Source organism: Acrocarpospora pleiomorpha (assembly GCF_009687885.1).
Taxonomy (GTDB): domain Bacteria; phylum Actinomycetota; class Actinomycetes; order Streptosporangiales; family Streptosporangiaceae; genus Acrocarpospora; species Acrocarpospora pleiomorpha.
In genome coordinates this window covers 1-56,563 of record NZ_BLAF01000006.1, presented here as the reverse complement: position 1 = coordinate 56,563, position 56,563 = coordinate 1, and the positions used below count along the sequence as shown (strand labels likewise).

The 56,563-nt window shown below is 67.8% G+C and carries 53 protein-coding genes and 2 pseudogenes; 29 read left to right on the top strand and 26 right to left on the bottom strand.

What is annotated here, in order from left to right:
• Positions 1-27 precede the first annotated feature (27 nt).
• The 6 genes from Aple_RS04490 to Aple_RS04465 all read right to left on the bottom strand — a co-directional run bounded on the left by Aple_RS04490 (position 28) and on the right by Aple_RS04465 (position 3,974).
• Positions 28-384 carry a helix-turn-helix domain-containing protein gene (locus tag Aple_RS04490; protein ID WP_246264138.1) on the bottom strand — a complete coding sequence of 119 codons (357 nt, stop codon included), beginning with the start codon at positions 382-384 and terminating at the stop codon, positions 28-30.
• A gap of 163 nt (positions 385-547) precedes the next feature.
• Entirely contained in the window at positions 548-751 is a 204-nt protein-coding gene (locus tag Aple_RS54240; RefSeq protein WP_246264136.1) for a hypothetical protein, read from the bottom strand.
• A gap of 885 nt (positions 752-1,636) precedes the next feature.
• The gene (locus Aple_RS04480; protein ID WP_246264134.1) at positions 1,637-1,960 is read right to left on the bottom strand and encodes a type II toxin-antitoxin system PemK/MazF family toxin; all 324 of its coding nucleotides are present in this window, start codon (positions 1,958-1,960) and stop codon (positions 1,637-1,639) included.
• Entirely contained in the window at positions 1,957-2,265 is a 309-nt protein-coding gene (locus Aple_RS04475; RefSeq protein WP_155343178.1) for a molecular chaperone GrpE, read from the bottom strand. Before Aple_RS04475 ends, Aple_RS04480 begins: the two co-directional genes overlap by 4 nt.
• Positions 2,266-2,961: 696 nt before the next feature.
• Positions 2,962-3,513 (bottom strand): PIN domain-containing protein, encoded by a 552-nt coding sequence (locus Aple_RS04470; RefSeq protein WP_155343177.1) that lies wholly within the window; start codon positions 3,511-3,513, stop codon positions 2,962-2,964.
• 2 nt (positions 3,514-3,515) lie between these two features.
• Positions 3,516-3,974: an excisionase family DNA-binding protein gene (locus tag Aple_RS04465; protein ID WP_155343176.1), complete on the bottom strand. Its 459-nt coding sequence runs from the start codon at positions 3,972-3,974 to the stop codon at positions 3,516-3,518.
• Between the two features lie 55 nt (positions 3,975-4,029).
• Here Aple_RS04465 and Aple_RS04460 point away from each other — a divergent pair, with 55 nt between their 5' ends.
• From Aple_RS04460 to Aple_RS04435, 6 genes are all read left to right on the top strand, one after another.
• On the top strand, positions 4,030-4,467 hold the full coding sequence (locus tag Aple_RS04460) for a hypothetical protein (RefSeq protein ID WP_155343175.1): 438 nt from the start codon (positions 4,030-4,032) through the stop codon (positions 4,465-4,467).
• 246 nt (positions 4,468-4,713) lie between these two features.
• A complete protein-coding gene (locus Aple_RS04455; protein ID WP_155343174.1) occupies positions 4,714-5,085 on the top strand; it encodes a DUF6247 family protein in 372 nt (123 codons plus the stop codon).
• Between the two features lie 713 nt (positions 5,086-5,798).
• Positions 5,799-7,526 carry an ATP-binding protein gene (locus Aple_RS04450; protein ID WP_155343173.1) on the top strand — a complete coding sequence of 576 codons (1,728 nt, stop codon included), beginning with the start codon at positions 5,799-5,801 and terminating at the stop codon, positions 7,524-7,526.
• 1,149 nt (positions 7,527-8,675) lie between these two features.
• Positions 8,676-9,863: a PLL family lectin gene (locus tag Aple_RS04445; RefSeq protein WP_170321280.1), complete on the top strand. Its 1,188-nt coding sequence runs from the start codon at positions 8,676-8,678 to the stop codon at positions 9,861-9,863.
• 137 nt (positions 9,864-10,000) lie between these two features.
• On the top strand, positions 10,001-10,192 hold the full coding sequence (locus Aple_RS04440; RefSeq protein WP_155343171.1) for an integrase core domain-containing protein: 192 nt from the start codon (positions 10,001-10,003) through the stop codon (positions 10,190-10,192).
• Between the two features lie 189 nt (positions 10,193-10,381).
• Complete coding sequence (locus Aple_RS04435) at positions 10,382-10,711, top strand: hypothetical protein (RefSeq protein WP_155343170.1); 330 nt, start codon at positions 10,382-10,384, stop codon at positions 10,709-10,711.
• A gap of 482 nt (positions 10,712-11,193) precedes the next feature.
• Here the strand turns inward: Aple_RS04435 and Aple_RS04430 are convergent, their stop codons facing one another.
• Entirely contained in the window at positions 11,194-11,502 is a 309-nt protein-coding gene (locus tag Aple_RS04430; protein WP_174889791.1) for a hypothetical protein, read from the bottom strand.
• Entirely contained in the window at positions 11,502-11,837 is a 336-nt protein-coding gene (locus Aple_RS04425; protein ID WP_246264132.1) for an AbrB/MazE/SpoVT family DNA-binding domain-containing protein, read from the bottom strand. Before Aple_RS04425 ends, Aple_RS04430 begins: the two co-directional genes overlap by 1 nt.
• A 575-nt stretch (positions 11,838-12,412) precedes the next feature.
• Between Aple_RS04425 and Aple_RS04420 the strand changes: the two genes are divergently transcribed.
• Both Aple_RS04420 and Aple_RS04415 read left to right on the top strand, forming a co-directional pair.
• On the top strand, positions 12,413-12,904 hold the full coding sequence (locus Aple_RS04420) for a DUF2975 domain-containing protein (protein WP_155343169.1): 492 nt from the start codon (positions 12,413-12,415) through the stop codon (positions 12,902-12,904).
• Positions 12,904-13,125 (top strand): helix-turn-helix domain-containing protein, encoded by a 222-nt coding sequence (locus tag Aple_RS04415; RefSeq protein ID WP_155343168.1) that lies wholly within the window; start codon positions 12,904-12,906, stop codon positions 13,123-13,125. The genes Aple_RS04420 and Aple_RS04415 overlap by 1 nt, the downstream gene beginning before the upstream one ends.
• A 498-nt stretch (positions 13,126-13,623) precedes the next feature.
• Here Aple_RS04415 and Aple_RS04410 read toward each other — a convergent pair whose 3' ends face one another.
• The 3 genes and pseudogenes from Aple_RS04410 to Aple_RS54230 all read right to left on the bottom strand — a co-directional run.
• Positions 13,624-18,687 (bottom strand): PxKF domain-containing protein, encoded by a 5,064-nt coding sequence (locus tag Aple_RS04410; RefSeq protein ID WP_155343167.1) that lies wholly within the window; start codon positions 18,685-18,687, stop codon positions 13,624-13,626.
• Positions 18,688-18,800: 113 nt separating this feature from the next.
• Positions 18,801-19,346 (bottom strand): MSCRAMM family protein, encoded by a 546-nt coding sequence (locus Aple_RS54235; protein WP_281361527.1) that lies wholly within the window; start codon positions 19,344-19,346, stop codon positions 18,801-18,803.
• Positions 19,347-19,625: 279 nt separating this feature from the next.
• A pseudogene (locus tag Aple_RS54230) lies at positions 19,626-21,047 on the bottom strand (MFS transporter); the annotation flags it as partial.
• A gap of 492 nt (positions 21,048-21,539) precedes the next feature.
• On the opposite strand from Aple_RS54230, the gene Aple_RS04400 reads away from it, so the two are divergent.
• Together Aple_RS04400 and Aple_RS04395 are read left to right on the top strand one after the other, a co-directional pair.
• Entirely contained in the window at positions 21,540-22,097 is a 558-nt protein-coding gene (locus Aple_RS04400) for a TetR/AcrR family transcriptional regulator (protein ID WP_155343165.1), read from the top strand.
• A 15-nt stretch (positions 22,098-22,112) separates the two neighbouring features.
• Positions 22,113-22,772: a hypothetical protein gene (locus Aple_RS04395; RefSeq protein WP_155343164.1), complete on the top strand. Its 660-nt coding sequence runs from the start codon at positions 22,113-22,115 to the stop codon at positions 22,770-22,772.
• A gap of 233 nt (positions 22,773-23,005) precedes the next feature.
• Here Aple_RS04395 and Aple_RS04390 read toward each other — a convergent pair whose 3' ends face one another.
• From Aple_RS04390 to Aple_RS04380, 3 genes are all read right to left on the bottom strand, one after another.
• Complete coding sequence (locus tag Aple_RS04390) at positions 23,006-25,657, bottom strand: glycoside hydrolase family 3 protein (protein WP_155343163.1); 2,652 nt, start codon at positions 25,655-25,657, stop codon at positions 23,006-23,008.
• 227 nt (positions 25,658-25,884) lie between these two features.
• A complete protein-coding gene (locus tag Aple_RS55445; RefSeq protein ID WP_281361524.1) occupies positions 25,885-26,016 on the bottom strand; it encodes a hypothetical protein in 132 nt (43 codons plus the stop codon).
• A gap of 47 nt (positions 26,017-26,063) precedes the next feature.
• Positions 26,064-26,426 (bottom strand): hypothetical protein, encoded by a 363-nt coding sequence (locus tag Aple_RS04380; protein ID WP_155343161.1) that lies wholly within the window; start codon positions 26,424-26,426, stop codon positions 26,064-26,066.
• Positions 26,427-26,443: 17 nt separating this feature from the next.
• On the opposite strand from Aple_RS04380, the gene Aple_RS04375 reads away from it, so the two are divergent.
• Complete coding sequence (locus Aple_RS04375; protein WP_155343160.1) at positions 26,444-27,016, top strand: PadR family transcriptional regulator; 573 nt, start codon at positions 26,444-26,446, stop codon at positions 27,014-27,016.
• A gap of 75 nt (positions 27,017-27,091) precedes the next feature.
• On the top strand, positions 27,092-27,403 hold the full coding sequence (locus tag Aple_RS04370) for a hypothetical protein (protein WP_155343159.1): 312 nt from the start codon (positions 27,092-27,094) through the stop codon (positions 27,401-27,403).
• Between the two features lie 122 nt (positions 27,404-27,525).
• Here Aple_RS04370 and Aple_RS04365 read toward each other — a convergent pair whose 3' ends face one another.
• The 5 genes from Aple_RS04365 to Aple_RS04345 all read right to left on the bottom strand — a co-directional run bounded on the left by Aple_RS04365 (position 27,526) and on the right by Aple_RS04345 (position 32,111).
• Complete coding sequence (locus tag Aple_RS04365) at positions 27,526-28,998, bottom strand: AAA family ATPase (RefSeq protein WP_246264131.1); 1,473 nt, start codon at positions 28,996-28,998, stop codon at positions 27,526-27,528.
• 491 nt (positions 28,999-29,489) lie between these two features.
• Positions 29,490-29,903, bottom strand: coding sequence for a type II toxin-antitoxin system VapC family toxin (locus Aple_RS04360; protein ID WP_155343158.1), 414 nt, complete (start codon positions 29,901-29,903; stop codon positions 29,490-29,492).
• Positions 29,900-30,163 (bottom strand): CopG family transcriptional regulator, encoded by a 264-nt coding sequence (locus tag Aple_RS04355; RefSeq protein WP_155343157.1) that lies wholly within the window; start codon positions 30,161-30,163, stop codon positions 29,900-29,902. Before Aple_RS04355 ends, Aple_RS04360 begins: the two co-directional genes overlap by 4 nt.
• A 222-nt stretch (positions 30,164-30,385) precedes the next feature.
• Positions 30,386-31,036, bottom strand: coding sequence for a class I SAM-dependent methyltransferase (locus Aple_RS04350; protein ID WP_155343156.1), 651 nt, complete (start codon positions 31,034-31,036; stop codon positions 30,386-30,388).
• Between the two features lie 325 nt (positions 31,037-31,361).
• Positions 31,362-32,111, bottom strand: coding sequence for a GbsR/MarR family transcriptional regulator (locus Aple_RS04345; protein ID WP_155343155.1), 750 nt, complete (start codon positions 32,109-32,111; stop codon positions 31,362-31,364).
• 229 nt (positions 32,112-32,340) lie between these two features.
• On the opposite strand from Aple_RS04345, the gene Aple_RS04340 reads away from it, so the two are divergent.
• The 4 genes from Aple_RS04340 to Aple_RS04325 all read left to right on the top strand — a co-directional run bounded on the left by Aple_RS04340 (position 32,341) and on the right by Aple_RS04325 (position 38,034).
• The gene (locus Aple_RS04340) at positions 32,341-33,009 is read left to right on the top strand and encodes a DUF4097 family beta strand repeat-containing protein (RefSeq protein ID WP_155343426.1); all 669 of its coding nucleotides are present in this window, start codon (positions 32,341-32,343) and stop codon (positions 33,007-33,009) included.
• 11 nt (positions 33,010-33,020) lie between these two features.
• Positions 33,021-33,962 (top strand): ATP-binding cassette domain-containing protein, encoded by a 942-nt coding sequence (locus Aple_RS04335; protein WP_155343154.1) that lies wholly within the window; start codon positions 33,021-33,023, stop codon positions 33,960-33,962.
• On the top strand, positions 33,959-34,735 hold the full coding sequence (locus Aple_RS04330) for an ABC transporter permease (RefSeq protein ID WP_155343153.1): 777 nt from the start codon (positions 33,959-33,961) through the stop codon (positions 34,733-34,735). Before Aple_RS04335 ends, Aple_RS04330 begins: the two co-directional genes overlap by 4 nt.
• 197 nt (positions 34,736-34,932) lie before the next feature.
• The gene (locus Aple_RS04325; RefSeq protein WP_155343152.1) at positions 34,933-38,034 is read left to right on the top strand and encodes an ATP-binding protein; all 3,102 of its coding nucleotides are present in this window, start codon (positions 34,933-34,935) and stop codon (positions 38,032-38,034) included.
• A gap of 6 nt (positions 38,035-38,040) precedes the next feature.
• On the opposite strand, the gene Aple_RS04320 is transcribed toward Aple_RS04325, so the two are convergent.
• Both Aple_RS04320 and Aple_RS04315 read right to left on the bottom strand, forming a co-directional pair.
• A complete protein-coding gene (locus tag Aple_RS04320) occupies positions 38,041-38,889 on the bottom strand; it encodes an ABC transporter permease (RefSeq protein ID WP_155343151.1) in 849 nt (282 codons plus the stop codon).
• Positions 38,886-39,854, bottom strand: coding sequence for an ATP-binding cassette domain-containing protein (locus tag Aple_RS04315; RefSeq protein WP_155343150.1), 969 nt, complete (start codon positions 39,852-39,854; stop codon positions 38,886-38,888). The genes Aple_RS04320 and Aple_RS04315 overlap by 4 nt, the downstream gene beginning before the upstream one ends.
• Before the next feature lie 206 nt (positions 39,855-40,060).
• Here Aple_RS04315 and Aple_RS04310 point away from each other — a divergent pair, with 206 nt between their 5' ends.
• Genes Aple_RS04310 through Aple_RS04300 form a run of 3 tightly spaced genes read left to right on the top strand, consistent with a single transcriptional unit; the run spans position 40,061 to position 43,112 of the window.
• Positions 40,061-41,128 (top strand): tartrate dehydrogenase, encoded by a 1,068-nt coding sequence (locus Aple_RS04310; RefSeq protein WP_155343149.1) that lies wholly within the window; start codon positions 40,061-40,063, stop codon positions 41,126-41,128.
• Positions 41,125-42,021, top strand: a complete 897-nt coding sequence (locus tag Aple_RS04305) for an alpha/beta fold hydrolase (RefSeq protein ID WP_155343148.1) — start codon at positions 41,125-41,127, stop codon at positions 42,019-42,021. The genes Aple_RS04310 and Aple_RS04305 overlap by 4 nt, the downstream gene beginning before the upstream one ends.
• Positions 42,018-43,112, top strand: a complete 1,095-nt coding sequence (locus Aple_RS04300) for a M20/M25/M40 family metallo-hydrolase (protein ID WP_155343147.1) — start codon at positions 42,018-42,020, stop codon at positions 43,110-43,112. The genes Aple_RS04305 and Aple_RS04300 overlap by 4 nt, the downstream gene beginning before the upstream one ends.
• Here the strand turns inward: Aple_RS04300 and Aple_RS04295 are convergent.
• Positions 43,084-43,836, bottom strand: a complete 753-nt coding sequence (locus Aple_RS04295; RefSeq protein ID WP_155343146.1) for a TetR/AcrR family transcriptional regulator — start codon at positions 43,834-43,836, stop codon at positions 43,084-43,086. The genes Aple_RS04300 and Aple_RS04295 overlap by 29 nt on opposite strands.
• Before the next feature lie 176 nt (positions 43,837-44,012).
• On the opposite strand from Aple_RS04295, the gene Aple_RS04290 reads away from it, so the two are divergent.
• The 8 genes from Aple_RS04290 (at position 44,013) to Aple_RS04255 (ending at position 52,783) form a co-directional block, all read left to right on the top strand.
• Positions 44,013-45,716, top strand: coding sequence for a peptide ABC transporter substrate-binding protein (locus Aple_RS04290; protein ID WP_155343145.1), 1,704 nt, complete (start codon positions 44,013-44,015; stop codon positions 45,714-45,716).
• Between the two features lie 28 nt (positions 45,717-45,744).
• Positions 45,745-46,713 carry an ABC transporter permease gene (locus Aple_RS04285; RefSeq protein ID WP_155343144.1) on the top strand — a complete coding sequence of 323 codons (969 nt, stop codon included), beginning with the start codon at positions 45,745-45,747 and terminating at the stop codon, positions 46,711-46,713.
• Positions 46,710-47,588, top strand: a complete 879-nt coding sequence (locus tag Aple_RS04280; protein WP_155343143.1) for an ABC transporter permease — start codon at positions 46,710-46,712, stop codon at positions 47,586-47,588. Before Aple_RS04285 ends, Aple_RS04280 begins: the two co-directional genes overlap by 4 nt.
• Positions 47,585-48,571 (top strand): ABC transporter ATP-binding protein, encoded by a 987-nt coding sequence (locus Aple_RS52745; RefSeq protein WP_155343142.1) that lies wholly within the window; start codon positions 47,585-47,587, stop codon positions 48,569-48,571. The genes Aple_RS04280 and Aple_RS52745 overlap by 4 nt, the downstream gene beginning before the upstream one ends.
• Complete coding sequence (locus Aple_RS52740; RefSeq protein WP_246264129.1) at positions 48,568-49,542, top strand: ABC transporter ATP-binding protein; 975 nt, start codon at positions 48,568-48,570, stop codon at positions 49,540-49,542. Before Aple_RS52745 ends, Aple_RS52740 begins: the two co-directional genes overlap by 4 nt.
• Before the next feature lie 14 nt (positions 49,543-49,556).
• Positions 49,557-51,449 carry an alpha/beta hydrolase family protein gene (locus tag Aple_RS04265; protein ID WP_155343140.1) on the top strand — a complete coding sequence of 631 codons (1,893 nt, stop codon included), beginning with the start codon at positions 49,557-49,559 and terminating at the stop codon, positions 51,447-51,449.
• 42 nt (positions 51,450-51,491) lie between these two features.
• Positions 51,492-52,211 carry a hypothetical protein gene (locus tag Aple_RS04260; RefSeq protein WP_155343139.1) on the top strand — a complete coding sequence of 240 codons (720 nt, stop codon included), beginning with the start codon at positions 51,492-51,494 and terminating at the stop codon, positions 52,209-52,211.
• A gap of 128 nt (positions 52,212-52,339) precedes the next feature.
• Positions 52,340-52,783 carry a VOC family protein gene (locus Aple_RS04255; RefSeq protein ID WP_155343138.1) on the top strand — a complete coding sequence of 148 codons (444 nt, stop codon included), beginning with the start codon at positions 52,340-52,342 and terminating at the stop codon, positions 52,781-52,783.
• Here Aple_RS04255 and Aple_RS04250 read toward each other — a convergent pair.
• The 3 genes from Aple_RS04250 to Aple_RS04245 all read right to left on the bottom strand — a co-directional run bounded on the left by Aple_RS04250 (position 52,765) and on the right by Aple_RS04245 (position 53,909).
• Positions 52,765-53,034, bottom strand: coding sequence for a dihydrofolate reductase family protein (locus Aple_RS04250; RefSeq protein ID WP_218038109.1), 270 nt, complete (start codon positions 53,032-53,034; stop codon positions 52,765-52,767). The two genes, Aple_RS04255 and Aple_RS04250, sit on opposite strands and share 19 nt — an antisense overlap.
• A gap of 231 nt (positions 53,035-53,265) precedes the next feature.
• Positions 53,266-53,574 carry a hypothetical protein gene (locus tag Aple_RS53105; protein WP_174889791.1) on the bottom strand — a complete coding sequence of 103 codons (309 nt, stop codon included), beginning with the start codon at positions 53,572-53,574 and terminating at the stop codon, positions 53,266-53,268.
• Positions 53,574-53,909 (bottom strand): AbrB/MazE/SpoVT family DNA-binding domain-containing protein, encoded by a 336-nt coding sequence (locus Aple_RS04245; protein WP_155343137.1) that lies wholly within the window; start codon positions 53,907-53,909, stop codon positions 53,574-53,576. Before Aple_RS04245 ends, Aple_RS53105 begins: the two co-directional genes overlap by 1 nt.
• Before the next feature lie 362 nt (positions 53,910-54,271).
• Here Aple_RS04245 and Aple_RS56705 point away from each other — a divergent pair.
• A pseudogene (locus Aple_RS56705) lies at positions 54,272-54,388 on the top strand (DUF6225 family protein); the annotation flags it as partial.
• Positions 54,385-54,645 (top strand): hypothetical protein, encoded by a 261-nt coding sequence (locus Aple_RS04240; protein ID WP_155343136.1) that lies wholly within the window; start codon positions 54,385-54,387, stop codon positions 54,643-54,645. The pseudogene Aple_RS56705 and the gene Aple_RS04240, both read left to right, overlap by 4 nt.
• A 370-nt stretch (positions 54,646-55,015) precedes the next feature.
• On the opposite strand, the gene Aple_RS04235 is transcribed toward Aple_RS04240, so the two are convergent.
• A complete protein-coding gene (locus Aple_RS04235; RefSeq protein ID WP_155343135.1) occupies positions 55,016-56,434 on the bottom strand; it encodes an IS1380 family transposase in 1,419 nt (472 codons plus the stop codon).
• Between the last annotated feature and the right edge of the window lie 129 nt (positions 56,435-56,563).

The following is a 56,563-nucleotide window of genomic DNA, read 5'->3' as shown; positions in this document are numbered from 1 at the left end:
CCGAGTCTCGAAGCGGCTGCCTTCAAGCTATGCGTTCGCGAGCTGTCGGTGATGCACCGTTAGAGGCTCGATTTCAGTGGTGTCATCGTCGACAACGAGTTCGACGCGGAACCGAACCCCCATAGCTGCACCGAGGCGCACAAGCGTGGCTATGTCTGGTATGCCGCCCCCGCCCTCGATGCGGGATAGAGCAGGTTGAGACATCCCGGCGCGCTCCGCTACGACCTTCTGAGACAAGCCTCGGCGCCTACGGATCTCACGCAACTGATCGCCGAGCTCCAGGTCACGGCCCGCCTGCTCGTATTCAGGGTGAGGCTGCGCATCCGCTTCCATCTGGCGCAGACGCTTCGCCTTGTAGGCTTCCCAACGGCTGTGACCCATCATGCGCTCCTCTCGAACACGTGCGTGATGGTGAGGTCGTGCTCTGCCTCGCATCGCTTCTTAGCAGCGATCGCTCGGTTGATGTCGGCGGCCTGCGTCCCATCCTGTGTCTTGCGGAAGACCGTAAGGACCACGATCACTTTGTTGGATGGCTTCAGAAGGTCAATCACCAGGTCGTGCGGTCGAGAGCAACGCGCAGCTCGTGTACACCTTCGGCATCCTTCAGCTTCTTCACGCGATCTCCATCGGGGATGCCGCCAGTGACGAGGTAGTCGTCTACGTTCCGCATGACCCGCTGGTAGAGCGGAAAGGAGAGCCCGTCCAGCCAAGACTCCACCTCCGGCTCTAGATCGATCTCCCACTGAGACATACCCTCAATGATATATACACTCAATGGTAACTCGTGGCGGGATGAACTCCAAGCCTGACCCCGCGTTCGCGCCTCGCTCCTGGTCGCTGTCCTAGATCAGCAACTGAACCGCTCCGGGTCTGACGCCCGACGGGGATTCGTAGCCGATCTCGACGATGTCTTCATAGCCATCGAGGTCAGCACCCGGATCCCGATCGGCGACAGCCACCGTGAACTCCACCGTCCCCCACTGAAGGCCCACAATCAGGAGAGCACTGCCTGTCTCCCCACAGGACGGCTCGGCACCTCGTCAAACCCGCCCATGCGACACCCCCTCGTCCACGAGATAGGCCTGGTGGTAGTCCGCCTCCACATCCATCCGCTTGACGTGCACAACAGGAGCCTCAGCAGAGGCAGCGCTACCGGCTGCGGCCAAGCGATGGACGACGAGCGAGTTCCCGTGCCAGATGCGTGCCAGAACAGACGGGGAACCGCGGTCACTCGCGGAGACGTACGGCCAGCCGACCCGCCCTGACCTGCACCCCTGTTTTCCCAGCTCAGGACAGCAAGGCCAGTAGGTGATTCCCAAGCTGACAGCGCGGGTTCGATTCCCGTCACCCGCTCTCATGCTGAAAGGCCCAGGTCCGGGACATGATCCCGAACATGGGTCCTGGTCGCTCTCGGCTCAGAACGCCACATGAGGTTGGCGTCAGAGTGCCACCCTCATCATCCTCCTGGAGGAGCGCGTTCAGCCCATCCGCATCACCAAGTTCCGGGGCGAGATGCCTAGGTCGGCGACAAGGGTGATACCCGTGTGTGCAGGTCATGGAGTGCAGGTAAGGACGCTGAGCAGCCTCATCTGCGTGATTCCCTGGGAGGAGCCGGGCTGGCTCTTGATGAACGAGGTTACAGTGCCAAGGCGCGCTGTAGCGCCCGGCCGACGTCCACCATTGTGGGCATCGAGAGCGCCCCTAGATCGGCGACTATCTGGTCTCGGTACAGAGGGCCGAGGTCGTCGCAGTTGACGTAGCCGGTGAGAGGGTCACCAGCGCGCAGGGCGGCCCAGGATGGCAGATCGCGGCGAGTGGTGGTGATCCGCGCGACCAGACAATCATCGATGGCGTTGTTGCGGGCATTGTTGGAGACCACGAGCCATGGCTTGGGCCCGAAACCGAGATCAGCTCGATAGACCCGGCCGCGGACGGGGATGATGTTTGGGGCAGCGTTCACGCTCGCTTTCCACCATCCATCACGTTGCCGCGGTCCCAGCCACGGCGGGCGGTGCGGTAATCGCGATCCTCGTCGTCCATCTCGGCCGCCCACGCCGCATACCCGGTGGTTGCCACCTGCTGAGTGACGGCATCCCGTCCTGCACGGACCAACGCGGCGAGGATCTCTGCGTCTGAGGCGTCGGCGTCCAGCTCCTGACCGATGAGCTGCGCCAGGGCCTGGCGCTCGGGGCTGACGGGAGCGTGCATGCGCTCGAGGGTGGTGACATCCTCAGGTCCCATCGGGACACTCTTGCGAACACTCATGCAGCCAAGTTTACAGCAATAGATGCAACGAAGGATGCTGCAAACAATGCTGCATCACTACAGGAGCGTCGAAACGCCCTCGCCGAAGGCATTCCACATCCGCCACCTGCTGCGCTTGCACGAGAGGCCAGGTTAGCGAGGTGATGGCGGGCCGTGCCCGCCATCAGGCCGGGGGTTGATCGTCGTACCCGCTACGGGCACAGATCCAGTCAACCTCGTCCCGGCTGCCGGTCGTGACGCGCACCTCGTGCCGAATCTTGGATGCCCTCAGTCAGGGCAATCGATCGCGTGCCAGATCCGTGCCAGAACAGGCGGGGGAACCAAGATCATTCACGGGGACGTACGGGCAGTCGACCCGCCCTGGCCTGCACCCCTGTCTTCCCAGCTCAGGACCCCCAGATCAGTAGATGATTCCCAAGCTGACAGCGCGGGTTCGATTCCCGTCACCCGCTCCACTTACGAAGGCCCAGGTCATCCGATGGATTCGGATTTGTTGATTTCGTCGGGCCGGCTACGGGCTATCAGTCCACAAAGCCATGCTCCACGCAGACCATTGTCGTGCCGAGGACGGGCCGAAACGCCTCAGGGCCTGAAGCCTCGGAACCGTCGGTGACGTTCGGCGGAATTGGGGCTCCGCGCGGCGACGGACGGAGTCCCGAAGGAAAATGGCTGCAGCATCTGGGACTGCCGCCTCGCTTAGCTGCGCAGGGCCGCAACCGCTTCTACGAGCCCGGCACGCTCCAAGGCGTCGAGCACGTCATAGACGGTCTGTGGCGGGCGAGTACGCGAGTCCGCGATCTGCTGCACGCAAGCCCAAACCACACGGTCATCGATGCCGATCTGATCAAGCACGAAGTCGTCCGGGCTTTTGGCTTCTACGCCCCATGTGGCCAGCGTTTCGGCTGGGAAATCCCGCAGGTTCGACGTCACGATCACCTGCGCATTCGCCTTTATGGCCGCGGCCAGCACATGCCTGTCATCAGAGTCCGGCAGTTTGAGACCCTCAATGATCGGCTCGTACCCTTCGACAATGCAGTCGGGGACGGCGTCGATCACCAGCTCGCGCAGCCGCTCCAGCTTGACGGGAGCGAGGTCTGGCAGGTTTGCAGCGAGGTTCCGCTGCACCTCATCCAGAATCGCGTGCGTCCACTTGGCCTGGACCAAGCCCGATTGCGCCAGCCGGATCAACAGATCCCTTTGCGTGTTGCCGTACAGGGCGTTGGCATCGTAGATCACGACAAAAGGCATGACTACAGTCCCAACTCCTGGCCCAGTTCGCTCAGCTCCTCGGCTGCCGCTCTACGTTTGACCGAGTCTTGGCGCTTGTACTCCATAAGGTCGTCATGCCTGATTCGCCGATGTCTGCCGACCAACCGGTACCGGATGGCGCCCGCCTCCAATAGGCCGATGAGATACGGGCGCGAGACATTTAGCATGTCCGATGCCTGCTGCGTCGTCAGCTCCGCGTGCGACGGCATCACCTGCACGCCTCGCCCCTCAGCGACTTGAGCAAGGATGTAGGCCAGCATCGACACAGCTTCACGCGGCAGGACCAAGGCGTCGTCACCGCCCAGTTCCGCCGCAACCTCGATGCTCTGCTCCTCTGGATGCCGCATCAGATAGTCCTTGATGCGGCGTAGCGCCCGCTCTGATTGCTTCTGGTCAAGGCTGCCCGGTTTGATCGAGCTTGCCAGCTGCGTTCCTGCCATGTGTCTATCCTTCCCTGGTGTAGGCGCATTATCCGCAGCAAACGAAATAAACGCAATGACTGCACTGTCGATCTTGACTTGCCCGCATGGCATCGAGGGCTGCCTGACGGCCTCGCGGCATGTCGACGGCGCTGCCGAGCGCTTGACCGGGGACGCCGAAGCGAGAGGCCAACACATGATCGCCGTGCAACTGGCCGCCACCGACAAGATCGGTTATCGGAGGCAGCGCCACCGGCTGCCGCCAAGCGATGGACGACGAGCGAGTTTCCCCGTGCCAGAACAGGCGGAACCGCAGTCACTCACGGGAACTCACGGTCACTCGACCCACCCTGACCTGCACCCCTGTTTTCCCAGCTCAGGGCAGCAAGGTCAACAGATGATTCCCAAGCTGACAGCGCGGGTTCGATTCCCGTCACCCGCTCTCATTGCTAAGGCCCAGGTCACCGATGGTTTCGAGACCCGGGCCTTGATCTTTTTGTGGAGCGTTTTCTAGCGTCGTGCCAGAACGGTTGATCTTGGCCTAGTCGGCTGGAGCCATCGCGCCCGCCTGACCGTCGTCAGTCGCCATCACTCTTGGGCTTCAGGCCCGCTACCTGAGGTCGTCATTCCGGTCAGGAGGCGTCCGGGGATGCGTAGCCGCACTTCACGCTATTGAGAGCGGGCAAGCCGCTACGCTCGAAGGCGTACGCACGCGTCCAGTTGATCAGCGGCTAGGGCGCTTTCAGCAGGAGGTGGCGACATGACAGCTGAGCCGTACGAGCCGATCATAGCGCGGACTCCTGATCAGGTCGTCGAGTCGCTGAACGGTGATCGGAGTCCTCGTAACATCCGTGCGTGCTTGCCTCCTGCCGACCGCGGCGACTTCGATAAGGACTACCAGCAGGCCATGGCCAAGGCCACCGAGGAGCTGAACCTCTCACCTGTAAATGATCTGCTCGCTCACTGGTGGCATATGGCCCGGATGAAGGCAACGGGCGAATACGAAGAGGTTCTGGAGCATGCCACTCGAGTGCAAGAGCAGATCGAGAGCGGAGAGTATGTCCCAGGGCGGCCGCTACGTGAGGCCTTGGCCGAGCGGGCTGCTGAGCTCGGCGTGAAGCTGGACCTATAGATGTATACGGTCGGCAAGAGCAAGCAGGTAGACGAGCAGATCGCGGCCCTACCGGCCGAAGCACTCGTACCATTCCACGAGGCGACCGTATTTCTGTAGGTCGCCCCTTGGAACGGCAACCCATTCATGAGGGAACGACCTGACGCCCCAATGAGGACTCATACCTTCGGCGAAGGCGGAGCGGGGATGATCACGTACCTGATTGTCGAGTACCGACGGTTGGTAGAGATCATCCAAGTAGTCTGGCACGGCTGACCGATCAGGGCTCAGAGCCAACGAGGGACACCCTCTCTGCCCACACAAGCCGAACCCGAGCCATCCCCGCCAAAACTTGAAGGGGACGACGAGCGAGTTCCCGTGCCAGATGCGTGCCAGAACAGGCGGGGAACCGCAGTCACTCACGGGAACTCACAGTCACTCGACCCACCCTGACCTGCACCCCTGTTTTCCCAGCTCAGGGCAGCAAGGTCAGCAGGTGATTCCCAAGCTGACAGCGCGGGTTCGATTCCCGTCACCCGCTCCACTTAGGGAAGCCCAGGTCATCCGGTGATTCGGAGCCTGGGCTCTGATCTTTTCACACTTGTTCGAACTCCACGCCAACGCAAGCGGGCGACTATCCGCGCGCCAGGTGGCCTGGATTCCTTGAAGCTGCCCGCTCACCCGACCACATCAACTAGCATGCTAACTAACATGCTTCGCGGAGGGGTGACGAGGTGCTCGACGCGGAACTCGCCGAGATCATTGCCAACCTGCGCGACATCGGAGCGGACATCGCCGATGTCGAGGTGAAGAAAGCACATGGCGGGCTACCGAAGTCGCTACGCGAGACCCTCTCGGCCTTCGCCAACACCCAGGGAGGAGTGATCATCCTTGGGCTGGACGAAGCTCAGACCTTCACCGCGACCGGGTTGACTGATCCGGCACGGCTGGCCGCCAATCTCGGCGCAATGTGTGCCGAGGACATGGAGCCTTCGCTCCGACCTCTCATCAAGATCCACAACTTCGAGGGGGTCCATATTCTGGTCGCGGAGGTCCCTGAACTCGATCCCGCCCAGAAACCCTGCTACGCCCGCGGGGCTGGAATCACCAAGGGCAGCCATATCAGAATCAGTGATGGCGATCGTCGGCTGTCCGCCTACGAGGTCCAAGTCATGCTGTCATCCCGGGGACAACCCCGCGACGACGAACAGGCCGTCCACGGCATCGGCCTGGACCAACTCGATCCCGCCAGCGTCGCCGCGTTGATCGCCCGACTAAGGATCAGCCGTCCCCACGCGTTCAAGGACCTGGACTCGCAATCGGTACTTCGCCGCGCCAGAGTACTGGTGCCCGATGATGACGGCGAAGACGTCGTCTCGCTGGCCGGCCTGCTGGCCCTCGGCAATTATCCGCAGGAGCACTTCCCCCAACTAATGGTCACCTTCGTCCATTACCCCACCGACAGCGGCCCCAGCCCCAGCGAGCGGTTCCTGGACAACGTGACGTTGGAAGGCCCGATCCCGGTCATGGTCCGCGACACCCTCGCGGCCATCCGCAGGAACATGTCCCGCCGGGCGATCATCTCCGGAGCAGGCCGCCAGGATGTCTGGGAGTACCCCGAGACCGCCCTGCGGGAAGCGGTAGTCAACGCCCTGGTCCACCGAGATCTGTCCAGCGCTGCCCAGGGCACCCAGGTCCAGATCGAGATGTATCCCGGCCGGTTGCTCATCCGCAACCCCGGCGGTCTATTCGGTCCCGTCACCATCGACAGCCTCGGCCAAGAAGGCATCTCCTCCGCTCGCAACGCCACCCTCATCAAACTCCTGGAAGACGTTCCTCTTCCCGGCGATACCCGAACCGTCTGCGAGAATCGCGGCTCTGGCATCCGCGCCATGCTGAACGCACTGCTCACCGCCGGAATGAGCCCGCCTCAATTCGACGACAAGATCTCATCTTTTACGGTCGGCTTCCCCAACCACACCCTCCTGAGCGAGGAAACCATCACCTGGATCCACAGCCTGGGCGAGAAAGGACTGACCGACAGCCAATGCGTCGCCCTCGCTCTGCTGCGCGAGGAAGGAATCCTCGACAACCGCGTCTACCGCAACACGACCGGCGTCGACTCACGCATTGCGACCAGCGAACTCCAAGACCTAGTCGCCCGCGAACTCATCACGCAAACTGGGACGCGCCGCTGGGCCAGGTATCAGCTCCCTGAGCGCCCTTCGACGGCTGCAGTCGAATCCTCCCGCGCTGATCGTAGACCCGGACTGCTGGCTGCCCTCGGCAACCAGACTCTGTCTCGGGCCGAGTTGGTTGCCCGAACTGGTCTGGGCGATCAGACCGTACGGCGATGGCTGAAGATCATGCGGGACGAAGGCACCGTCGAGATCGTCGGCAGCAGTCCGAAAAGTGTCCACGTGCGCTACCGCCGAACGCAACAAGAACCGCTATTCGGCTAGGAGCATCCTTCCCCGTGTAACTTTCGTTCCCTCAGCTCTGACCCACCGCAGCGTGCCAGCGCCCCGCACAGGGAACCCCCGGCCGCAGCGTCGTCGAAGATCTTGCGGCATCGTTGAGACGGAGGGTAGGACTCGCGAACCTGACGGAGCAGTTCGACCAGGGCCGTGCAGCCAAGGCACTCGACGAGTCTTCGTGCCAGAACCGTGCCAGAACAGGCGGGGAACCACGGTCACTCACGGGGGCTCACGTCAGCCAACACACCATAACCTGCACCCATGTTCTCCCAGCCCAGCAAGATCAGTATCCGGTTCCCAAGCTGACAGCGCGGGTTCGATTCCCGTCACCCGCTCCAACGACAAAGGCCCAGGTCACGGATGGTTTCCGGACCGGGCCTTGATTGTTTCTAGAGCCTTTTTGATCTTCCGTTAACGTGCAATTAGCCCACGGGGACCCAGATCCCGGCTGAGCCATCGTCGTCCTCGTCGCTCGCGTCCTCGGAGTTCGTTACTCGGTGCCGTTGCCTACGTGGACCACACAGTTCTGGGCCCGCCTCTCGGCCGAGGCGCATGCGCGGCCGCTCCTGCTACCCGTCGCAGACGTGGGCGAGCATCCCCGCGGGCCACCCACTTCCAGTCGCGGTGCCGATCATGAACCCGTAGCTGTATGACCGCGCGAGCCCGATGGGCATGTCGGCTGGCGACACCCCCACCTCCTGACATGCCGAAGACCAGCTCCCGTCGGACTCAGTTCGCCGAAGCCTTCTGCGTAGCGGTGGCATAGCCCTGTGAGCCGCGCTGGCCGACGAGAGATGCCGACCCAGGGTCGGCAGCCACCGTGGGAGCCACCTGAGTAGACGATCTCGAACTGAGCCGGACGGGCCTGAACAATCGCCGCGTAGGTGAGCAGCCCAGCGAACGGTCCGGAACGATCCTGTAGATCGTTTGGGGACCTTGTAACCGGAGGTCCGGGGTTCGATTCCCCAAGGCGACTCTCTTCTCAGACCCCTGATCAGGTCGTCCCTGATCAGGGGTCTTCTGTTTCCGAGCGGCTCAAAAGGCGTGTGACCAGGGCATATACCGGACCTATACCAGCACTCCAAACAATCGCCGGGAGGAGATTCCGACGCAATGGAAGGCTGGATGGTGGACATGGATCCGAGACGGCTTGTGCGGCGGTTCATGAGGGTGGCGATCGCCGTGGTCATGGTGGCGGGGCTGGGCGTAGCGATGGCTCCGGGGGCGTCGGCGGCGACGTCGGGGTTTTGGAGTACGGCCATCGGCGCGAACGAGGACGGGCGGCTGGAGGTCGTGGCCTTCAACGACTTCGACGTCCTCTACACGAACTACCAGCGGGTCGGCGGCGGGTGGAGCGGCTGGGAGGCGCGGGCGCAGATTCCCGATTCGTTCGTGACTAGTGGGCCGATCGTCCGGTCCAACAAGGACGGGCGGATGGAGATCTTCGCGGGGACGGCCGACGGCAGGCTGTACCACATGTGGCAGCTCGCGAAGAACAGCGGCTGGAGCGGGTGGTCGCAGATCGACAAATGGCCGATGATGACGGGGCTCTCGGTGGCCACCAATTTGGACGGGCGCCTTGAGGTGTTCGTCGCGAACGGCACTGACATCTGGTCGGTCTACCAGACCAGTCCGGGATATGGCTGGGAGAAGGCCAACCTCGGACGGGCGCACATCACGTGGTTCATGAACGGCCCGGTGGCCTCGGCGCGCAACGGCGACGGGCGGCTGGAGATATTCGGCGTGGGGTGCGGCATCTCGACGCCGACGAACCAGTGCGGCATTCCGGGCGTCTATCACAAGTGGCAGAAGGCCGTGGGCGGCGACTGGAGCGGATGGGAGCCGATGGGCCACTGCAACGACACCACCCTCTCGTCGGTGAATACCGCCCAGAACAAGGACGGGCGACTCGAATTCTTCGAGATCAGGCCGACCAGCGGTGCGTACGAGGGGGATCTCTGCGCGACCTGGCAGCAGCCCGACGGCAGGTGGCACGCCTACGAGAACCGGGGTAACGGGCAGATCGACACGTCGGGGCCGACGGCGGTGGCCAACAACGAGGACGGGCGCATCGAGGTCTACTCCATTCGCACCGACGGTTCCGTCCAGCAGATGTGGCAGACGGCGGTGAACGGCGGCTGGAGCGGCTGGGCCAAGCTCGGCACCATGAGCGGGTTCCTCCGCGCGGGTCTCGCGGCGGGCCGCAACAAGGACGGACGGCTCGAGGTGGTCGCCCTCCGCGCGAACGGTCAGCCGTACCACATCTGGCAGACGGCAAAGAACGGCGGCTGGAGCGACTGGGGACCGCTGGAAGCGGGCTGAGTCGTCAGTCGGCCAGGTCGACCGGGGGCCGTCCTCGCGTAGTGCGGCGACGAAACCCTGGTCGGCCTCGGTGCCGGTGATCAGCAGGTCCACCTAGGAGAGGGCGCAGACGGGGGGCGAGGCCGACGCGGTTCAGTTTGGAGGAGTCGGCCAGGACGACGTGGCGGCGGGAGGCTTGGATCATGCGGCGCTTGGCCGCCGCCGAATGGGTCGACTGGTTCAACACCACCCGCCTGCACTCAGCCATCGGGCACATGCCGCCGGAGGAATTCGAAGCTCTCTACTACGCTCAGAACCAGCCCAACGAACCCATCGGAATCAACCGTTGAGGTCTCCGTCAAAGTCGGGGCGGTTCAGTTCTCCTCGTACGCTGGTCCTTTGTGAACCCCGAATCCGTCGATTGGACTGGGATTCCTGGCCCCAGGTGGTATCAACCGGACGAGGTCGCAGATGCGTTCAAGGCCTTGATCCGGACGACCCAGGCTGACGACGATCAGGGCGGCGGTATCCGCTCAGTCGTGGGAAACGATCACGCTGGGACGCTCTACCCCGCCGCTGTCGCGGGCACGGACGTGCTGCTGCACATCATCGCGACCTGTCCAGGCCCACCAAGGAACGCGGCCCTGTGGGTCCTGCTGGACTGGTGGGGGTGCTTCCAGCCCGAACCAGGCTTCGAATCGTACATAGATCAGGACGGACATCGGGTCAAGGTCATCCCCGCCATCATCGAGCGGGTAGAACAGGCCCCCGACATCATGTGTGTCATCGGCGAACATGACACGTCAGCACGGGGCCTGGTACGACGGCTGCTCCGCAACCTGGAGCGAGGGTGGGTGCTTGAGAAGTAGACATCGGCCGAATTCACCAGCAAACCCGGCGCACATCAAGTCTCCACCGATTCTTAGCGGCGGCCATGCCAACCGATCTCGTGCCAGATGCGTGCCAGAACAGGCGGGGAACCGCAGTCACTCACGGGAACTCACAGTCACTCGACCCACCCTGACCTGCACCCCTGTTTTCCCAGCTCAGGGCAGCAAGGTCAGCAGATGATTCCCAAGCTGACAGCGCGGGTTCGATTCCCGTCACCCGCTCCGCATGTGAAAGCCCAGGTCAACCGATGGATTCGGGATGTCCGTGGCCATGCCAAAGTAGCCGCAGGTGGCCGGTTCGAGGTCACCACTGATGGCCAGTTTTAAGTCCCCACGTGTCCGCGGGTTGCCTGCGTGTCGTGGGGAGGGTGTGCCCCACGGATCGCATCACCTGCCGCGACAGGCCTGGGCCAAGGGACAGTTCCTGAACACGGAAACAGCTCCGCGCGTATGCGACAGCCCTATGGGCCGGGTGGGGGCGTGAATATCGAATGAGTTCCGATCCGCCGCCACACTACGTGGGGTTCACCAGGGATCTGCTCTTCTCCATAGCTGAAAGTGGCCCGCCCGTCACCGTCCCAAGTCATCTCGAAGACGCCGGGATGGGCGGTGACGCCTTTCACCCGCAGCCCTGGACGGAAGGGACGCTCTGGAGCGGCCAGATCGGGAACGAACGCCTCCATCACGACTTTGCGGAACAGAGCCTGTCGTGGCTCGGGAAGTTTCTTCCAGTCTCGCTCGAATCGCGGCGTGGTCTCGAAGGTCGGCATCAGTCGTCCGCCGGCCCCAGCTTGTCCAGGTGAGCGAACATGTCCTCCGCGGACTCGTGCTTGGTTCCTCGCTCATGCCTGATGTCCTCGTCCGCCTCCCGCTCCCCCGCCAGCCACTCCGGAGTGAAGAACCATGCCTGGTCAGTAGGAATGGAGATGTAACCCCGCACAGTGATGGTCCCATCGTCCAGGACCGCGAACTCCACCTCGTCGCCCTCACCGATATGGAGTGCCTGGCGGACCTCCTCTGGCAAGGTGAGCTGCGACTTCGCGCGAACCTTTGCGCGAGCCTTCAACCGCGGCTCCGGCTGTACCTTGCCTGTGAGCGTTGCCACGATCCACCTCCATCACACATTCGGATTCTCCGATAATCCGACTCTACCCGCTCAGGTAATCAGCTACGCCTATGCTCGGACCCTCCGTCTTGATCCCAAGACGACCAGATGGGCAAGCCAGGCCAGCGCCGCACTGACAGCACGGATCCAGTCAACCTCGTCCCGACTGCCGGTCGTGACGCGCACCTTGTGCCAAGCCTTGGACGCTCTCAGTCAGGGCGATCGATCGCGTGCCAGATCCGTGTCAGAACAGACGGGGAACCACGGTCATTCACGGGGACGTACGGGCAGCCGACCCGCCCTGACCTGCACCCCTGTCTTCCCAGCTCAGAGCGGTAAGATCAGCATCCGGTTCCCAAGCTGACAGCGCGGGTTCGATTCCCGTCACCCGCTCCAGTGACGAAAGCCCAGGTCAACCGATGGATTCGGGACCTGGGCTTTGATCTTTCGCGGACTTGTTGATCTTCGCGTGCCATAGGGTTCCGGATCACCCGGCAGGCACGAGCGTCCCAGGCCTATGCTTCACCTATCGATGTTCGATAGATTCCCATCGTAACTCGATGGAAGGATGGGCCATGGGAAAGCTGACAGTGCGTGCGCTTCGCGCCGTGCTCGTGGTGCTGCTCGCCGGCACCGTGTTCGTACAGGCATTGATGGTGTGGGTGTTGGTCAGCGGGAGCGACCCGGAGGACGGGTCGCTCCCGCTGACCCCGCTGCGCGTGATCACGATCCTGGGCATGGTGTCGGGCCAGGTCGCCCTGGTCAGCGTATGGCGGCTGGTGACGATGGTGCGACGCGGAACCGTGTTCTCCCACGCCGCCTTCCGCTACGTGGACGCCGTGATCGGCGCGATCGTGGCGGCTGCCCTCCTGTGGTTCGCGGTCACGGCCCTCAATGCGCCGGACCAGCGGGACGACCCGGGCGTCACTGTCATCATGGCCGGGGTTGGCCTGGCCATCCTGGGGGTCGCGCTCATCGTGCTCGTGCTGCGGATGCTGCTCGCCCAGGCCGTCGCGCGCGACGTCGAAGCGGCGCAGATGCAGGCCGAGTTGGACGAGGTGATCTGATGCCGATCATCGTCGACATCGACGTAATGCTGGCCAAGCGGAAGATGTCCGTGGGCGACCTCGCGGACCGCGTAGGGATCACGCCCGCCAACCTGGCGGTACTCAAGAACGGCCGCGCCAAGGCGGTGCGCTTCGCGACGCTCGCCGCGCTCTGCGAGGTACTCAAGTGCCAGCCGGGCGACCTGCTGCGCTGGGAGACCGAGGACGCCGCAGGCGGATGACCCGCCCCAGGGGGCGTGAAAACGCCTGGCACCGCCGGCCCCCGGTAAGACAAGGACACTCACGGTCACTCGGGACCGGCCCCAACCGCAGGCCAGCGGCCCTACGAGGCATATTCCCTACAATCCCCAAACTGACAGCGCGGGTTCGGTTCCGTCACCCGCTCAAACAAACAGACCAAGCCCTCAAGCTTGCTCCCGGCCACGAGCCATATCGCCTTTTGGCTCTTTCGCTTCTCCAACGATGTGGCGGTCGTATCGAAGGTCAGGAGGATCGAACGACCTGCAGGTCGAGCCGCCTCCCAGGGACCGGCCGTCCCAGGTGGTGGTGGCGGCGATGCGGCCCAGTGCCGCGCCCTCCCCGAGGCCGCACGGAACCAAAGACCACGAATCACCGCCACCCTGCGCTGGTACCCACCGAAGGTGGAGTTTCCGTGCGGGGCGCCCGGCCACGTGACGCGGCCCTGCACGCGTGCGCGTGCAGGGCCGCATTTGCCCGGGTTACGTTAGCCGAACGTACCGCCGGTGATCGTCGCAATCATCGTCATCGTGACCGCCCTTCGCACGGAACCGGAAGTCGGCCCAGTGCTGTGTGCCGTCGGTGAGGGTCATGACCAGCCGCCGGCACTGCCCGGCCCACGCCTTGTCGGTCTTCCAGACGTAGGTGTAATGGCCGTCGTCGTAGTGCAGAGACGATTTGCCGGAAGGGGCCGTCGGCTTGAGGGCGCCGGGTGCGCCGCCACTACAGGGGAACTGGCCGGAGGCCGGTGAACCCTGCGCCAGAATGTTCATGCCCCGGTAGCCGCCGAGCCCGAACTTGATCGGGATGGACTGGCCGGGTTCCACCACGTTGACCGCCGGCGGGTTGTACACCGGGCGGAGGAAGCCGTGGAACGGCCATGCGGGCGCCTGGACCGTGACGGTACGCGGCGCCGACGCCGAACCGCCGTCGTTGTCGCGGATGGTCACGGTCGCGGTGAACGTGCCCGGGCGGTAGGCGTGCGCCAGGAAGCACGGTGACACCGCTCCGTCAAGCACCCCGGGGCTCGTCCCGTCACCCCACTGCACCGTGCAGGTGTGCAGGTCCTGCACACCGGCGTCGGTGAACTCGACCCGCGCGCCGGAGGCGTCGACGGTCACCGCGCCGAGCACCGGCGGTGCGTTGGCGACGGTCACCGTGGTGCTGTCCGAAGCCGTCGCGCCAGCGGCATCCACCGCGGTCAGCGTCGCGGTGAACGTGCCCTCGTCGGCACAGGTCACCGACGCCTGAGCGCCTTGACCGGTGACGGCGCACGGCCCGTCCACCCCCCATGACGATGTGACACCGGCCGTGTCGTCGGTAACCGTGCCAGTGAGGGCGATCCCGGTACCCTCCACCGTCGACACGCCGTTTCCGGCGTCCACCACGGGCGGCTGGTTGTCCCGGTCGTTGTCGGTGATCCAGGCCGTGCCGACCTCACCGCGCAGCACCGTACGGCCGTCGGAGGCGGCCAGGTCGCCCAGCTTGAGCTGGAACGGCTCGGGCGACTCCACCACCGTATCGTCCACCGCCGCGGCGGTGACCACGCCGACCGGGTGATCGGCGGTGAGCTGCAGGGTTCCGGTGCCCGGCGTGATGTCGCCGGGAGCGTCGGAGCCTCCCGCGGAGGGCTCGACCAGGGTCCACGGCACCGAGACCGTCGTGCCTGCCACCGGCGCGGGGTGGACGGCGATCACGAAGTCACCTGTGCCGCCCTCGACCAGAGTCGGCGCGGTCACCGACACGTTGAGCACCTCGTCGTCGGCGACGGTCACCGTGCCGGTGTCACCCGCGGCGGCGGTGCCGTTGGTGACCTTACCGAGCGAGATGGCGAACGTCTCGTTCGGTTCGGGGGTCGTGTCGCCGTTGACGGCCAGGTGGAGCACGTCCTGGGTCTCGCCCGGGGCGAACCGGATCGTCGCCGCCGCGCTCACGTAGTCCTCGCCCGCCTTCGCGGAACCGTCGGCGGTGGCGTACTCCGCCACGACCTCCTTGCCGCTGGGCTTGGACAGCCGGAACGTGACCGCGGTGTCGGTGAGGCTGGTGTCCCCTTCCGGCACGGTGCGCGACTGCACCGAGACGGTCGGCGGAGCGTCGTCGTCGGCGATCATGCCGGTAGCCTGCGCCCGGGCGATCTTCAGGCCCAGCCGGGCACCGGTGAGCGCGAGGGTGAGCGTCTCGTCATCCTCGTCGATCGCGTCGTCGGTGACCTTGACCGGGATCGAGGCCTGCGTCTGGCCGGCCGGCACGACCACCGTGCCGGTGCCGAACACCGCGTCGTCCTCCCCGGCGGTGTCGCCCTGCAGCGACCAGGTCAGCGCGACGTCGCCGCCCAGCGCGTGGTCCAGTTTGACGGTGTACGCGCCGCCGTCCGCCTCGGTCAGCGCCGCGTCCTCCACTGTCGCGTTCACCCATGCCGCCGGTAGTTCCAGCTCCGGGTCGGCCTTGGGGCGGGTGAGCGCGAGACCGTTCCACGTGTCGGCCGCGACCTGCAGGACCACCTGGCCGTCGATCGGGACCACGGTCGGTGTGAGGACTTTGGACGTGCCGGTCCCGGCTGCGCCGTTGGTGTTGCTGCCCCAGACCATCATCGAGCCGTCGGCGCGGATGGTCAGCGTGGTCGTGGAGTTCTCGTTGTCGATGCCGACGATCGGCGGACCATCCGGCATCGGTGCGCGCGTGGGCGCCGACAACGTGCACCGCGTGTCGCCGCAGATCGGCGCGAGGTCGGCGTTGAAGTTCTCGCCCCACATCCAGATCGAGCCGTCCTCCTTGAGCGCGACCGCCGCGTCGCCGGCTACGGAGACGTCCACGACTCCGCTGCCCTGGCCGAGCGTGTCAACCGGCCGCGGAAGCCACGGGTCGCGCGCCGGGTCCTGGGTGTTCCACTTGCGACCCAGTGTCGGGTCGGTGCTGCCGCAGGAGAGCACGGTGCCGTCCTTCGTGAGGAACAGCGCGCTCGACTTGGTAATGGCGATCTGCCGTACGTTGGTGAGGTCCGGGATGCGCGTGGGATAGAGCGTGTCCACCGCGGCCCCCGAACCGTCGCAGTTCACCCGGCCCCACGCCATGACCGTGCCGTCCTCCATCAGCGCGTAATCGGACGACACGCCGGCCTGCACGTCGCGCACGCCGGTGAGCAGGGTGCCCGTGGCGTCGGCGACCACGAAGTCCGGGTACGGCCGGTTGCCGCTGGCCTCCCCGCCGCCGAGGTTGCCGGCGGTGTTGCGGCCCCAGGTCAGCACCTTCCCGTCGGTGCGGACCGCAGCGACGTGATTGTCCGTGACGGACAGTTGCCGTACGCCGGACAGCAGACCCTGCCCGCCTGGCCCCAGCGGCTGCACCGGCTGGAGCCGGATGCTGGAAGATCCGTCCCCTATCTCGCCGAAGAGCTGGTTGCCCCAGGCGCGTACGGTGCCGTCGGCGAGCACGGCGTAGCCGGTGCCCATGCCCATCTCGACCTGGACCACGTTCGCCGGGAGTACCGACTTCGTCGGCTTGGTGTAATTCGTGCCCATCTTGCCGTCGCCGATCTGGCCGTGCGTGTTGCTGCCCCAGCCGAAGACCTCACCGGTCAGGCCGCCCGGCGGCGCGTCCGGCGAGCCGCTGTCGCAGTCGTCGTCGACGCCGTTGCCGAGGAACTCGATCTGGCCGGGATGGATCGCCGCGTCCGCGTCGTCGCAGTCCGTGGTGGCAGTCCAGTTGTCACCGTCCGCGTCGGGCCGGTGGACCAGCACGTCCCAGGCCTTCGTGGCCTGGTGCCCGTCGGCGTCGGTCGCGGTCGCGACGACCTGGTGCGCGCCCGGGGCGTCCGGAGCGGTCCAGGACAGCGACCTGCCGTCGCCGGTCGGCTTCCCGTCGACGCTCCAGCTCACGGCGGGGTCGCCGCCGTCATCGGTCGCGGTGACCGAGAAGACCGCGGTCGCGCCGGTCCGCACCACCGGTTGGACGTTGTCCGGCGACGCGCCCGACAGCCGCGGGTCGGCGCCCTTGCGGGTCACGGTCGCGCCGCTCCACGCGTACGCGATGCGGCCGGCGCTGTCGGTCACCCGTAGCCCGACGACCGGCGCGCCCGGCTCGTCGAAGGTGACCGTCGGCGTCGCACCGTCGGCGTCGTCGAAGTCACGGTCACCGTCCAGGTCCCAGGCGTACGACGCCGGCGTCGCCCCGCCGCGTGCGGCCGATGCGGTCCCGTCCAGCGTGACCGGCTCGCCCTCGGTCGCGGTGTACGGGCCACCGGCGTGCGCCGTCGGGTGCGGGTCGGGCACGTGCGGGTCGCCCGCCATCGCGTCCACGATGGCACCCCAGGCGGTGAGCCCCTGGCCGACCGCGGTCACAGTCCTGGCGTGGGCGGCGATCTGCGCGTCCAGGACGGCACGGATGTCCGCTGCTCGGTAGAGCGGCCCGTAAGCGCTCCGGACGTCGCTCTCCAGGTCCGTGATCTGCGGGCCGGTCATGCCGTTCTCCCGCAGCGTGCGCCGCTCGTCAGGGGTCAGACTCTGCCGCCGTACCCGGTCGGCGAAGCCGTGGCCGAAGGCCAGCCCCTCGTCGGCGTCGTCGGTGTAGAGCGCCCTCAGGCCGGTCAACTGGCGGGATGTCGCGGCGAGCTGCCCCGCCAGGGTCTGGTGCAGGTCGCGCGTCTCGCGGGCGTGCACGAGCGCCCATTCCCGGTTGCCCGCCTGCTGCGCGCCCTTGTAGGCCTCCACGCTGCGCAGCAACGCCTCGACCAGCGCGCCCTCACCCGCGATGGCGTCCGTCGGCGCGGCCACGGGCTTGGGCACCACCGGCTGGTCGAAGTCCGGGTTCGGCGGGTCCTCGTAAATGCCCAGGTAGTGCTGGCCCTGGTTGAGCAGCAACCCGTCGAACTGCTCCTGGATCGGGCTGAAGTAGTTGCCGTACTTCAGCGCGCAGGCGGTCGGGTTACCGGCCTTGCACCCGTTCTTCAGCGCCTTCTGGACGAACTTCCACACCCGGTTCATGACCTGCCGGGTGGTCTTCCACGATTCGTATTCTTCGTACGCCGACTGTTTGAGCGACGTCAGCGCGGCGTCGGGCGGTGGCAGCTCGCCCGGGGTCTCGACCTTGATCACGCGGGAGAACACCGCGTCGTCCTCAGCCTGGAAGACCCCGTCCTGGCAGGTGTCGAACACCACGTCGTACTCGCCCTCACCGAGAGCGCCGGCCGGCGTGGTGATGCCGATGATCTCGTCGTCGAACACCGTCGCGTACTGCACGACCGTGTTCGGGCTGCCTCCGGTCACGTCGACCAGATGCCCCTGCGCTGTGCCCGGCACCACGATGTAGACGTCGCTGGTCGGGTACACGAAGTCGGGCACGCCGTCCTCCGGGCAGCCGGAGTTCTTGAACGCCAGATCCCCCCAGACCCGGACCGCCGCGTTCGCACCGAAAGTCCCGCGCGTCTCGCCGATTTTGCCGACCCATAACGTATTGCTGTTGGCGTACGACGGCGACGCTGGGACCACCAGTCCCACCGCCATGGTCGTCACCGTCAGGGCGGCAGCCGCTGCCCGTTTCCACCTGTTCACGTCGATCCCTCTACTCCTGGCCGATTCACCAGAGAGATCGTCGGTGTCAGTACTTGGAGGGCGTTTAAGGCCGACTTGGACGTAACTTCAAGTGCGCTCCCAGGGTGGGTCGTTTACTCGGCGTGAACGAGCCACAGGTCGCGGTCGTCGTCCCGGCCGTCGACGATCACAGTGTCGGCGACGGGCGGGTATCCGGTGGCGATGAGGGTGTACTGGCCGCCGGTCAGGTCGGCGAAGGTGTACGCGCCATCCGCACCCGTGGTCGTGGTGCCGACCACGTTCCCGGCCGTGTCCAGCAAGGTCACCCGCGCGTCGTTCAGCGGGACGCCGTCGCGCGCGCGTACGGTGCCCCGGATCCGGACGCCGGGCCGCAACTCGACGTCCTGCCTGGTCTGACCGGTGCCGTTGACCTCGACCGGAACGGCGGCGGGGCGATAGGAGACCGCGCTGACCGCGAGCGTGTAGCTGCCCGAGTCCACCCCGGAGAAGCTGTAGCAGCCCGCTGCGTCGGTGCTGCCCGAGGTGACGACCTCGCCGCGGACGTCGGTCAGCACGATCACCGCGCTGGGCACCCGCCTGCCCTCCAGGTCGCGTACGACACCGGTCAGCTTGTTCGAGCTCGCGAGGATCAGGTGGAAGTCGACCGGCTGGTCTCCCACCACCAGGGTGGCCACCTGCGGATCATGATGAGCGGCCGAGGTGATCAGGACATAGGTGTCGGTGCCAGGCGTCCAGACGCTGTAGGCGCCATCGGCTCGGGTCAGGGCCCGGCCGAGCTGGTGGCCGCGCACGTCGATCAGAGTCAGTGTGGCATCGTCGACCGGTTGTCCGTCGTCACCACTGACGCAACCGCGGATCTCGACACCGCCCTCCGGCCGGTCCGCCCAGGTGGCACGCACCGCGTCGGCAGGCGCCAGGGCGGTCACCTTCGCCGCGACCGGAGCGGCGGCCACGTTCCCGCCGGGAAGGCAGGCGGCGAGAAGGAAGGCGAGGAGGGCGGCGCCGGAGCCGACGACCATGACGACGCGGAAACCGTCCTCGGAGGGAAGAGCGACCGAGCCGAACGTGGTGGTCATCTGGGCTAGGACGACACCCGCCGCGGCGCTGGCGATGGTGGTGCCGACGGCCCGCATGAGGGTGTTGAGGCTGTTCGCGGCGGCCGTCTCGGACACCGGCACGGCGCCCATGACGAGGGCGGGCATGGAGGCGTAGGCGAATCCGATACCGGCTCCAATGACACAGGAGACCAGGACGAGGTGCCAGACCTCGGACATCAACGCGATGTTGAGGCCGTAGCCGGCGGCCACGATGACGGCCCCGATCATCAAGGTCACCTTGGGCCCCTTGGCCGCGGACAGGCGAGCCGACAGGGGCGCCAGGACCATCATCACCAGGCCGAACGGCGCCATGACCAGGCCTACGGTCAGCATCGACTGCCCCAGGCCGTAGCCGGTGGCCACGGGCAGTTGCAGCAGTTGCGGCAGCACCAGGGACATCGCGAACATCGAGAAGCCCAGCATGAGGGAGGCGAGGTTGGTGAACAGCACCTGACGCCGTGCGCTGGTGCGCAGGTCCACCATCGGCTCCCTGGTACGCAGCTCCCACCAGCCCCACAGCAGCAGCACGACAACCGCCGCGGCGAACAGGCCGATGGTGAGGGCGTCGCTCCAGCCCCAGTCGGCGCCCTTGGAGATCACCAAGAGCAGGCACACCAGCGCGGCCGACAGCCCGGCGGCGCCGACCAGGTCGAAACGCCCGCCACTGCGCACCGCCGATCTGGGCACGAACGTCAGCACCAGCACAGCGGCCACGACACCGAGACCCCCTGAGGTCCAGAACAGCGCGTGCCAGTCGGCGTTCTCGGCGATGAGGGCGGCGCCCGGCAGACCCATGGCACCGCCCACGCCGAGCGAGGCGCCCATCAGCGCGGTCGCGGAGCCGAGCCTGTCGGCGGGCAGTTCGTCGCGCATGATGCTGATGCCGAGCGGGATGACGCCGGCTGCCAGGCCTTGCAGAGCCCGTCCGACGACCATCGGGATCAGAGAGTCACTGAGAGCGCACGTGACGGACCCGGCGACCAGCAGGATCAGGCTGATCAGAAGCATGCGCCGCTTGCCGTGCATGTCTCCCAGCCGTCCCATCACCGGCGTGGCGACCGAGCCTGCCAGCAGCGTGGCCGTGATCGCCCAGGTGGCGTCGGCGGCCGCGGCTCCCAGGAGCTTGGGGAACTCGGGAATCAGCGGGATCACCAGGGTTTGCATCACCGCCACCACGATCCCGGCGAAGGCGAGCACGATCACGAAAGCGCCCGACCGCGACGGACCGTCCGCCTGAGCAACGCGGGAGGAGAAATTCGCCATGCGCATCTCCATACAGGCTCTGAGCAGGCAAAGAACGAGGTTCTCGTGAATCAGTCGCTCGTCCGGGGAGATCCGGGTGGATTTATGACCACACTGAGAGGCCACACCTCGAAGTAGGTCCTGCGCTACTCGATCTCCAACTCGACGACGCCGGACCAACGCATCGGGCCGTGACGGCGACGACGTTCCGCATGTTCGACGCCCCCACCTCAGGTCTCGGCCAGCGACGAGGAAAGTCAACGGGCTGTTCGGGGCGAACCCGTTGCAAGCAAAGAGCTTGATCGCTTCCGGGGCGTTCTCTGCTCAAAGCCACCGTCTTGATCCCCCCAGGACGACCAAGTGGGCACAGCTTCACACTGACAGCGGAGATCCTGCCCCTGGGGCACACGGGGCCAACAAGAGTCATCGATGGTCTCGCTGACACTAGGCAGGCGTTAGCTATTGTGATTAGCATAAAAGCTATGAGCGATAGCTTCAGTCCTGGAGCCTGTGATGCCTAGGGCGGGCCTGACCCAGGCCCGGGTCGTCGATGTGGCGATCGCCCTTGTTGACGAACGCGGCCTGGCCGCCCTGACCCTCGCCGCCGTCGCCGAGCGCTGTGGGGTCGCCGCCCCATCCCTCTACAAACACGTCAGCAACATCGCCGATTTGCGCACCCTGGTCGGCGTACGCGTGATTCAGGAAATGACGGGGGAACTGGCCACCGCCATTTCCGGCCGCAGTGGCGCCGACGCCGTGGCCTCCCTGATGTGGGCCTACCGCGACTATGTGACCGAGCACCCGGCGCGCTACGCGGCGATGCCGGTCGACCCGCTGCACCAACCGGAGTTCGCCGAGGCCGGGCGGCGCATGCTGGAGGTCATACAGGCCGCCCTGCGCCCCTGGGACCTCGACGAGCCGAACCTGATTCATGCCATCCGGACGGCCAGGGTGATCGTCCACGGCTTCGCCTCACTGGAGGCGGCCGGCGGCTTCGGACTGCCGCACGGCCTCGACGAGACCTTCGAACGCGTGATCCGCATGTTCCTCACAACCCTTCCCGAACTCTGAGACTGGAGAAGACCGATGCCCCCTACCCGTGTCCGCCTCGCCGCCGGCGGCCTGGCCTTGGCCGGAGTCCTCTTCTTCCTCTACCCCGCGCTACGCCCCTGGCGTGAGGAGTCCACACTGGACGGAGCGCTACAGGCGATGTCCTCGCCGTGGTGGGTGGCGACCCACCTGTTCGCGATGATCGGCTTCATCCTGGTGCCGCCGGCGCTGCTGGCCGTACGCCGAGTCGTCGACGCGACGCGGTCCGAACGGCTCGCCGTCACCGCCGCCGTCACCACCTGGATCGGCGTCGGCCTGACCCTGCCGTACTACGGCGCTGAGGATTTCGCGCTGAACACGATCGCGGCGAAGGTCGCCGACGGTCAGCCTCTCGACCTGCTCGACCTCGCTGACAGCATCCGCTATCACCCAGCGGCGGTCACGGCCTTCCTGATCGGCCTGCTGTTGCTCGCCATCGGCCCGATGCTCGCGGCCATGGCGATCTGGCGCTCCGGGGCGCTGCCGCGATTCAGCGGGATCCTCTTCGCCGTCGGCTTCGCCCTGTTCATCCCACAGTTCTTCGCCCCGCCGGCGGGCCGGGTGGCGCACGGTGTCCTCGTGGCGGCCGGCTGCATCTGGCTGGCCGTCGCGCTCTGGCGACTCCCCTCCCGCCCGGCCGCTGCACAGCTGCCGTGACCTTGACTTCCTCGACAGGGTGGGCGGAATAGCCGCTCCACGTGTGTAAGCCCAGATCATCCGATGAATTCGGAGTCTGCGCTTTGCTCACTTCTAAGGGCTTGTGCGGCCTGCCAGCGCGACCAGCGCCCGGATGTCGTGCCGTCCCGCATGCGGTCCCCGGCGAGGACCTCCGGATGGAGTCGCGGACGGCTCGCACTACGCCGGAGGTCCTTGCCGTTATCTCCCTGTGGCTACGTCAGACTGGCGCAACTCTGGGCGTCCGCGTCCTTGGCCGCCTTCGGCGCCCAGCGGACGTTCGCGAACGACGCGGAGAACGCGCCTTCGGCGTAGACGACGAAAGGCATGTTTATGTTCTCCATGTCGAGACCGACGCCAGCCGTGAAGCAGGCGATTGGGATCTTGACGGTCGCCTTGCTCCCAACCGGTAGGTTCCGGAACAGCGATGTCGCGGCCACCTCGGAGAAGCACGGGAAAATGCAGTGCACGCCGACCATGGTCCGCGCCGCCGGGGGCTGGTGGACGATCGTGTCGAAGACCAGTGCGGCGTCCGCGTTCAGGTAGCCGCGCAGGTCGCTGCCGCCCGCCGGATCCCGCAGGAAGATCTGCCCAGGGCCGACGCCCGTCCAGGTCACCTTGAGGCCGTCCTGCTGCGCGTTCACGTCGGACGGCACCACGTTGATCTCTGAATGCGTTGCCTGGCGATCGACGCCGATCTCGGTGTCGGTGTCGGCGGAGCCGATGAAGCTCTTGTACGGCGCGACGTCCATGCTGTTGTAGATCTCGAGATCCTCCGTGGCGGTGCCGCCACCCGTCTGACCGCAGCCGGACTCCGGGGTGGTCTCGTCGAGCGTCCCGACCGAACCGGTCTGCCCATAGCGCAGGCCGTACCCGAGCGGGAAGAGCGGGTCGTAACCGGCATCACCCGGGTTGAGCGGGGGCTGACACGCGGCCTTCGGCCAGGAGTACGACAGCTTGCCGGTGTAGCCGGCGCCTCTGTGCGAGCCGCGCACGAGCAGGTCGGCCACGCCGCCGCCCTCCGTGCCCGGGAGCCACGCGACGACGAACGCGTCGGAACGGTTGAGCTCCTTGTTGACCCACAACGGGCGGCCCGTGACGTACACGGTGACGACCGGCGTCCCCTTGCCGCTGACCTTGTCCAGGACGGCGAGGTCACCGGGATAGAGCTTGGACGCCTCCAGCGAGCGCCGGCCGAGGTCGCCGAGGAACTCCGCGTACGGCGTCTCGCCGATCACCGCGATGACAGCGTCGTACGCCGAGGGGTCGACTCCGTCAGCCGTCTCGCTGAACGTGACATTGGCGGCGCCCAGCACCTCCTTGAGGCCGCCGAGGATCGTCGTGCCGTTCGGGAAGTCGGCGTTGGTGTTTTCGGTGCCTTGCCAGGTGAGGGTCCAGCCGCCGGTCTGGTTCTGCATGCTGTCCGCGCTCTTGCCCACGACGAGGACCTTGGAACCGGGGGCGAGCGGCACGACCTTGCTGTTGTTCTTGAGCAGAACCTGCGACTGCCGTACGGCCTTGCGGGCAAGCTCCCTCGCCTGCAGCGCTCGGGCGGACCCGGCCATGGCGCGCGCCGAGGGCTTCCGCGCGTCGAACACGCCGGCGCGCAGTTTCACCCGCAGGATGCGCGTCACCGCGTCGTCGATGCGCGACATCGGGATCTCGCCGCTCTTGACCTGCGCGATGGTGTTGGCGATCAGCGCCTTCCAGGCGTACGGCGCCATCACAACGTCGATTCCGGCGTTGATGGCCTTCGCGCAACTGGAGTTGGTGCATCCGGCGACCTGGCCGATGGCGTTCCAGTCGGAGACCACGACGCCGTCGAAGCCCATCTTCTGTTTGAGAATGTCGGTGATGACGCGCTTGCTGCCGTGGATCTTGCCCTCGTTGATACCGAGGTCCGCGTTGGTCCAACTGTTGAAGGACGCAACCACGGTCTGCGCACCTGCTGCCAGTGCGCCGTAGTATCCCTGGCCGTGGATGTTGATCATCTGGGCCTCGGAGGACGGGTTGACTCCCTGGTCCTGCCCCTTGATGGTGCCGCCGTCACCGATGAAGTGCTTCGCGGTCGCGATGATGCCGCCACCGTGCCCGAGCTTGCCCTGCAGACCCTTGACGGCCTCATATGCGTAGGCGCGGGTGATCCGCGGGTCCTCGGAGAAGCCCTCGTACGTGCGTCCCCACCGGTCGTCCCTGACCACGGCCACAGAGGGCGCGAATGCCCAGTCCTGCCCGGTCGCGCGGATCTGCGCGGCGGTCGCCGACCCGATGTCACGGATGAGACAGGGGTCCTGCGCGGCTCCCAGGCCGATGTTGTGCGGGAAGATCGTCGCGCCGTAGACGTTGTTGTTGCCGTGAACAGCGTCGATGCCCCAGATGACCGGGATCTTCGTCCTCGTGCTGACGGACGCCGCCCAGTAGGCGTCGGCGAGGTCGAGCCAGGCCTTGGGCGAGGCGTGCTTGTCGCCGCCTGGCCATGATCCGCCGCCGTTGAGCACCGAGCCGATGCGGTACTGCTTGACCTCCTCTGGAGTGATGGCGCCGATCTCGGGCTGTGTCATCTGCCCGACCTTCTCGGCGAGCGTCATGCCGGCGAGGATCTTCGCCACCCGCTTCTCGCCGGCTCGGTCCCGCTCGACCTGGCTCTTGACCTTCGGCCAGTCGGCGAGCGTGGGCAGGCTCCGCGCAATGCGAGCGCAGCCGTCGTAGTCCAGGGCGGGCTTTGCGATCATCGGCTGGTGGGCGCCTTCGGCGGTCTCGGCGTCGGCGCTGGGGAATCCGGCGGCACCACTTGCCAGTAACGCGAGGCCGGCCAGCACCGCGACCGTGCGTCGACGAGCCGGGGGCCGGGCGAGAGGTCTGATCATGAAGTGTCCGTTTCTCGATGCGGCGGCGACGGTCGGGGCGGTCTGCTGCGGCCGCGTTACGCAGATCGTGAACTGCGGCGGTAGCCCGGCTCAACTTCGAAAGCGCTCTCACGCGCGTGCGACCCGAAGCCGCAAAGAAGCGAGGAACTACCCGACCATCGCGCCCGACCTACCGCACGGCACCGGCAAGCCAGGTCGTCGGGCGCACGAAAACGCTCTCTCCGAACTTATTCCTGAGCGAGGATTTGGGCCAGCGGGAGGCGCTGGATCATCAGGGCCGGCGCCAGGGAGGCCAGCACCCCGAGGATGACCGCGATAAGTCCGGCCACAAGGGCGGCGATCGTGATGATGACAACCACCGGGAGGCTCGCGGCGGAATCAAGCCAGGCGAGTGGACCGGTGAGTGTCAGCGACGCGAGCACGCCCGCAGCCATCCCGAGTAGAGCCCCGAGAAGACCGATGGCCGCGCCTTCGGTGACGACCAGGGGGACAGCGACCCGCTCGACCAGCCGGCGGCGCGCAAGGCCGCCAGTTCGGCGTCCCTCTCTCGCACGCCCAGGTAGAGGACATCCGCTACGGCCAGCGCCGCCAGGACGAACAGCAGCGCGATCGCGGCGTAATCCGCGGGCCGCGCCTGTACCACGATCGCGTCGCCCAGGAGGGAACCGACCACACGGCCGCGAAAGCCGTACGTCACGCCGAGCAGCACGGTCAGTCCGAACACGGCCACCGTAGGCGCCGCCGTGCCCAGGATCATCCGCCCCGGCACGCGGGTCAGCCCGAGCTATGCCGCTGAGCCACGCCGTACTCGCCCTGCTCGCTGACGGGCCAAGCCACGGATACGAACTGAAGACCCGGTTCGAGGCAGCCGTCGGCCCTCAATGGGGCGGCCTCAACATCGGACATCTGTACCAGATCCTCGACCGGCTGGTCCGAGATGGCCACGTCGCCCAAAGCGACCGGCCGGACAAGACGCTCTACCAGCTGACCGAAGCCAGCGTGGGAGTTCTTACCGAGTGGGCCGCAACGCCGTGGGTGCGTTCGTCCGGCTTCCGCGACGAGTTGTTCCTCAAGCTGCTCGCCGCCACCCGACTCGGGAAGGAGACGCTGAGCGCGTTCGTATCCGCTCAGCGCCAGTCCTATCTCTCCGATCTGGCCGGGCTGACCCGGCTGCGGAGAGAGGAGAATAACCCCCTGGTGGCACTGCTCATCGACGCGGCGATCGCCCACACGAAGGCCGACCTCCAGATCGTCGAGGGTGCCGACCAGCGGCTGGCCGAACTCGTCCATGCTTTCCCTCTCCCCAGAGATCAGCACGGTGAGCAAGTCGGCCCTTCCACGAACCGCAAGCGGGCCTAGCCCGATTCAGACACCCTGCGTGCAGGCCGCGCATGCCTTCACAACTAGGGGATGCCCGGGTGCGATCATGGCCGGGTGGTTAACGTCACCTTGGACGATTCCGATGGCTCCGTGGTCCTGGTGAAGCTCCAGGCTGAGACATGGGAACTCAACATCTGGGCGCCTGTAGCGGACTTGGCACGCCTCCGCGACATCAGGCAGGCAGATTGGGATTCTCGTCGTTCCATCGCCGTGGGCGCCTGTGCCGGCTCTTCCGTCTTCTGGACAGTGAGTGAGGACCAGGCGGCCATCCTCATCGGCCGTGACGACGAGACGTGGGACATGGGGATCAGCGTGCCAATCGAAACCATAGATGAGATCGCCCGTCTCGCCGGTGAGCGCCTGTGACACTGCCGACCTTCTGCGAGTTGTGATCAACCGGAGGGAACGAAAAGACCAGGCGGGTCGCCCTCTTCACCAGCCCCGCTGATGTGTGTGTCCACCTCGGATCTCAACCGGCCCGATCGCGGTCACGAACCTGAGTACAACCGCTCCAGTCCCACCAGCTGCACCCGCCCGTCGCTACGCGCCGCTGCTTCCTGCAGCGCCGGCATGAACCCCATCCCGCTGAACAGCAGCAGCCGCCCCGGCGCCTCGCCCCTGGCCGCGAGTAGCGCCGCCACCCGCTCCAGCCGCTCCAAGTGCCCGAGCCCCACAACATCCCCCCACTTGGCCTCCCCAATGGCCAACAGCGCACCGTCAGCGCCACGGACCGCGACGTCCACCTCATGACCCGTGCGGGTGGCGGCGTCGTGCACGACCCCGGACTGGACGCTCCCGGCCATATCGCCCAGCGTCTCCTCAGAGGCGAAGTCCTCACACCACACCCGACACATTCGCTCGTACACCGGCCCCGCCACGTTGCTACGGAAGCGAGGCTGGGCGGTACGCCAGATCCGCTCGGTACGCCCCTGCCGCACCCGCTCCAACTGCGCCCAATAGGGACGCATGATCGCGTGATAGAAGCGGACCAGAGGCTCAGTGATCCGATACTCAGAGCGGTTGCGGCGGAAGGCGTCAGGATCGGCCACCAGGAGGCCGGCATCCTCCAGCACGGTCAGGTGGTGGGAGATGTCGACGGCTTTGCGCTCGATTCTGCCCGCGATGCCGCTGCGGGTCGCGTTGCCCTCGGCGACCGCGGCCAGGACCGTGTGATACAGGCCGGTGTCGCGCAGCGCCGGGTCCTCAGCGAGCAGGAAACGCACCTCACGGAAAAGAGGACTGGCCGGGTTGAGAACATACTCCACGACCCAGCGGTCGAAGTCGGCCAGACCCACCGGGGCGACCCCGGCCAGATACTCGGTGCGGTAGGCGGGAGTGCCGCCCACGACGAAGTAGACCAGGGCCGCCAACCGAGGCTCAGCCGCCAGCCCCCAGAACTCGGCGGCCAGCCGGAAGTTGAAGGTGGGCACAACCAGTTCCAGCCCGGCCCGCCCGCGCAGCGGCGCTTGACCGGAGAGCAGGCCCCCCATGAAGGAGATCGACGACCCGCACAGCAGCAGACGTGACCGGGACGCCCCCCGCTGCTCGCGGCGTGGCGACAGTGCCTTCTGGATGACCGACGGCAAGTCCTTGGCGTCGCGCACCAGGTAGGGAAACTCGTCCAGGACGACCGGGACGGTCCGCTCGGCACCCAGGGAGAGCAGGCCGTCGATCGCCTCCTCCCAGCTTTCGAACCTGACCCGCCCCGGCGTCCCGGCGAAGGCGGAGACGGCTTCCCCGACTTGGCGCAGCGCCTCCGCCCTGGGCACAGCCTCAGTGGCGGCGTAGTAGAAGCCCCCGGTCGCCTCGCAGACGGCCTCCAGCAGGAACGTCTTGCCCTGCCGACGTCGCCCGGAGACCACGCCGAGCGTTGCACCCTGGGCGTCGTTGGCGAAAAACCGCGAGAGCTGTTCCCACTCCCAGTCACGGTCGAACATGTCCGATGGCCGCGGCAACGACATTTTTGACCTCTGTTTTTAGGAGCACAGTTCTTAAAAGTGTACTCCTACATTTGGACGCGGGTAGGCGCCAAGCGGTTGCGGCGAAACCAGCCGGCATCGCCTTCCACGCCACCTGTCTCATGCGTGCCCTGCCTGCATCGCAACCGGACTGCTTCCGAGCGGTGCACGACTGGCGCTTCCGTGCCAGAACTGGCCGGGACCAAGGTCTCTCACGGGGACTCGCGTCAACCGACCCGCGCTGACCTGCTTCACTGTTTCCCAGCTCAGGACGGCAAGATCAGTATCTGATTCCAAGCTGACAGCGCGGGTTCTATTCCCGTCACCCGCTCCACGTGTGAAGGCCCGGGTCGGGATGCGGATCCCGATCCTGGCCTTGATCGTTTCTGGAGCTGTTCGATCTTTTCGGGCCATTAGCCGACTATTGGTGTTGATCAACCTGCTGGGATCAGCGCTCCCGCCGCTGCGTCATGCTCGTTGTCATCGCGCGCAGTTCAGACCTTGATGACGATGACGCGTCCGCCGCACAGGGCGGCGAGGTCCTCAGGGTCGGAGGTGAGAACCGTGACCGGGCCAGGGGCAGCGAGGGCGGTGGCGCTGAGCATGGCATCGATGGCGTACTTGTGCCCGTGCAAGGCGGCGTCGGACAGAAGTGTGGCGGCGTGGCGGGCGATCGGTTCGGTGACCGGCTCGACGACAACGCGGGACAGCGTCCACTCCAGGGCCGGCCGGTTGATACGGGGGTGGACCACTTCGACGAGGGTGGCGGCGGAGGTGATGACGCGGAGATCGTCAGCGCGGGCGAGGGCGAGCCATGCGGTGACCGTGCGATCGCGCAGGACCGCCTTGGCCAGTCCCTCGCTGTCGAGGACCATGGTGCCGCCGGGGGTGGCGGGAGAACGGGTCACGCGGCGCCCGCCCCACCATGGGCCCGTCCCTGCCGGGCCTGGTGGAGCTGGTCGCGCAGCGCCTGAACCTCGTCGTCGGTGATGGGGCCGTGCTCGGCCTCGGCGACCTGGATGAGCTCACTGAGGTTGTCGCGCTCGATCTGGCGGGCGACGGCGGCGGCGACGTAGGCGGACAGGCCAGAAGGGCCGCTCCGGGACCTGGCGGCCTCCGCGATGTCGCGCGGCATGGTGATCGAATACTTGCCAGTAGGCTCACTCATGCTCCCTATCCTACCTCTTATCCTCCTGCGACTTCGCGAGCGCTTGCTCGCGTCGGGGAGGACCGCACCGGCGAGAGCTGAGCGCTCTGCTTACAGGCCACATCGCGGCCGGTCGCCCCAAAGCGGCCCTCAAGACGGCGTGTAGCTGAGCCGCGCAGTCCCCGCCGGTCTCATGGTCGGCCGGGACTGTGCGCGCCAGAACCGTCGGTGACGGATCAGCGATCAGGCCGTACGGCGGGCAAGGAGGTGGGCCTGTGGGAAGCCTCGCTGGGGGTCCTCGCCAGGAGCGACGATCAGCCGGGCCACCTCGGCGAGCCGGGCCTTGAGTAGCAGCTCGGCCACGCGGTCGGGCGAATACCGGTAGGCGAGGGACACCTTGTGGTCGAATGCCTCCGCAAGCTCGGCGGGGTCGTCGTATCCCTGGAAGCAGAGCAGCAGGTGGCCGCCGGGCCCGAGCACGCGGTGGAACTCGGCGAGCGTTTCGGGGAGCCGCTCAGGCGGGGTGTGGATGATCGAGTAGTTGGCGAGAACCCCGGCGAGGGAGGCGTCCTCCACATCGAGGGCACCGATCAGCCCCACCTCGAAGCGGAGCTCCGGATGGGCGCCGCGGGCGAGCGCGATCATCTCCGGCGACAGGTCGATACCGAAGGCGGTGACGCCGAGGGAGCGGAGATACGCGGTGATGTGGCCGGGGCCGCACCCCACGTCCGCCACCAGGCCGTCGCCGGCGGCCCGGACCAGCTCGGCGAAGAGGGCGATCATCACGCGATTGAGCGGGTTGGCAGGAAAATGTTCGTCGACGAACTCGGCGTAACGGGCGGCGGCGTCGTCGTAGGCGGTACGAGTGGCGGTGAGATAGTCCGGCTCGGTCATGGGGGGCCATGCTAGTTCCGCGACCGACGAGCGCTCCGAAATACCCAACCTGCAGTGAGCTTGATCGCCGTGCGCGTGCCAGATTGAACGGCGATCAACGGGAACCCATGGGCACTCAACCACTGCCGAGCCGCACGCTCGTTTCCAGCTCAGCGTGGCGGGATCAGTCGCCTATTCCCAAGCTGACAGAGGGACCCTCGCGCTAGGAAGCATTGGCGGGGCGGTGCCGAATATTGATAGGAGGTCGGCCCGCGTCCCTGCGCGAGGACGGGCCGACCGGCGTCCGACTTGGGTGCGGCGGCCCGGCTGACCAAGGTGGGGTCTGTCACTCTGGGCGGTTATTCGCCCCGCCGTCCTGGGTTTCCTTGGGGTGGGTGTAGAGGATTTCGCGGGCCTGCTCGGCGGCGCGGGTGAATTGTTCGGCGACGAAGGCGAGGTAGCGGGCGATGTTCTCGAGGCGGACCGCGGCCGGGGAGTGGGGGCCGAGCACGCCGGCGCCCTGCCGGGCGACATCGACGAGCTGGACGAGGGACCGGGCGCTGGCGATCGTCGATTGGTGCCAGAGGTCGTCGTCGACGACGTAGCGTTCGCGCCGGCGTTCGTCGCGTTCCCGGCGGACGAGGTCCTGGCTCTCCAGGAAAGTGATCGCTTTGGAGATGGACGCCGGGCTGACCTGGAGCCGCTGGGCGAGCTCAGAGGCGGTGAGACTGCCGGCGTCGGTGGTGAGGAGGCAGACCAGCACCCGCGCCATCATCTTGGACAGGCCCGAAGCCATCATGACGGTGGTGAACGTCTCCTCGAACTCACGGACGGCCTCGGCGTCGCGCCCGTACGGCTGGAGGGCCGACTGCGACCCCTGGGACGAGCCGGGCCCACGCCGGCGGGCGCGGCGTTCCGTGGCGCGGTGGGCCAGGTCGGAGCGGTAGCCGGTGGGGCCGCCGTTGCGCATCACTTCACGCGTGACCGTCGAGGTCGGGCGGTCGAGGCGTCTGGCTATCTCCGCGTAGGCGAGCCCGTCTCCCAGCCCCAGGGCGATCTGCTGGCGTTCCTGCTGGGTGAGCCTGCCCCCTGGCATCGCGTTCTCCTTCGCGCTCCGTGATGCCTCGAGCATAGCGTTCGCTCCCATTCATTGCAACATTCACAGCTTCCCATGTTGCATTAACCGACAGATTGTTGCAACAGTTTTATGCCATCTAGCTGGGATAATGCATCTTCAACGCAATGAGTTAGTTGAAGAATCCGTGAAGGCAACGTAGCTTTTCCATTGTTAGAAACAACGAACGACACAGCACTGGGAGAGCATGATGCAGAAGTTCGACACCCCCGCCCCGATCTCCGCCGTCCTGGACGTCCCCGCCGGGCGGGTGCAGTTCATCGCCGCTGACCGGGCCGACACCGCAGTCGAGATCCGCCCTGCGGACGCCTCGAAGAGCCGCGACGTACAGGCCGCGGAGCAGACCAAGGTCGAATACGGCGACGGCGTCCTGCGGATCGAGGTGCCGGTGAAAAGCCAGCTTTTCGGAGCCTCCGGATCCATCGAGGTGACGGTCCAGCTGCCCGCCGGTTCCCGGGTCGAGGTCAAGGCCGCCGCCACCGAGTTCCGGGCCGTCGGACGGCTGGGCGATGTGACCTTCGAGGGCGCGTACGACCAGATCAAGGTCGACGAGGCCGCGAGCGCCCGCATCACCGCAGTCGCCGGTGACGTCTCGGTCGGCCGTCTCACCGGCGCCGCGGAGATCAGCACCGCCAAGGGCGACATCCGCGTCGCCGAGGCCGTACGCGGCCAGGTCGCCCTGCGCACGGACATGGGCGACATCGAGGTCTCCGTGGCGCCGGGCGTCTCGGCCTCGCTGGACGCCGGCACCGGCTACGGCCGGATCCACAACGCGCTCAAGAACACCGAAGGCGCCGCCGCTCAGCTCGGCATCCACGCGACCACCGCCTACGGCGACATCGTCGCCCGCAGCCTCTGAGGAGCACCATCATGACGAACCTGGCCATCGCGGCGAACGGGCTGCGCAAGTCCTACGGCGACAAGGTTGTGCTCGACGGCGTCGACCTGGCCGTCCCCGAAGGAACGATCTTCTCCCTGCTCGGGCCGAACGGGGCAGGCAAGACCACCACCGTCCAGATCCTGTCCACCCTGATCCCCGCCGACGGCGGCGCAGTCCAGGTCGCCGGATTAGACCTGGCCCGCAAGCCGGACGACGTGCGCGGCGCGATCGGCGTCACCGGGCAGTACTCGGCCGTCGACAAGCTGCTCAGCGGCGAGGAGAACCTGCTCCTCATGGCCGACCTCAAGCACCTGTCCCGCCGGGACGGCAAGCGCAAGGCCGCCGAACTGCTCGACCGCTTCGACCTGGTCGACGCGGCGCGCAAACCGGCCAGCACTTACTCGGGCGGCATGCAACGCCGCCTCGACCTGGCGATGACCCTGGTCGGCGACCCCCGCCTGATCTTCCTGGACGAGCCCACCACCGGCCTCGACCCGCGCAGCCGCCGCTCCATGTGGCAGATCGTCCGTGAACTCGTCGCGAGTGGCGTCACCATCTTCCTCACCACCCAGTACCTGGAGGAGGCCGACGAACTCGCCGACCGCATCGCCCTCCTCGACCACGGACGGCTGATCGCCGAAGGCACCGCCGAAGAGCTCAAGCGGCGCATCCCCGGGGGCCACATCGAGCTCACCTTCGCCGACGCGCACCTGCTCGACGCGGCTCGCCACCTCGTCGGGGCCGGAGTCGCCGACCCCGAGGCGCTCACCCTGCAAGTGCCGAGCGACGGCAGTGTCCGCGCGATCCGCGAACTGCTCACCCTCCTGGACGAACGCTCGATCGACATCGCCGAGATGAGCGTGCACACCCCCGACCTCGACGACGTCTTCCTCACCCTCACCGGCCAGCAGAAAGTGGAGGCCACCCGATGAGCACCCTGTCCCTCGCCATGCGCGACAACTCCACCATGGTCCGGCGCCAGCTCAAGCGCCTGCTCCGCTACCCGTCCATGACCGTGCAGCTGGTCGCCACTCCCGTCATCATCCTGATCGTGTTCGTCTACGTCTTCGGCGGCACCCTCGGCGAAGGACTCGGCGGCGGCGGCCGCGACGCCTACGTCAACTACGTCGTCCCCGGCATTCTGCTCATGGCGGTGGCCACCGCCGCGACCGGAACCGCCGTCATGGTCGCCACCGACATGACCGAAGGCATCATCGCCCGCTTCCGCACCATGCGGATCTCGCGCGCCTCCGTCCTGACCGGCCACGTCGTCGGCAGCGTCATCCAGCAGCTCCTCGGCATGGCCGCCGTCATCGGCATCGCCTTCGCGCTCGGCTTCCGCCCGAACGCCACCGCCGTCGAATGGCTGGCCGCCGCCGGCCTGCTCACCCTGTTCGTCGTGGCCATCACCTGGCTGTCGGTCGCCCTCGGCCTGAAGTCCCTGACCCCCGAGGCCGCCAGCAACGCCCCCATGCCCCTGATCCTGCTGCCCTTCCTCGGCAGCGGCTTCGTCCCCACCGACTCCATGCCCACCGTCCTGCGCTGGTTCGCCGAATACCAGCCCTTCACCCCGATCATGGAAACCGTCCGCGGCCTCCTCCTCGGCACCCCGATCGGCAACAGCGCGGTCATCGCCACCGCCTGGTGCGCCGGCATCGCCACCGTCTCCTACCTCTGGGCCAAGAACATCTTCAACAAGGCCTGACCATGAACCGACCCAACAGGGCCGCCAGACCACTCAACGGGTCTGGCGGTCCGTTCGTTTGCAACCTCGCTGGTACGCATGTGCCGCGAGCCGGTGCTGTCCATCAAGCCACTCCGCTCACGCTGGGAGTCTGGGGTGCATCCGGACCCCAAAGGTGGAGAACGAGCGGATGGCTTGGCGGAGCCTAGACTTGCGGCATGCCGATCCACCTGAGCCTGCTCGACGGTGTGCGGTGGCGGGGACAGCCGGTGGTCGGCGAGAGGGCTCAGGCGCTGCTCGCGGCCCTCGCGCTCGCCTGCCGGACCGTGAACGCGGACCGGCTCGTCGCGGAGGTGTGGGGGGACAGCGAACCGGCCAATCCGGCGAAGGCGCTGCAGGTCCTGGTGTCCCGCACCAGGTCGGTCGTGGGGTCGGAGGCGCTGGTCACGGAAGGGGCCGGCTACCGGCTCGAGGTTCCGCCCGACCGGGTCGACGCCGGTCGGCTGCACGGTCTGGCGGGCCGGGCGCGGGCGCTGCTCGTCGAGAATCCGGCCGCGGCGGCCGCGGCGGCGAAGGAGGCGCTCGCGCTGGGCATCGGGGCGCTGCCGCCTGCGGGCGGCGGCCCGCTGGCCGAGGTGCGCCGGCGCGCGGAACACGACCTGGCGTCCGCGCGGGTCGTGCTCGCCCGGGCCCGGAGCCGCAGCGGCGACCACGGCCCCGCCCTCCCCGAACTCGAGGAGGCTGTGCGCGTCCACCCCGAGGACGAGGGGCTGCTCGCCGACCTCCTGCACAGCGAGGCGGCGGTGCGCGGAACGGGCGCCGCGCTGGACCGCTTCGAGCGCTACCGGTCGGACCTGCGCGACCGGATCGGCGCCGACGTCGGCCCGGAGCTGCGACGGGTCCATCGTGAGCTGCTGGCGCTCGACAGCCCCGTGCGCGCCGGCGTGCGCTTCGACACGACCCCGCTGCTCGGCCGCGACGACGATCTCCGACGGGTGCGGGCGCTGCTCTCCGCCTCCCGGGTGGTCTCGATCCTCGGTCCGGGCGGCCTCGGCAAGACCCGGCTCGCCCATGCCGTCGCCCGCGAGGCCCCGCAGCCGGTGGTGCACGTCGTCGAACTGGTCGGCGTGACCGCGCCCGAGGATCTGGTCGGCGAGGTCGGGTCGGCGCTCGGCGTCCGCGACTCGGTGACCGGACGCCGCACGCTCACCCCGCAGCAGCGCGCCGACGTCCGGGCCCGGATCGCCCAGCAGCTCGATCTGGCCCCGACGCTGCTGGTGCTCGACAACTGCGAGCATCTGGTGGACGCGGTCGCCGACTTGGTCGCCTATCTGACCGCAACCACACGGGAGCTGCGCGTCCTCACCACAACCCGCTCGCCACTGGCGATCGCCGCCGAACGCGTCTATCCGCTGCCCCAGCTGGGAACCGGTGACGCCGTCGAGCTGTTCCGCGACCGCGCGACCGCGGCCCGGCCCAATGTGCACCTCGACGAGGATGACGTGCGCGCCGTCGTGGCCCGCTTGGACGGCCTGCCGCTCGCGATCGAGCTGGCCGCCGCGAAGGTGAGGGTGATGTCACCGGTCGAGATCGCCCGTCGGCTGGAGGACAGGTTCTCGCTGCTGCGCGGCGGCGACCGGAGCGCCCCCTCCCGTCACCAGACGCTGCTGGCGGTGATCGACTGGTCCTGGAACCTCCTCGGCGAGCGGCAGCGCCGGGCCCTCCGCCGCCTGTCGGCTTTCCCGGACGGCTTCGTCCTCGACGCGGCGGAGGAGGTGCTCGGCGACGACGCTCTCGGCGACGTCGAGGAGCTCGTGGAGCAGTCCCTGCTCACCGTCGTGGAGACAGCCGACGGCGTTCGGTACCGCATGCTCGAGACGGTGCGCGAGTTCGGCCGGATGCGGCTGGACTCGGCCGGCGAGACCACCGACGCGCGGGCCGCCGTACGCGAGTGGGCCGTCGGTTACGGCCGCCGGCACGGCGCCCGGCTGTACTCGCCGGAGCAGGTCGACGCGATGGACCGGCTCCGTTCTGAGGAGACGAACCTCGCCGACATCCTGCGCGAGGCCCTCGCCGACCCCGACCCGGAAGCGGTCGTGGTGCTGTTCTCCGCTCTCGCCGGCTACTGGACGATCTGCGGGGATCACCCGCGCAGCATCGTCGTCGCCCCGGCCGTCGCCGCCGCCCTGAGCGGCTGGGCGCCTCCGCCCCGGCTCCTCGACCAGACCCGGCTGGCCCTGGGCATCGCGCTGTTCAACACCATGATCGTCTCCCACGACGAGTCAGGGACGCTGGCGCGACTGCTGTCCGGGCTGGGCGCCGACTCGGCGAACCCGGCCGTCCGGGCGCTGGTGACCGCCCTGCTCGCCACGGCGTCGGATCCCGAGCGCGGCTTGGACCTGCTGGTCGCCGATACCGACCCTCTGATCCGCCGGATCGCGCTGCACTGGCTGAGCCATGGCAGGGAGAGCGCCGGCGACCCGGTCGGCGCGATCGAAGCGGCCCGGGCCGCCCTCGAACTGGTCGGCGATGACGGCGGTCCCTGGCACCGGGCGGTGCTGCACACCCAGTTGGCCAGCCTGTACGCGCAGCTCGGTGACTCCGCGTTGACCGCCAGGCATGCCACCGAGGCGCTGCCGATGCTCGAACGCCTCGGGGCGATGGACGACGCCATCCAGATCCGCACCACCCTCGCCATGGCGGCGCTGGCTGAGGGGCGCCGCGACGAGGCCGCACGGATGATCGACGACCTGGAGGCGCTCGCTTCCCAGGGCACCTACAGCGAGGTCCTGTCGGTCGCCACCGGCCGAGCCCAACTGGCCCTCGTCGACGGCGACATCGCCGAGGGACTGCGGCGGCACCGCGAGACCGCCGAGGTGCTCCGGAACCTGCGCGTCCCGAGCGCTTTCACACCGTGGGCCGACCTGAGCGAGGTCATCGCGCTCTCGGCGTTCGCGCAGTACGGCGAGGGCGACGACGGCGCGGACCTCTTCGAGTCGGTGCGGGCAAAAGTCCTGATCGTGTTCGACCCGGACCGCACCTCGAGGGATTACCCGGTGATGGGGATGGTGCTCGCCGGGCTGGGCATCTGGGGCCTGCGAAAGGGGGCGCTGCCCGCCGAGGAGGCGGTCCGGCTGCTCGTGCTCGCCAACCGGTTCGCCTACAACCGATTCACCCCGACGATGCAGTGGTCGGTGCTGTCCGCGCACGCCGAGCGGATCGCCCCCGGCGTCATATCCCGGATCGAGGCGGAATACGGCGAACGACGCGGCCCCGACCTGCTGGCCGAGGCCCGTACCGTCCTGGAGCGGGTGGTCTGACACCGTCTACATCTTGCGGGAGTAGGAGCGGACCGCCAGCGGAGCGAAGATCAAGACGACGATCACGCAGCCGATGACCGCCCAGCCGACCTCGGCCGTCACGGCCCCGTCGTTGAGCAGGTCCCGCACCGCGGAGACGACGTGCGACACCGGGTTGACCTTCACGAACGCCTCCAGCCAGCCGGGCAGCGTCTCGGCGGGGACGAAGGCGTTGGACAGGAAGGTGAGCGGGAACATGATCATCATCGAGATGCCCTGGACACTCTGCGCCGAACGCGCCATCGTGCCCAGCCAGGCGAAGATCCACGCCAGCGACCAGCCGGCGATCACGGTCAGTGCGACGCCGCCGATGCAGCCGAGCACCCCGCCGCCGGGGCGGTAACCGATGAACAGGCCGGTGACGAGCGTCAGCACCGACGCGATGCCGTAACGGATCAGGTCGGCGATCATCGGGCCGGCCAGGGGAGCGATCCTTGCGATCGGCAGGGACTTGAAGCGGTCGAAGACCCCCTTGTCCATGTCCTCACGCAGCTGTACGCCTGTTGCCATGCAGACGGTCAGGGCCGTCTGGGCGAGGATGCCGGGGATCAGCACCGGGAGGTAGTTCGACACGCTGCCGGAGATCGCGCCGCCGAAGATGAACGCGAACATCGCCGTGAACAGCAAGGGCTGGATGAGGACGTCGAAGAACTGCTCGGGTTTGCGGCGCATCTTCTTCAGGGCTCGCCATGCCATCGCCAGGACCTGAACCCCGGTTTCCTGAAGCGAGTTGCGGGGCGTGGTACGGGCGACCACGGTGGACGGGTCGATGCGCTGGGGGTTGATGGTGGTCGGGGTCATGGTTCTCGTGGTCATCGGGCCGCCTCCATCTGAGGTGTGTCGGCGCCGTGGCCGGTCAGCGCCAGGAAGACTTCGTCCAACGTCGGCTTGGCGACGCTTACCGAGGAGATGCCGAGGCCTGCTTCTCGCAGGCCGATCAGGACGTCCGCGGCCCGGTCGGCGTCGGGGAGGGGGATCTTCATGCGTCCTGATTCCGGGGTCAGGATCGGGTCCTCACCCAGCAGCCGGCGGACGACGTTCGCGGCCAGGGCGATGTCGGCGGCGTCCGCGAGGCTGAGCTGCAGGGTTGAGTCGCCGACCTGGGTCTTCAGGGCGTCGGGAGTGTCTTCGGCGACCTTCCGGCCTCGGTCGATTACGGCTACGCGGTCGGCCAGCTGGTCGGCCTCGTCCAGGTATTGGGTGGTGAGGAGGATCGTGGAACCATCGGTGACCAGCTCACGGATGGTGTCCCACATCTGGCCTCGGGTTCTTGGGTCGAGGCCGGTTGTGGGCTCGTCCAGGAAGATCAAGGGTGGGCGGGTGATGAGGCTTGACGCCAGGTCCAGGCGGCGGCGCATGCCGCCGCTGAACTGGGACAGGGGGCGGTCGGCCGCCTCCTGGAGGTCGAAGCGTTCGAGCAGGTCACCGGCGATTGTCTTGGCTCGGGTGCTGGTCAGGCCCTGGAGGCGGGCGAACAGCCACAGGTTCTCCGTGGCGGTCAGGTCCTCGTCCACCGAGGCGTACTGGCCGGTGACGCCTACCAGCTGCCGGATGCGGTGGGGTTCCCGCCGGACGTCGACGCCGAAGATCTCCGCATGGCCGCCGTCGATCGCGAGCAGGGTGGCGAGCATCCGGAGCATGGTGGTCTTACCTGCTCCGTTGGGGCCCAGGACTCCGAAGATCTCGCCTTGCCGTACGTGAAGGTCGATTTCGTCCACGGCCCGGAAGTCTCCGAAGTTCTTGACCAGACTGTCGGCCCGGACGGCACTGAGGTCCGCCATGACGCGTCTCCTCTCTCCGCCGGGTACCTCCCGGCGTCTGAAGAGAGCTTCTGCGTTGTCGGCTTCATCGCGGCTTCAGCCTGGTTTCACCTCTGACCTGGCGGTTTCACCGGCTCCCACCACTACGGCGAGTGGTGGCACCCTCTAGTCATATCGTAGTCAATTACGTAGACTAACCGCCTTGCTAAGTGGGACAGGAGAAACGTATGCGCGAATATGACATCGCGGCTATTCCAGGTGACGGCATTGGCCAGGAGACCGTCCCTGCCGCCCGGCGGGTGCTTGACGCCCTGGCCGGCCCGCACGGTTTCCGGCTGCGCTGGACCGACTACCCCTGGGGGTGCGCGTACTACGGCGAGACCGGCCGAATGATGCCGGAGGACGGCTTGGAGCGGCTGGCCGGGGCGGACGCCATCCTGCTCGGCGCCGTCGGCGCGCCGGATGTGCCGGACCATGTCTCGCTGTGGGGGCTGCTCGTGCCGATCAGGCGGCGCTTTGACCAGTACGTCTCGCTGCGCCCGGCCCGTCCGCTGCCGGGTACGCGCCTGCCGCTGCGCGATGACCGGCCCTTCGACGTCGTAGTGGTGCGCGAGAACACCGAGGGCGAGTACAGCCAGATCGGCGGCAGGATGTTCACCGGCACGCCGGAGGAGTTCGCGGTGCAGGAAGCCGTCTTCACCCGCCGGGGCGTGGAACGCATCGCCAGGTACGCGTTCGAGTTGGCCGAGCGACGCTCAGGCAAGGTGGCCTCGGCGACCAAGTCCAACGGCATCGTGCACACCATGCCGTTCTGGGACGAGGTGGTGGAGGAGGTCGCGCGGGACCACCCCGGCGTCGAACTGACCCGCTACCACGCCGACGCCCTGGCCGCGCTGCTCGTCCTGAACCCCCGGCGCTTCGACGTCATCCTCGCCTCGAACCTGCTCGGCGACATCCTCAGCGACCTCACCTCCGCGCTCGCCGGCGGCATCGGGATCGCGCCTTGCGGCAACATCGACCCGACCCGGCGGCATCCGTCCATGTTCGAACCGATCCACGGGTCGGCCCCGGACATCGCCGGCACCGGGACCGCCAACCCGATCGGGCAGATCTGGTCCGCCGCGATGATGCTGGAGCATCTGGGCGAGACCGTCGCCGCGGCGCGGCTCACCAAGGTGCTCGAACAGACCGTGCTCGCGGGCGACGTGACGCCCGACCTGGGCGGCGCCCTGTCCACCGATGAGGTGTGCGACGCGATCGTCGAGCGGCTGCGGCACGCGGCCGTGCCGGCATGACGCCGCTGTTCCCCGGCTTCGAGCCGGTTGAGTCCGGCCACGGCGGCGTACGTATCCGGGCGCTCGCGGGCGGGGCGGGACCGCCCGTCCTGCTGCTGCACGGCTACCCGCAGACGCGGGCGATGTGGCACCGGGTGGCGCCGTCGCTCGCCCGGGACCGCACCGTGATCGTCGCCGACCTGCGCGGATACGGTGACAGCGACAAGCCGGAGGAGACGCCCGGAGCGGGGACGTACGCCAAGCGAGCCATGGCCGCCGACCAGGTGACCCTGATGCATTCGCTCGGTTTCACGCGTTTCGCGGTCGCCGGCCACGACCGGGGCGGGCGGGTGGCGCACCGGATGGCACTCGACTTCCCCGAGCGCGTGCACGCGCTCGCGGTGCTGGACATCGTGCCGACGCTGCACATGTTCGAGAACGTGGACCGGGAGATGGCGTCGAGCTACTTCCACTGGTTCTTCCTGTCCCAGGGGTCCGGCCTGCCGGAGCGGATGATCCTGGCCGACCACCGTGCCTGGCTGCGCAGCCGATTCGCGGGACGGCACGCGGGCGCCTGGCCCTTCGACGAACGCGCCATGGCCGAATACGAGCGCTGCTTCGACGAGGCCACGATCCGGGTGTCGTGCGCCGACTACCGCGCCGCCGCCGGGATCGACCTGGACCACGACCGCGCGGACCGCGACCGACGCGACCTGGTACGGGTGCCCGTGCTCGCGCTGTGGGGCGCGCACAGCTACGTGGGCCGCAACTTCGACGTGACCACCGTCTGGCGGGAGTACGCGGAGCAGGTCGAGGGCGTCGCCGTGCCAGCGGACCACTACGTCTGCGAGGAAGCGCCGGCAGAGGTGATCGAGGCCCTGTCCGGCTTCTGCGGCGGGAGCGATGCGCGATGACGTCCACCGACCGGCCCGTACGCCGGCTCGCCGAACTGGCCGCTATCGAGTCGCCCTCCCGGGACCGTGCCGGGCTCGAGGCGTGCTACGACCTGCTCACCGAGTGGGCGCCGCCCGGCCTGGGGACGCCCGTGCGCGTGCTCCGCGACGGCGTTCCCCATCTGTACTGGGAGGGACGCCCCGCCGCCGGAAAGCCGGTGCTGCTCCTGGGACACGCCGACACCGTGTGGCCGCGCGGGACGCTGGCCGGCTGGCCGTGCCTGGTGCGGGACGGGCGGGTCACCGGACCCGGGGTGTTCGACATGAAGGCCGGGCTCGTGGTGGCGATGGAGTCGATGGCCGGGGTGGCCGGCGGCGTACGGATGCTGGTGACCGGGGACGAGGAGGTCGGCTCGCCCACCTCCCGGGAGCTGCTGGAGGAGGTGGTGCGCGAGTGCTCGGCGGTGCTGGTGCTGGAGCCGAGCGCCGACGGCGCGGTCAAGACGGCCCGCAAGGGGTGCGCGATCTACCAGATCACGATCGAGGGGCGCGCGGCCCACGCGGGCCTGGAGCCCGAGCGCGGCGTCAACGCCCTGGTGGAGCTCGCCCACCAGGTGCTGGCCATCGCGGCCCTGGGCGACCCCGAGCGCGGCACCACGGTCACCCCGACCGTCGCCATGGCGGGAACGACCGTGAACAGCGTCCCGGAGAGCGCGCGCATCGACGTGGACGTACGGTCCTGGCACCTGGAGGAGCTGCGCCGGGTGGACAGGGCGCTGGGAGAGCTGCGCCCGCGCCTGCCCGAGGCCGCGATCCTGCGTGCCGGCGGCATCAACCGGCCGCCGCTGGAACGCGAACTGTCGGCCGGCCTGCTGGAGACGGCCAGGCGGGTGGCACGCACGGCGGGACTGCCGCCGCCGGCCGAGGCGCGGGTCGGCGGGGCCTCCGACGGCAACTTCACCGCGGCCCTCGGCGTCCCCACCCTGGACGGTCTGGGCCCTCTGGGCGGGGGCGCGCACGCACGGCACGAGTGGGTTGACGCCCGCGCGTTCGGCGAGCGCGTCGCGCTGGTGGCAGGCGTGATCAGCGCTCTGGTTCCGCCGCCGGGCTGACCGCGTCGCGCTCGGCGCGCGCGCGGTTCGCGCGCAGTTCGATCGCGTCGAGGTAGAGCTCGACCGCCAGGTCGAAGATGCGCGGGTCGCCGATGCGGGCGAGGTGCTCGGCCATCGAGGAGATGACCGGGAACTCCTCGGCCGCGAGCTGGCGGTATTCCACCTGCCAGGCCAGCTCGTCGCGGACCCGGCTCTCCGGGTCCAGGGCCATCAGGCCGGCCTCCATGGCCGACAGCGACCGTACGACGTTGCCGAAGACCCGCAGGTGCAGGGCCGCCTCCTCCGGGGGCAGGCCGGCGCGCAGCAGCGCGTCCAGGGCGAACTCGACGTTGGCGAACTCGGTGGGCCTGCGGGTCGTGCGCGCGGCCATCTGGAGGGCGAACTCGGGGTAGCGCATGAAGTGCTCGTGGACGCGTTGCGCGATCGTCCGCAGGTCGTCACGCCAGGAGTCGGTCTTCTTCAGCGTGCCGCCGTACGAGCGTGCCCGCAGGTTGTCGATGAGCTCCAGCACGAGCTCGTCCTTGTCACGGAAGTGCCGGTAGATCGAGGTCGGATGCGCGTCGAGCTCCTTGCCCAGGGCCTGGAAGGTCAGGCCGTCCAGGCCGTCACGCGTCGCGACCTTCTCCGCCGCGGCCACGATGATCTGCCGGCTGAGGCTGTCGCGGGCCCTGCGCGTACGCCCCGTCGGGGCGCTCTTGGGTTCGCGGTGTGAGCTGGTCCCCACTTGGTTCCTTCCTCGTCACTACCTACTCGTCCTGACGATGCCCAAACACCGGCCTAAGCGCAAGTCATCGTCATTGACTATGACTTTGCCTAGGCGTATTGCTATCGAAACACGTGCTCCCTACCATATGGGACACCTTCCGCCCATTCGGCGGTGTGCTACAGAAGGCCCGGCTCATGAAGCAATCACACGCATCCCCCTCGAAGACGTCATCACTGCGGGTGACACTGGCCGGTCTGGCCATCCTGTCCGTCCTCGCCGCCGGGTGTTCCGCACCGGCGCAGAACGCCCCCGCCACCCAGCCGGCCGCCGACAAGCCGGTCAGCAAGGGCGGCGGCATCGTCATCGGAGCCGAACAGGAACCCGACTGCACCGACTGGATCGCGACCTGCGGCGGATCCATCTGGGGCAACTACATGATGCACACCACGACCATCCCCAAGGTCTTCGACGTGCGCCGGGTAGGCGAGAACTGGGCCCCGGTCCCCTCGGAGCTCATGACGGCCGAGCCCACGATCACCGACGAGGACCACCCCAAGATCACCTACAGGCTCGACCCCAAGGCCGTCTGGTCGGACGGCGAGCCCATCACCTCCGCGGACCTGAAGTACACGGCGCTCCAGGTGCGCGACGGTAAGGACATCCTCGACAAGACCGGCTACGACCGGATCGAGTCCGTCGAGACCCCCGACCTGCAGACGGCCGTCGTCACCCTCAAGTCCCGGGTCGCGGGCTGGCGGGTCCTGCTCAGCTCCGGGATCGGCGTACTCCCCGCGCACCTCCTGGAGGGCAAGGACCGCCACGCCATCATGAAGGACGGATACGACTTCAGCGGCGGCCCCTGGAAGATCAAGGAATGGGCGAAGGGCACCTCGGTCACCCTGGTGCCCAACGACCGCTATTGGGGCACCAAGCCCACGCTGGACCAGGTCACCTTCCAGTTCACCCCCGACACCGCGGCGGCCTTCCAGGCGTTCAAGAGCGGGCAGATCGACATGCTGTACCCGACCCCGCAACTGGATGTGATCGAGCAGATCCAGTCCGGCCTGCAGGGCGCCCACTCCCAGGTCGATCCCCAGTCGGGCAACCTGGAGGCGATCTGGATCAACAATGAGGCGTTCCCGTTCACCTCCGCCGCGGTCCGCAAGGCCATCGCCCACTCCATCGACCGCGCCGCCATCGTGAAGCGGCTCTACGGCCCGCTGGGCGTGGACCAACCCGCGCAGAGCTTCCTGTCACCGCTGGTCGGGAAGTACGCCGGATCGTCCTTCTCCGCCTACACGCGCGACCTGGCCAAGGTGGACCAGCTCATGACCGGCGACGGCTGGGCGAAGGACGCCTCGGGCAGCTGGGCCAAGGACGGCCGCACCGCCTCCTTCACCATCGTCTCGCTGGCCGGCAACAAGCGCCGCGAGCTCACCGAGCAGGTGCTCCAGACCCAGCTGAAGGAGGCCGGGTTCGCGATGGACATCAAGAACACCACCGCGGCCGACCTGTTCGGCAAGAAGACCCCGGCCGGGGACTTCGAGATGGGCCTGTGGACCCTGGTCGACTACTTCCCCGATCCCGGCCTGGATGCCTCCTTCGACTCCGCCGCCATCCCCACCGAGGCCAACGGCAACTCCGGCATCAACTTCATGCGCGCCAAGGTGACCGGCCTGGACGACCTGCTCGACGAGGTGGCCACGGAACTCGACGACGAGGCCCGCAAGGCGGCCTCGGTCAAGGCCGACGAGCTCATCGCCGCCGAGGTGCCCTCGATCCCGGTCAGCGCCGTGCCCAACATCCTGCTGTGGGGCGACAAGGTCGGCGGCCCCATCAGCATCAACCCGGCTGAGGGACCGTGGTGGAACCTGGAGCAATGGGGCCTGACGCAGTGACGCCCGCGGGAGCGTCCGGAGGCCCGTCGTGCTGACCTTCGCGGGGCGGCGCCTGCTGTACTCACTGCCGGTGGTGGTCCTCGCGTCGTTCATCCTGTTCGTCGGGGTGCGCGCCACGTTCGACCCCCTGGCCAAGCTGCGGCAGGGCCGCGACCCTGCCGTCGTGGCGGAGCAGGTGGCCCGCCTCGGTCTTGACCGCTCGATCGTCGAGCAGTACGGCCTGTGGATGAAGGCGTTCCTCACCGGCGACTGGGGGATGAGCACCAGGACCGACGGCGCCGTCCTGCCGATGGTCGCCTCGGCCTTGGGCACGACAATCCAGCTCATCGTGTGGGGTGTGCTGTTCGCCGCGCTGCTGGCACTGGCGATCGGCGTCTACTCCGCCGCGCGGCAGTACTCCGCGGGCGACCACCTGTTCACCGGTCTGTCCTACCTGGGCGTCGCCCTGCCGCCGTTCTGGTGCGGCCTCATCCTGATCCAGGCGCTGTCGGTGTGGCCGCGCCAGCAGTTCGGCCTGGCCGAGCCGCCGCTGTTCTTCATCGGCCTGCACTCCCCCGGGCACAGCGGGTTCGACGCCGACTACTTCCGCCACCTGGCCCTGCCGGTCCTCACGCTCACCGTGGGACTGGTCGCGAGCTGGTCGCGCTTCAGCCGGGCCGCGCTGCTGGAGGCGCTGTCCAGCGACTACGTGCGCACGGCCCGCGCGAAAGGGGTGCCGCGCGGGCGGGTGTTCATCCGCCACGCGCTGCGCAACTCGCTGGCGCCGTTCGTCACGGTCGTGGCCCTGGACTCGGCGATCCTGGTCGGCGGGCTGGTGGTGACCGAGCAGATCTACGCCATCCCCGGCATGGGACGGCTGTTCCTGGACTCCTTGATCGCGGGCGACGTGTTCGTCCTGCTCCCGTGGATGCTCATCACCGCCCTGGCCATGATCCTGCTCAACCTGCTGGCCGACATCGGGTACGCCGCGCTCGACCCCCGGGTGGCGCTGCGATGACCGCCGAACCCATGGCCGTACCCGCCGACCCGAGCCTGCCCCGCCTCACCGTCGGCCGCTTCGCCCGGCACCGGGTCGCCATGCTCGGGCTGCTCGTGCTGCTGACCCTGCTGGTGGCCTGCTTCGGCGCCGAGTGGGTCGCGCCCCATCCGCGCAACGCCCAGGACCTGCTGCTCGGGGCCACGCCTCCCGCGCCGGAGCACTGGCTCGGCACCGACGACCTGGGCCGCGACTACCTGAGCGAGATCCTTTACGCCGGCCGGCTCTCCCTGGCGATCGGCCTTTCCGTGGCCGTGCTGTCCACCGCCATCGGCACACTGCTCGGCGCGATCGCCGGATACGCCCGCGGCTGGGCGGATGAGTTGATCATGCGGGTGACCGACCTGTTCCTGATCGTGCCGGCCATCGCCGTCCTGGCCATGGCGCTGCAGGGGCTCGGCTCCTCCCCGCTCACGATCATCCTGGTGCTGACCGGCATCGGCTGGACCACGATCGCCCGCGTCGTCCGCTCGCAGGTGCTCAGCCTGCGGGAGAAGGAGTTCATCGAGGCCGCCCGGGTCCTCGGCGCCTCCGACCTGAGGATCATCGTCCGGCACCTGCTGCCGAACCTGGTCGGCGTGATCGTGGTCAACATGTCCCTGGCGGTCGCGGCCGCCATCATCCTCGAATCGACGCTCAGCTTCCTCGGCTTCGGCGTCCAGCCGCCCGAGTCGAGCTGGGGCAACATGCTCAGCCAGGCCGCGGGCCTCATCGGCACCACCAAGGTTTACCTGCTGTACGCGCCGGGGGTGGCGATCCTGCTCACCGTGCTCGCGGTGAACTTCGTGGGCGACGGGCTCCGCGATGCCTTCGACGTGCAAAGGAGGCGACGATGACGGACGTGCTCACCGTCCACGACCTGACCGTCCGCTACCAGGGCGACGCCGGCTTCGTCACGGCCGTGGAGGGGCTGACCTTCACCCTCGGCGCGGGGCAGACGCTCGGCATCGTGGGCGAGTCGGGCTCGGGCAAGAGCGCCGCCTCGACGGCGATCATGGGCCTGCTGCCCGGCTCCGCGCGGGTCACCGGCTCGGTCCGGCTCAACGGCAGGGAGCTGCTCGGGCTGGGCGAACGCGAGCTGCGCGACGTACGCGGGCGCGACATCGCGATCATCTTCCAGGACGCGCTCGCCGCGCTGAATCCGATGATGACGATCGGCGCGCAACTGGTCGAGGCGATGGACGTGCACGACCGGGCCGCGCCCGCCAGGGCGCTGCGCGAGCGGGCGGCCGAGCTGCTGGACCTGGTCGGCATCCCCTCCCCTGCCACGCGGCTGGGCCAGTACCCGCACGAGTTCTCCGGCGGGATGCGCCAGCGCGTGCTGATCGCGATGGGCATCGCCAACGAGCCGGACGTGCTGATCGCCGACGAGCCCACCACAGCCCTGGACGTGACCGTGCAGGCCCAGGTCCTGGACACTATCCGGCGCGTGCAGGACCGCACCCGGACCTCGGTGGTGCTGATCACCCACGACCTCGGCGTCGTCGCCGGGCTGGCCGACCGGGTGCTGGTGATGTACGCCGGCCGCAAGGCGGAGGAAGGGCCGGTCGAGTCGATCTTCTACCGGCCCTCGCACCCCTACACGGCCGGGCTGCTCGGCTCCCTGCCACGCGTCGACCGGCGGATGGCCCGGCTTCCGTACATCCCGGGGCAGCCTCCCTCGCCTGCCGCGCGCATGGCCGGGTGCCGGTTCCTGCCCCGTTGCGAGCACGCCGAGCCGGCCGCGTGCGGCGTGGGCGAGCCGCGCTACCTGGAGGTGGGCGAGGGACACGCCACGGCATGCGTACGGGTCCACGAGATCGAAGGGATGGGCCGGTGAGCGCACCCGCCGTCGACGTCACCGGCCTGGTGGCGGAGTACCGTCTTGGCGGCCGTCGCCGCCGTACCCCCGCCCCCGCGGTCCAGGCGGTGTCCGGGGTCGGCTTCACGGTGCCGCGCGGACGCACGCTCGGCCTGGTGGGCGAGAGCGGGTGCGGTAAGAGCACCCTGGCACGGTGCCTGGTCAGGCTGATGACCCCCGCGCACGGGCGGGTCCTGGTCAACGGCGCGGACATCGCCACCGCGCGCGGCCGGGAACTGCAGGAACTGCGCCGCCAGATCCAGCTCGTCTTCCAGGACCCCTACGCCTCGCTGAACCCCCGCCTGAGCGTACGATCCGCGCTCACCGAACCGCTGGCCATCCACGGCCTGCACGCCGGACGCCGGGAGGAGCGGGCGCGCGAACTGCTCGACCTGGTCGGCCTCGACCCCGCGCACGCGGGACGCTTCCCCGGAGAGTTCTCCGGCGGGCAGCGGCAGCGGGTCGGGATCGCCCGCGCACTCGCCGTCGAGCCCGGCATCCTGGTGCTCGACGAGCCGGTCAGCGCGCTGGACGTCAGCGTGCAGGCCGGCGTGCTCAACCTGCTGCGGGACCTGCAGGACGAGTTCGGCCTGACCTACGTCTTCATCGCCCATGACCTGTCGGTGGTGCGGCACATCAGCGACGAGGTCGCGGTGATGTACCTCGGCCGGATCGTCGAGCAGGCACCGGCCGACGCCCTGTACGACGCGCCGCGTCACCCCTACACCCACGCGCTGCTGTCCGCGGTGCCGATCCCCGACCCCCGGGCCGAGCGCGCCCGTACCCGCATCGTGCTGGGCGGCGACCCGCCCAGCCCGGTGTCCCCGCCCTCGGGCTGCCGCTTCCGCACCCGCTGCTGGAAAGCCCGCGACGTGTGCGCCACCGACGTGCCTCCGCTGACCGACGCCGGCGACGGGCACCGGGTGGCCTGTCACTTCCCCCAGAGTTGAAAGGAGATCGAGTGATGGCCCCAGGCTGGCACCGATTCTTCGACGCGCGGCAGTGCCTGTCGCTGCGGCGTGGCCGCGGCCTGAGCCGCGACCTCGAACTGTCGCTCGATGACACCCCCACGCGGGAGGCCCTGTCCGTGTGGGACGTACGCGAGAACCTGACCCGGCCCGTGACCGGCAAGATCGGGGACGCGAGCCAGGCCGTGCTCACCGCGGGCGGCGACGCCGTGCTGAGCCACCACGCCGACGACGGCTCGGAGATGGGCCACGTCATGGTGACGCCCCTCGACGGCGACGGCGTCCGCGACCTGACGCCGGAACTGCCGCCCTACACCCTGCGCGGGCTCGACGTCGCGCGGACCGGCCACCGGGCGGTCATCACGGCCGTGTGGTCGGCCGGGTTCAGCCTCTGGCTCGTCGCCGACGACGGCAGCGAGGCCCCCCGCCGGTTGTTCTCCTCGCCGAACGAGGCGTGGAACGGCCTGATCTCCGCCGACGGGGCCCTGGCCTGCCTGGACACCACCGACCACAACCCCGGCGTACGCCGCTTCGCCGCGACCGTGATCGACGCCGCGACCGGGAAGTCGCTGGCCATGCTGTCCGACGGCCCGGAGGCGCCGGTGCGCGGCCTGCGGTTCTCCGCCGTGCCCGGCGACCCGCGCCTGCTGCTCAGCACCGAGCGGACCGGATTCGCCCGGCCTTGCGTGTGGAACCCGCTCGACGGCGCCCGCCTCGACGTCACCGCGCCGGGCATCGAGGGCGACCTCGTCCCGCTGGACTGGTCCGACGACGCGTGCCGGGTGCTGGCGGCGCACGTCGACGCGGGCGTGCACCGGCTGTACGAATGGGACATCCGCACCGGAGAACTGGCACCGCTTGACCACCCGCCGGGCGCCTACTTCGAACCCGACATCGCCGTGGCGCACCAGTACATGTGGGCCTCGCACTACGGCGCGGACGGCAGGGTACGGCTGCTGCGCCAGCGCTTCGACCTGCCCCTGACGGTTCTGCGCCTCAACCGGGCCACCGGAACGGCCATGCCGGTCCGCACGCCCGCCGCCCACCCACCGGGCGTCCCCGCCCGCTCAGAAACGGTGCGCTCGGCCGACGGCACCGCCATCCAGCTCTGGACGTGCGCGCCGCCCGGCGTCGGCCCCGCCCCGCTGGTCCTGTACCTGCACGGCGGGCCCAACATGGTCACGGTGGACGGCTACAACCCGCAGGCCCAGGCCTGGCTCGACCTCGGCATCGCGTACGCCGCGCTGAACTACCGCGGCTCGGTCACCTTCGGCCGGGCCTTCCGCGAGGAGTTCCAGCGATCGATCGGCGACCGGGAACTGGAGGACGTACGCGCCGCCGTGGACCACCTCGTGGCGCGAGGCGTGGCGGACCGGGACAAGGTGTTCGTCACCGGCATCTCCTACGGTGGCTACCTCTCGCTGCTGGCCATGGGCCGCATGCCGGGCCTGTTCGCCGGCGCGCTGGCGTTCGTGCCGATGACCGACTGGGAGGCGGCGTACGAGGAGATGAACCCCGCCCTGCAGAGCGCGTGGCGCGCCTTCCTCGGCGGCAGCCCCGCCGAGGCGGCGGGAGCCTACCAGCGGGCCTCGCCGATCACCTACGTCGAGCAGGTGCACGGCCCGGTGTGGATCCGGCACGCCACCAACGACACCCGGTGCCCCCCGCGGCAGGCCTACGACTACGCGCGCGCCCTGGAGCGGGCCGGCGGCGACGTCGTGCTCGACTGGTTCCACGGCGGCCACGAGACCACCAGCAAGGACAAGGCCCTCGGCGACCAGCAGCGCATGATCGACCTTGTGAGCGCGACGCTACGCGGCGAACGATGGTCGACAAGCCGTGTGAGCCCACCGCCTCATACCGACCCTCCACCCGGGTCCGTCCAATAATCGGAAACCCACCCCCCAGCAGCCACGCAATAGCATCCGACCATGGACACACCGTCTGATCTCAACCGCGCGTTGGACGCTCTATACGCGGCCTTCTCTCGGTTTCAGCTTCCAGCCAAGACAGACGTGTGTGACCACTGCGTGTCAGCGGAACAGGTTCGCGCGACGCGCGCAGCGCCCCTGCGCATGCTCACCGCATCCGCGCTGGGGCCCTACGCCGGTCATGCCATGTCCACATGGGGCGACCTCGACGAGTTCCAGCACTTCCTACCCCGGCTCCTCGAATTGCTCATCCTCGAAGAACTCGACGGCCTCTTCCACGCCGAGTCCCTGATGAGCCGGATCGCCATCAATTGGAGGGACTGGGGACAGCCAGAACAGGAAGCAATCACCGCCGTTGTCGGCGCTTGGTGGCGGCACGCCCTGAACCACCATCCGCGCGACATCAACATCATGACGATGATCGAAGTCATCGCTGATCGCCTGGAGTTGGCCTTGGCCCCGTACCTGGCCGAGTGGGAGTCGAACGCCACCGAGGCAGCGGCCCTCCACATGGCATGGCTCATGCACGACTTCACCCTCAGCGTCGCCCACAACGCCGAGTGGTATGCGCTCCTGGACAACTGGATCACAGGGCCGGCACCTGCGGCGATCCTGGAGCAGGCATTCTTCTCCGCCAGCTCACCGGAAGCGGCCCAGAAGCTTTCTGACGCACTGGAAACTCATCGCATTTGGAGCCAGCCCCATAACTACAGCGAATAGCGCCTCCGCCGGAGCCACGGCTCCAGGGGTGATTACGCGGGTTCGATTCCCGTCACCCGCTCTCACGAGAATCCCCGCTGGTGCGAAACGACCTAGCCGACAGCACTCGCTCTCGTAGGGTGCGTGTTATGAACATGGTGCGTCAGGTGATCGTGTTCGACGCGGCTGACCTACGTGCCGAGAGCGCGTTCTGGGCTGGCATTCTCGGCGGGCACGTCTTCGAAGACGACGACTGGCACAGCGTCATCGACGCCGCTGGAGAGTGGCGGATCGGCGTGCAACTGGCGCCGAACCATGTTCCGCCCGACTGGCCGCATGGGACTCCCCAACAAGTACATCTCGACCTCCATGTCGACGACCCGCGAGCCGCGCACGAAGAAGCAATCTCCCTCGGCGCCCGGCTGCTCCAACCAGTTCCTGATCTCGATGCCGCCGAGGGACACCGGGTGTACGCGGACCCGGCCGGGCACCCGTTTTGCATCGGCTGGGGACACCCCTCCCGAGAGACGATCGCGGCATTCCTCGCCGATCACCTGGGGCGGAGATCCTTGCCTCAGCGGCGGACTCGGTAACGGATGTGGGTCGCCTCTGGCGTGTCGAGTACCCGCACGATGTCCAAACCGACGCGGGACGACAATACGTCGAACAGCCGGCGGCCACCACCGAACAGCACCGGGATCTGGTGGATCTGCAACTCGTCCAGCACCCCGGCTTTCAGCGCCCGCTGGGCTGTGTACCCACCATGCACCAACACGTCCCGGTCCCCGGCGGCGGCCTTTGCCTGTGCCATTACGCTCTCGATCCCATCGGTCACATAGGTCACCAGCGGATAGTTCGCGACCGACGGGCCGGGCGGCCGGGCGAGATCCGCCTGGCCATCGCCAGCTCGGTCAGTCCGTGGAGGTCGCCGAGGGTGCGCTGAACGGCGATTCCCCGGTTGGTCGCGATGCTGGTAGGGGTTTTCGGGAGAAACCGATGATCGCATCACAGCCAACAGGCCTGGGCCAAGGGACAGTTCCTAGACACAGAAACGAACCGCGCATATGCGACAACCCTAAGGGCCGGGTGGGGGCGTGAATATCGAATGAGTTCCGATCCGCCGCCACACCACGTGGGGTTCACCAGGGATCTGTTCCTCTCCGTAGCTGAAAGTGGCCCGCCCGTCACCGTCCCAAGTCATCTCGAACACGCCGGGATGAGCGGTGACGCCCTTCACCCGCAGCCCTGGACGGAAGGGGCGCTCTGGAGCGGCCAGATCAGGAACGAACGCCTCCATCACGACCTTGCGGAACAGAGCCTGTCGTGGCTCGGGAAGTTTCTTCCAGTCTCGCTCGAATCGCGGCGTGGTCTCGAAGGTCGGCATCAGTCGTCCGCCGGCCCCAGCTTGTCCAGGTGAGCGAACATATCCTCCGCGGACTCGTGCTTGGCCCCTCGCCCAAGCCTGATGTCCTCATCAGCCTCCCGCTCTCCCGCCAGCCACTCCGGAGCGAAGAACCAGGCCTGGTCAGTGGGAATGGAGATGTAACCCCGCACAGTGATGGTGCCATCGTCCAGGACCGCGAACTCCACCTCGTCGCCTTCACCGATATGGAGTGCCTGACGAACCTCCTCTGGCAGGGTGAGCTGCGACTTCGCGCGAACCTTCACGCGGGCCCTCAACCGCGGCTCCGGCTGCACCTTGCCCGTGAGCGTCCCCATGACCCACCCACCTCCATCACACCATTCAGATTCTCCGATAATCCGACTCTACCCGCTCACACAATCGCCTACGCATCTGCTCAAAGCCTCCGTCTTAATCCCCCAGGACTACCAAGTGGGCAGGCCAGGCCTGCTACGCACTGACAGCACAGATCCTCTCCGTCTCATCCCGGCTGCCGGTCGTGACGCGCACGTTGCTGTAGTCCCTGTTGTGCCGAATCTTGCCCCGTTCGAACGGCGATCTTCAGGTACGGTGCCGCCAGCCTGCTGGATACACGGACGTACTCCCGATCAGACTGGCCGTCGCGTTCGGCAGACGGGATGAGCAGACCCGGCGGGGCTTGCACAGATGCGCCACACTGGTGAACTCTGCCGTCGTGCTCACCGTGGGTCAGCTTCGTGATTACTTCGAAGGTCTACCCGACGACACTCCCGTAGTGATATCGACGTCCGCCCAGGCGATGAGTACGTACAAGTGGAAGACATCACCACCACGAACGAGGGCCGTGCAGGAAGCCGCACACCCGTCGGTATCGGGCTGGCGACACGTGGCATCCAACGAGAGCTTGGCGAACTACGCGCGGCGCTCTGCTACATCCTGGGCAAGTTCCACAAGGAACCAGGCCCGCAAGGGTTGACGACCATCTCAGTACTCTCCGACCAGGAGATCTTCAAGGAGATCCGTAGGCTCCGCACGATCGCCGAGTCCGTCGAGAGGCACGGCTCCGAACCTTGATCGCCGTGCCATTAGCCCACTGGGCCACGGCTTCGTTCGTGCCCTCGTCGTCGTGCGCCCGCAGAGCAGGGGTGATCACTTTCGGGGCTGCACCTGTAACCCTTCACGCGTATGTTCAGGTCAGTGATTCGTTCTGGATTAAACACCTCTCAGCCTGAATCCACCGCGTGATTTCTTGTGATCATTTTCGGCCAATCCCTCCACGAGGGCCGTTTCTGCTGGTGAAGGCTGGATTTTCGGGCGTGAAAGGACCGCCGCGCGCGGGTCGCGGCCTGTCCAGGAAGTCCTGCGGGTCGGGGGCGGCGCCGCTGGGGCGCGGGTGACCGTGCGCGGTCGTCACAAGCAGGCGGTGACCGGGGTTGGGGGCGGGTCAGGCCACACAGCGGCGAGGTGGACCGTCAAGCGCGTCGAAGACGTTGAGCCAGGCGTCCTGCCAGCGCCAATGTTCAGGCAGATGGAGGGTGAGGTGGCCGCGGCCGTGCCGGGCGATGCGGGCGGGGACGGCGATCAAGTGACGACGCAGCGTCGCCCCGCGTGCTCGGGCGTGGAACGCGCCGGCCAGGCATCCGGCCGCACGGAGCAGATTGTGGGTGAGGGCGGCCAAGGTGAGCCAGGCCGCGTTCGCGGTGAACACGCCGGAGGGCAGATGGGCCAGCGGGCCGTCGATCAGGTCAGCGTTAACCTGCTCCATCACCGCGTGGTCCCGGTGCTGGGCCTCAGCCTGGACCAGGGTGAACGGACTGTCGGTGAAGATCGCGTGGTAACGCCAGGTGGCGAACAACTCCTCCTGGCCGTTCTTGCCCCGCGGATTGAGCCGCTTGACCCGGCGCACGATCAGCCGGGCGGTCACGGCCTGGTTCTTCTTCGACGCGAACGCGGTGTAGGTGATCTCGGCGATCTCAGCATCCGACACCCAGCGCCCGGCCCGCTCATCAAAGACCGCGTTCGGATACTCGATCGTCACCCAAGCCGACTCGGGCATCGCCACGATCGCCGCTTTGATCTTCTTGTCCATCTTCGCGGTGACCGAGAAGGACACGTGGTTGTCCCGGCAGGCGGCGATCACTCTCGCGCTGTAGAACGCCGAGTCCCCGCGCAGCACCACGATGCCGCCGGCGCCAGAACCCGCCCCGGCTTCCTTGGCGGCGGCGATGCTCTCGCGGACGAACGGCTCGGCACCGCGCGCCGAGCCGGTCTTCCCGCCACGCAGCCGGGTGGCGCAGATCACCGGGACAGCCTGCGGCGTGGACACGGTGGCCAGCAGCACGTTGAGGCCGCGGACCAGCACGCTTTTGCCCTGGATCTTGGTGTGCCCGAACCCCGATCCCTGTTTCCGGTAGCCGTAGGTCCGCCGCTGCATCGAGTCGACGTCGATGAAGGCGACCGTTCCCGCATCGGGCAGCATCGGGGTGTGGGAGGCGAGCCGTGCCAGCATCCGCCGGTTCACCTTCTCCAACTGGCGGACATTGCCCCAGGTGGGTGCGCGCAGGAATGAACCAAGCGTGGACGGGGCCCGCACGCCGTCAAACAACTTGCGCATCCCGCCGTGCCGCAGCGCGTCCAAGTCCTCGATGCTGTCGGCGCCGCAGGCCATCCCCGCGATGACCGAGGCGAGCTTGGCGGGCGCGTTGGCCCCGGCCGGACCGGCGATCTGCACGTACTCGCCGACCAGGGCGTCCAAGCCGCACCGCTGGGCCAGGCGCATCACCGGTTCCAGCCCGGCGTACGCGATCATGTGCTCATCGTCGAAGATGGCGTGGGTCTTGGCAGCGGCATGAGAAAATCGCACGTACGAGGTGTCCTTTCCGGCGGGCTGGTTGAAGCGTAGAGAACTCCAATCATCCCAGCTCAGAGGGCACCTCGCTCACATTCAGGGCATTCCCATTAAATTGCGACCTGTGGATCCAGGCTCAGTCAG

What these genes read in the sequence shown, in the direction of transcription:
- Aple_RS04320 (WP_155343151.1), bottom strand. Translation starts at nt 38,889, where the DNA reads ATGACCACGAGAACCATGACCCCGACCACCATCAACCCCCAGCGCATC.
- Aple_RS54240 (WP_246264136.1), bottom strand. Translation starts at nt 751, where the DNA reads ATGTCTCAGTGGGAGATCGATCTAGAGCCGGAGGTGGAGTCTTGGCTG.
- Aple_RS04340 (WP_155343426.1), top strand. Translation starts at nt 32,341, where the DNA reads ATGCAGAAGTTCGACACCCCCGCCCCGATCTCCGCCGTCCTGGACGTC.
- Aple_RS04280 (WP_155343143.1), top strand. Translation starts at nt 46,710, where the DNA reads ATGACCGCCGAACCCATGGCCGTACCCGCCGACCCGAGCCTGCCCCGC.
- Aple_RS04300 (WP_155343147.1), top strand. Translation starts at nt 42,018, where the DNA reads ATGACGTCCACCGACCGGCCCGTACGCCGGCTCGCCGAACTGGCCGCT.
- Aple_RS04390 (WP_155343163.1), bottom strand. Translation starts at nt 25,657, where the DNA reads ATGATCAGACCTCTCGCCCGGCCCCCGGCTCGTCGACGCACGGTCGCG.
- Aple_RS04305 (WP_155343148.1), top strand. Translation starts at nt 41,125, where the DNA reads ATGACGCCGCTGTTCCCCGGCTTCGAGCCGGTTGAGTCCGGCCACGGC.
- Aple_RS04315 (WP_155343150.1), bottom strand. Translation starts at nt 39,854, where the DNA reads ATGGCGGACCTCAGTGCCGTCCGGGCCGACAGTCTGGTCAAGAACTTC.
- Aple_RS53105 (WP_174889791.1), bottom strand. Translation starts at nt 53,574, where the DNA reads ATGCCGACCTTCGAGACCACGCCGCGATTCGAGCGAGACTGGAAGAAA.
- Aple_RS04475 (WP_155343178.1), bottom strand. Translation starts at nt 2,265, where the DNA reads ATGAGTGTTCGCAAGAGTGTCCCGATGGGACCTGAGGATGTCACCACC.
- Aple_RS04290 (WP_155343145.1), top strand. Translation starts at nt 44,013, where the DNA reads ATGAAGCAATCACACGCATCCCCCTCGAAGACGTCATCACTGCGGGTG.
- Aple_RS04355 (WP_155343157.1), bottom strand. Translation starts at nt 30,163, where the DNA reads ATGAGTGAGCCTACTGGCAAGTATTCGATCACCATGCCGCGCGACATC.
- Aple_RS04265 (WP_155343140.1), top strand. Translation starts at nt 49,557, where the DNA reads ATGGCCCCAGGCTGGCACCGATTCTTCGACGCGCGGCAGTGCCTGTCG.
- Aple_RS04325 (WP_155343152.1), top strand. Translation starts at nt 34,933, where the DNA reads ATGCCGATCCACCTGAGCCTGCTCGACGGTGTGCGGTGGCGGGGACAG.
- Aple_RS04335 (WP_155343154.1), top strand. Translation starts at nt 33,021, where the DNA reads ATGACGAACCTGGCCATCGCGGCGAACGGGCTGCGCAAGTCCTACGGC.
- Aple_RS04260 (WP_155343139.1), top strand. Translation starts at nt 51,492, where the DNA reads ATGGACACACCGTCTGATCTCAACCGCGCGTTGGACGCTCTATACGCG.
- Aple_RS04470 (WP_155343177.1), bottom strand. Translation starts at nt 3,513, where the DNA reads ATGCCTTTTGTCGTGATCTACGATGCCAACGCCCTGTACGGCAACACG.
- Aple_RS04490 (WP_246264138.1), bottom strand. Translation starts at nt 384, where the DNA reads ATGATGGGTCACAGCCGTTGGGAAGCCTACAAGGCGAAGCGTCTGCGC.
- Aple_RS04350 (WP_155343156.1), bottom strand. Translation starts at nt 31,036, where the DNA reads ATGACCGAGCCGGACTATCTCACCGCCACTCGTACCGCCTACGACGAC.
- Aple_RS04430 (WP_174889791.1), bottom strand. Translation starts at nt 11,502, where the DNA reads ATGCCGACCTTCGAGACCACGCCGCGATTCGAGCGAGACTGGAAGAAA.
- Aple_RS04330 (WP_155343153.1), top strand. Translation starts at nt 33,959, where the DNA reads ATGAGCACCCTGTCCCTCGCCATGCGCGACAACTCCACCATGGTCCGG.
- Aple_RS04255 (WP_155343138.1), top strand. Translation starts at nt 52,340, where the DNA reads ATGAACATGGTGCGTCAGGTGATCGTGTTCGACGCGGCTGACCTACGT.
- Aple_RS04245 (WP_155343137.1), bottom strand. Translation starts at nt 53,909, where the DNA reads ATGGGGACGCTCACGGGCAAGGTGCAGCCGGAGCCGCGGTTGAGGGCC.
- Aple_RS04460 (WP_155343175.1), top strand. Translation starts at nt 4,030, where the DNA reads ATGACTGCACTGTCGATCTTGACTTGCCCGCATGGCATCGAGGGCTGC.
- Aple_RS04465 (WP_155343176.1), bottom strand. Translation starts at nt 3,974, where the DNA reads ATGGCAGGAACGCAGCTGGCAAGCTCGATCAAACCGGGCAGCCTTGAC.
- Aple_RS04415 (WP_155343168.1), top strand. Translation starts at nt 12,904, where the DNA reads ATGCCGATCATCGTCGACATCGACGTAATGCTGGCCAAGCGGAAGATG.
- Aple_RS04445 (WP_170321280.1), top strand. Translation starts at nt 8,676, where the DNA reads ATGGATCCGAGACGGCTTGTGCGGCGGTTCATGAGGGTGGCGATCGCC.
- Aple_RS04310 (WP_155343149.1), top strand. Translation starts at nt 40,061, where the DNA reads ATGCGCGAATATGACATCGCGGCTATTCCAGGTGACGGCATTGGCCAG.
- Aple_RS04400 (WP_155343165.1), top strand. Translation starts at nt 21,540, where the DNA reads ATGCCTAGGGCGGGCCTGACCCAGGCCCGGGTCGTCGATGTGGCGATC.
- Aple_RS04420 (WP_155343169.1), top strand. Translation starts at nt 12,413, where the DNA reads ATGGGAAAGCTGACAGTGCGTGCGCTTCGCGCCGTGCTCGTGGTGCTG.
- Aple_RS04365 (WP_246264131.1), bottom strand. Translation starts at nt 28,998, where the DNA reads ATGTCGTTGCCGCGGCCATCGGACATGTTCGACCGTGACTGGGAGTGG.
- Aple_RS04345 (WP_155343155.1), bottom strand. Translation starts at nt 32,111, where the DNA reads ATGCCAGGGGGCAGGCTCACCCAGCAGGAACGCCAGCAGATCGCCCTG.
- Aple_RS52745 (WP_155343142.1), top strand. Translation starts at nt 47,585, where the DNA reads ATGACGGACGTGCTCACCGTCCACGACCTGACCGTCCGCTACCAGGGC.
- Aple_RS04455 (WP_155343174.1), top strand. Translation starts at nt 4,714, where the DNA reads ATGACAGCTGAGCCGTACGAGCCGATCATAGCGCGGACTCCTGATCAG.
- Aple_RS04395 (WP_155343164.1), top strand. Translation starts at nt 22,113, where the DNA reads ATGCCCCCTACCCGTGTCCGCCTCGCCGCCGGCGGCCTGGCCTTGGCC.
- Aple_RS04375 (WP_155343160.1), top strand. Translation starts at nt 26,444, where the DNA reads ATGCCGCTGAGCCACGCCGTACTCGCCCTGCTCGCTGACGGGCCAAGC.